This window comes from Reyranella sp. (genome assembly GCF_030651995.1).
Taxonomy (GTDB): domain Bacteria; phylum Pseudomonadota; class Alphaproteobacteria; order Reyranellales; family Reyranellaceae; genus Reyranella.
In genome coordinates this window covers 54,778-109,775 of sequence record NZ_JAUSBN010000055.1, presented here as the reverse complement: position 1 = coordinate 109,775, position 54,998 = coordinate 54,778, and the positions used below count along the sequence as shown (strand labels likewise).

Sequence of the window (54,998 nt, the reverse complement as noted above, 5' to 3'; positions counted from 1 at the left end):
GGTCTCGGCCTCGTCTGGAAGATGGTGCTGTTTGTCGAGCTGCTCGGCCGCAGCAACGGCATTGGCTACCAGATCGAGTATTACCACCAGTTGTTCGATCTTGGCCGTGTGCTGGAATACACCGTGTTCTTCGTCGCCATCATGTTGCTGATCGAGGTCGTGGTGTTGGGCGGTATCGAGCGCCGCCTGTTCCGCTGGCGGCCCGCGGCGCGGCTGGCCTGACGCGATGTCGGTATCCATCGCTATTCGGGATTTTGCGAAGGAGTTCCAGACCGCTGATGGCTCCCGCCTTCGTGTGCTGGAGAACGTCGACCTGCAGGTGGCGCCCGGCGAGTTCGTGACGATCCTTGGGCCGTCGGGCTGTGGGAAATCCACCCTGCTCAATGCACTCAGCGGGCTCGACACGAGTTTCGAGGGAGTAGTCGAGATCGGTCGCAGCGCGGTGGGCGCCGCCAAGCCGCGCATCGCATATCTGTTCCAGGAGCCCCGCCTGCTGCCGTGGCGCACGGTACGCGGCAATATCGAGTTCGCGCTCGATGCGGCGCGCGTCCCCAAATCCGAATGGCCGGCGCGCTGCGAACGCTGGCTGCAGGCCGTCGGCCTCGCATCGTTCGCCGACTATTTTCCGCTACAGCTGTCAGGTGGCATGCAGCAGCGTGTCTCGATCGCGCGCGCCTTCTCGATTGAGCCGGAATTGCTGCTGATGGACGAGCCGTTCAGCGCGCTCGACGAGATCACTGCGCTCCGCATGCGCCAGCTGTTGCTATCGCTGTGGGAAGCCGATCGCCGCACCGTTCTGTTCGTGACACACAATTCACTGGAGTCGGTCTATCTCTCGGACCGCATCGTGGTGATGAAGAGTGGCCCCAATAGCCGCATCTGCGAAGAGATCGGGCTCGGCCATCTGCGCCGGCCGCGCACGTACGATGACCCGGCGCAGTACGAAACGCAACGTGCCGTGCTCGCCACCCTGATGCGGTACGTCTGATGAAGGGCAATGCGATCGTCGCAGGCGCAGGAATCGGCGGTCTGGCTGCCGGCCTGGCGTTGCTGCGCAAGGGTTGGCAGGTCCGCATCTACGAGCAGAGCGACGATATCCGGATCTTGGGCGCGGCGATCTACATCTGGGAGAACGGTCTTCGCGTGCTCGAGACGCTGGGCGTCTACGAGCAGGTGATCGCGGGCATCCAGCAGGTGCAGGTGCGCGAGCGGCGTGGCGCGAAAGGCGAGCTGCTGGGCGTCGAAAACACGGCGGCGAGTGGCCGCCTCTTCCTGCCGATGCGCCGTGCGCTACTGACTTCGCTCAAGGATGCGGTGCTGTCGGCGGGCGGCGAGATTCATTTCGGCAAGCCGATACAGGGCGCCGATCCCAGCGGCGCGCTGCGCTTCCGCGACGGCACGGTGGAGCACGGTGATCTTGTGGTCGGTGCCGACGGCGTCAACAGCCGGGTGCGAGACAGCCTCGGGCTACTGCGCTCAAGGAAGCCGGTGGGACAATACGGCTATCGCATCATGATCGACCGCCAGCCGGGCGAAGCCGCGCACGAATCCCGCAGCCGCATCAGCGAGCACTGGAATGGCAGCCGGCGGCTGCTCTATGCGCCCAGCAGCCCGCAGCAGGTCTATGTCCAGCTCACCTCCGTGCGCGGCGATCCGGCGGCCGGCGCTCCGTTTGACCGCGCCTCGTGGCTCGAGACCTTTCCGCATCTCGACTGGGTGATCGAGCGTATCCCCGAGGACGGCAAGGGCGACTGGTTCGAGGTCGTGCGCGTGCATTCCTGGGCACGCGGCCACGTTGCTCTGATCGGCGATGCCGTCAGCGCCCAGCCGCCGTTCCTCGGTCAGGGCGGCGGCGTCGCCATGACGTCGGCGCTGTCGCTGGCCGACGCGCTCGGTCGGCACGACGACGTCGAGACGGCGCTGGCGAGCTGGCAGGCCGACGAGCGGCGCTTCGTGGAATGGGTACAGACCGTCTCGCGCCTCTACGGCGACCTTGCGCTGATGCCACAAGCCCTGCGCAAGCTGACGCTGAAGCTGCTCACGGGCAACGCGTGGCTGCGCGAGCACACGATACGCTGTGCGGCGCTGCGACCGCCGACCGGTGCGCTGTGAAGCCGCGGCCGTTCGCCTATCGGCGCGCGACCTCGGTCGAGGAGGCATGCAGCCTGCTGGACGGGCCGGTCGATGCGCGGGTGATAGCGGGTGGCCAAAGTCTCGTGCCGATGATGAATCTTCGTCTCGTCTCGCCCGGGCTGCTGGTCGATATCGGCGGCCTTGCCGAGCTGCAGAGGGTGACGCTGGCCGGCGACGCGCTGCATATCGGTGCACTGGTCCGCCACCGCCAGGTCGAGACCGATTTGCTGGTGGCGCGTCACGTGCCACTGCTGGCGAGCGCGGTGCGGCATGTGGCGCACCAAGCGGTGCGCAACCGCGGCACGCTGGGCGGCAGCCTCTGCCATGCCGATCCGGCGGCGGAGTTTCCCGCCTGCATGCTTGTGCTCGAGGCGACCCTGCACATTGCCTCGTCCGGGTCCGAGCGCACCGTCGCGGCTGGCGACTTCTTCCGCGGCATGTTCGCTACGGCCCTCGAGCCGGGCGAGATGCTGACCGGCGTGTCGATTCCGCTGACCGCAGCGCGCGATCGGGCCGCCCTCCACGAGATGTCGCGCCGTCACGGCGATCTCGCGCTGGCGGGTATCGTCGGCCGGCGCGGGCAGGGGGTGCAGCGCTGGGCGGCGTTCGGCATCGAGGATCGCGCCGTTCGGCTTTTCCATCTCGAAACAGTGCTTGCGGACAGGCCGCAGGCCGGCGAAGCCGAGATGCTGGCGGCGCTCGCGATCGACCTGCCATCGACGGCGGGTGCAGGCACCGCGGGACGGGCCAAGCTCGTGATCGCCGCTGAACTGGCGCGGCGCTGCCGCGAAGATATCGATCGCGCGGGTGTGACGGCATGAGCGGCATCCACACGATCAAGTTCCGGCTGAACGGCCGCGCCGTGGCCAAGCATGTCGAACCGCGGACCAGTGCGGCCGACATGATCCGGCACGTGTCCGGTCTCACCGGTACACATGTCGGTTGCGAGCACGGCGTTTGCGGCGCCTGTTCCATCGTGCTCGACGGCGCGGTGGTGCGCGGCTGCCTAGTCTTTGCGGTACAGCTGGACGGCGCCGACGTCGAGACCATCGAGGGGGCGAGCGACAGCGGCCGTATTGCCGCGTTGCAGGCGGCTTTCGTCGACCGCAACGCGCTTCAATGCGGCTTCTGCACGCCTGGCATGCTCCTGATCGCGGCCGAGCTGCTGTCGCGCGAGCCCAGTCCCTCGCGCGAGCAAATCCGGGAGGCGCTGTCCGGCAACATCTGCCGTTGCACCGGTTACGAGGCGATCGTCGATGCCGTCGCCGCCGCAGCGAAGGTGAAACCATGACAGGCGCGACGACCAAGGCGGTCGGCTCGTCGCATCGGCGCGGCGACGCCACGCTGTTCGTCGGTGGCCGCGGCACCTACATCGACGATGTCGCGGTGCCGGGCGTGCTGCATGTGGCCTTCCTGCGCTCACCGCACGCGCATGCTAGGATTGTTGCCATCCGCACCGCCCACGCCGACGCGATGCCCGGCGTGGTGCGCGTCGTCACCGCCGCGGACCTGGCGCCGCTCTGCAAGGGGTGGCAGACCTCGCAGACCTATCCAGGCTACGTGCTCCGCACCCAGTATCCGCTGGCGACGGACCGCGTCGTGTTCGTGGGCCAGGCCGTCGTTGCGGTGGTGGCTGAGAGCCGCGCGCTCGCCGAGGATGCGGTCGAGCTGGTCGAGATCGATTGGGAGCTGTTGCCGCCGGCCTGCGACCTGGAAGGCGCGATGGCGCCGGACGCGGCGCGCGCCCATCCCGATCTTGCGGGCAACCTTGCCTATCAGGCCGACGTCGGCGATCCGGAGAACCGCGCGCTGTTCGATGAGGCGGCCTGCGTCGTTGAGGCCGCCTTCCGGTTCAACCGACAGACCGTGATGCCGATGGAGACGCGCGGCGTCGTGGCGAGCTACCTGCCGGGCGACGGCAGTCTGAGCGTGTATCAGAGCCACACCGCGCCGCATCAGCTGCGCTCGCTCTATGCCACCCATCTCGGCCTCGACGAGGGTCGCATTCGCGTGATCTGCCCGCATGTCGGCGGCTCGTTCGGCGCCAAGATCCATCTTTATTCCGACGAGGTGGCGACCGTGGCCATCTCGCGCCTGATCGGCCGGCCGGTAAAGTACATCGCCGACCGCATGGAAGCGCTGCTGGCCGACATCCATGCCCGCGAGCAGATCGTGACGGCGAAGCTGGCGCTCGACGCGGAGGGCAGGTTCGTAGCGTGGCGGGCTGAGACCCGTCTCGCCATGGGCGCCTTTTCGACCCATCCGGGCTCCAGCGTGCAGGAAGCTGACGAGGCGGTGCGGCTGGCCATGGCGCCCTATCGCGTGCCGCATGTCGGCGGCCGGCTCGAGGTCGTGTTCCAGAACAAGAACATCGTCGGCCAGTATCGCGGCGTCGGTCATCCGATCGCCGCGGCCATCGGCGAACACCTGATCGAGAAGGCGGCGGCCGCTATGGGGTTCGATCCCGTGGCACTGCGGCTCGCCAACTACGTACCGGACGACGCCTATCCGGTGAAAACGCGTACAGGCATCGATCTCGACGCGCTGTCGCATCAGGCCTGCCTGCGCCGGCTCGGGGAGATCATCGACATCCCGGCCCTCCGCGCCGAGAATGAACGGCTGCGTGGCGAAGGCATCCACAGAGGCTTCGGCATCGCCTGCTTCATCGAGCGCACTGCGACCAATGCGCCCTCCAACGCCCATATCCGCAAGGCCACGGCGCAGGACGGCATCACTCTGTCGGTCGACCCCTCGGGCGCGGTGCGCTGTGCCATCAGCGTTACCGACCAGGGGCAGGGCACGCACACGGTGGTGGCGCAGGTGATCGCCGACGAGCTCGGCGTCCCCTTCGATCGTGTTCGCATCGTTTCCGGTGACAGCCAAGCCACACCCTACGGCTCGGGCGTGCGTGCGTCGCGCGGTACCGCGGTCGGCGGCGAGCTGGCCCTCCAGGCCTCACGCGAGTTGCGCGCGGTAATCCTCGAGGCGGCGGCGCAGCTGCTGCAGACCGGCGCCGAGCGGCTGTCGATGACCGACGGAATGATCTTCCCTGCCGGCAGTGAAGAGGGCAACGGCATCAGCCTGGCCGACCTGGCCGAGGTCGTGCACTTCAAACCCCAGCTGCTGCCCAGGGGGGCGCAGGTGAGCCTCTCCTTATCGCGCCATCTCGGCCACGACTGGCCCGCGCTGGTGCCGACCAACGGCGTGCAAGCCTCATTGGTCGAGGTCGATGTGCGAACGGGCGCAGTGCGGCTGTTGCGCCACTGGGCGGTCGACGATTTTGGCACGATCGTCAACCCGCTGCTGGTGGCCGAGCAGGTGCGAGGCGGCATCGCCCAGGGTATCGGCCAGGCACTGTTCGAGGAGCTGGTGTACGACCCCGGGGGCCAGGTGCAGAACGCCACGCTCGCCGATTATCTCGTGCCGCTGGCCTCCGACCTGCCCGACATGGTGATCGATCATGTCGAGACTCCGTGGCCGCATTCCGTTTTGGGCGCCAAGGGTGCGGGCGAGGCCGGCACCACCGGCGCGGTCGGCGCCGTTCTCAACGCCGTCAACGACGCGATCCGGCCGCTCGGTGCGTCTATCACCGAGCTGCCGATGACACCCGAGCGCATGCTCGCCGCGCTCAACCGCCTGTGAAGGTGCAGACATGATTCCATCCTGGCCACGGGACGACCGCATCCACCTCGCCAATGTCCGCATCCCGTCGCAGGTGCTGGCGGAGGGCGCCCCCGGTCTCGCCGACGAAGAGGGGCTGGTGACGCTCGACCTGGTGATCGAGCGCGGGCACGTCGGCGCGCTGCTGCCGACCGGGGCGCTCGTGGACGGCGCTGGCTGCGATGCCGATGGCGGCATGCTGCTGCCGCCCTTCGCCGACCTTCACGCGCATCTCGACAAAGGCCACATCTTCCCGCGGGCGCGCAATCCCGAGGGCACGCTGGCCGGTGCCCGCGCCGCGACGCGCTCCGATACCGAGCGACATTGGCGCGAGGAGGATGTGGAGGCGCGTTTCGAGTTCGCGCTGGAATGCGCCTATGCCCATGGTACCGGCGCGGTCCGCACGCACATCGACTGCTTCGTGCCGGGCCAGGCCGAAGTAAGCTTCGCGGTGTTCCGCCGGCTGCGCGAGCGGTGGGCCGGGCGCATGGTCGTCGAGGCGGCGGCGCTGGTCAGCACCGACCTCTACGACACGCCGGAGAACGGCGCGCTGGTCGATCTCATTGCGGAGTCGGGTGCGCGGCTGGGCGGCATCACCTACCGGCTGGATCCTGCCGAGGACCCGGTCCTCCTCGACCGGCGGCTCGACCGGCTGCTGGCGCTGGCAAAATCGCGCCGGCTCGATGTCGATCTGCATGTCGACGAGAACGGCGCGCCGTCCTCGACGACGCTCGCCCAGGTCGCCGAGGCGGTGATGCGAAACGCCTATGAGGGCCATGTCGTGTGCGGTCACTGCTGCAGCATGTCGATGCAGGACGAGCCGACCTACAGGCGCACCATCGGACTCGCGCGCGATGCGGGTCTCACCATCGTCAGCCTGCCGATGGTCAATCAGTTCCTGCAGGGCCGAATCGATGGCGGCGGTACGCCGCGTTGGCGGGGCATCCCGCTGTTGCACGAGCTGAAGGCGGCCGGTGTGAACGTGGCGCTGGCCAGCGACAATTGTCGCGACCCGTATCATGCGTTCGGAGACCACGACATGATCGAGGTGTTCGGCGCGGGTGTGCGCATCGGGCATCTCGAGGCCGAGCTCGATCGCTGGCCCTCCTCGGTGACGACGGTGCCGGCCGCGGTGCTGGGGGTGCCCGAGGGCGGGCGCATCCGGCCCGGCGGCCCGGCCGACTTCCAGCTGTTCGGCGCACGCGACTACAGCGAGCTTCTGGCGCGGCGCCAGCCCGACCGGCTGGTGATCCGCGGCGGAAAGCGCGTCGACGCTGTGCTGCCCGACTACCGCAAGCTCGACCGTGTCGTCGCGCGCAGCAAGGTCATCGCCACTTAGTGAGGAGAAGCGACATGTTCACCAACGGCCAGCATGCCGCGTGGCACCATGTATTGGGCCTCTGCAAGCTGCACGAGGGTGAGACGGCCATCGTGCTGGGCGCCCAGGGCGTCGACACGCGCTACCGCGCCATCGCCCTGCAGGTAGCGCGCGAGCGCGGTGCAGCCGCGGCCTATCTCGAGGTCGAGAACGCCAACCGCCTGCCGTCGACCGCGCTCGCGGCGCTTCGCGACGCCGACTTCGTGGTCGACCTCTCGCACAGCCACGATCCGGAGATCCGGCGTCTCGCACCGTACGGTACGCGCACGCTGGTCGTGCTCGAGCCGCCGGAGATTCTGGAGCGCATGCTGCCCTGCGAAGCCGACAAGGGCCGCGTCGAGCATGCCCAGGCCTGTATCAGGGCCTCGAAGAGCATGCGTGTGTCCACTGCAGCAGGCACGGACTTCGAGGTGCGGCTCGGCGAACTGTCGGGCAACTGCCAGTACGGGTTCTCGGACGAACCCGGCCATTGGGACCAGTGGCCAGGTGCCTTCGTGACGACCTACGGGAACGAGGGCTCGGCCAACGGCACCGTCGTGATCGCCGAGGGCGATATGATCTTCCCTCAGAAGGAATATGTCCGCACTTCCATCACGCTCCGGATCGAAGGAGGGTATATCCGTGCGATCGAGGGCGGTGTCGACGCCATGCTGCTCAAGGCAACGCTCGATTCCTACGCCAACCCCGAGGTGTTCGCCGTCTCACACCTTGGCTGGGGTCTCAGCCGCAACTCGCGATGGGATGCACTGGGTTTCTACGACAAGAAAGATATCGAGGGGCAGGACGGCCGCGGACACTACGGCAACTTCCTTTTCTCGACCGGCCCCAACGTCTCGGGAGGCGGCACGCGCCGCGCACCACTGCATCTCGATATCCCGCTGCGCGACGCCACGGTTTGGCTCGACGACCGCCAGGTGGTGAAGGCAGGCGAGGTGCTGGCGCCAGAGCAAAGAGCGTAGCAAGGGGTTCCCGATCGGGGGCGTCTACTCGACGAAGGCCTTTTCGACGACGAATTCGCCCGGGGAGGTGGTGCTGCCCTCGGTGAGGCCCATGCCTTCCAGGAGCGCCCGGATGTCGGCCAGCATCTGGATGCTGCCGCACAGCATGAACCGGTCGTTCTCGCGCGACATCGGCGGCAGGCCGACGTCGTTCGCCAGGGTGCCGTTCTCGATCAGGTGGGAGATGCGGCCGCGATACTTGAAGGGCTCGCGGGTGACGGTCGGGTAGTAGACGAGCTTGTCGCGCACCATGTCGCCCAGGATCTCGTCGGCCGGCAGCTCGTCGGCCAGTGCCGAGCGGTAGGCGAGGTCCCGGACATGGCGGCAGCCATGGACGAGGATGACCTTTTCGTAGCGCTCGTAGACTTCCGGATCGCGCACGATCGACAGGAAGGGGGCGAGGCCGGTGCCGGTGCCCAGCAGGTAGAGATTGCGGCCGGGGGTCAGGCTGTCGAGCAGCAGCGTGCCGACGGCCTTGGCGCCGACCAGCACGGGATCGCCCGGCATCAGGTTCTTGAGGTGCGAGGTGAGCTTGCCGTCGGGCACCTTGATCGAGAAGAACTCCAGCTCGTCCACGTAGTGCGGGCTGGCGATGGAGTAGGCTCGCAGCACCGGCTTGCCCTCGACCTTGAGGCCGATCATCGTGAACTGGCCGCTGGCGAAGCGGAACCCCTTGTCGCGGGTGGTCCGGAAGCTGAACAACTCGTCGGTCCAGTGATGCACCGACAAAACGGTCTCGTTCCTCAACGCGCTCACGCAAACACTCCTACGCAACGGTGCCGGCGGACGCCCGACGGGTGAATATAGTGCAGTGCAGCATAGAATTCCATATTTGCAAGTAAGTCGCAATAGCAAATTTGTCGTATGCCCGAGGTCCTTGGCGGAAGAATGTCCCCATAAGGCTGCTGGTGAGGGGATTTTCTGCGGGAGCCGCTTGTGCGGATCGCAGTTGAAGGCCGGTGTCCTATACTTGGGCGAACCGGGGAAGCGAGGAGCCGTGCAATGAAGATGCTTGTCGCGCTGCTGGGACTGGCCCTGGCGTTCGTCTCTCCGACGGCGCGGGCAGCGGAGCCGGTCGACATGCTGCTCGTGCTGGCCGCCGACGTCTCGCGCAGCGTGACCGGTCCCAAGTTCAGGCTTCAGCGCGAGGGCGCCGCCGCCGCCATTACCCATCCGGATGTCGTGCGGGCGATCACGTCGGGCCCGCACCGGCGCATCGCCGTGTGCTTCGTCGAATGGGCGTCGGCCAACATGCAGAAGGTGGTCATCGACTGGATGGTGATCGGCGACGGCGACTCGGCGCGCCGCTTCGGCGACCGGCTGATCGAGACGCCGCGCTCCTTTGCCGCCAGCACCTCGATCAGCGCCGCCATCGACTTCGCCGTGGGACAGTTCGACCGCGCGCCCTTCCTGTCGGACCGGCGGGTCATCGACGTGTCGGGTGACGGCAACAACATCGGCGGCCGCCCGATCACCGACGCGCGTGACGATGCCGTGGCAAAGAACATCACGATCAACGCGCTGGTGATCCTGACGCCGATCGAGGAGGCGTTCCGGCCGGAGCACACCAATCCGCCGGGGGGGCTTGAAAAGTACTTCCAGGAGAACGTCATCGGCGGCCCCGGTGCCTTCACCATCGTCGCCGAGACTCACGCAGCGTTCGGCCGTGCCCTGACCAAGAAGCTGATCCAGGAGATCGCGGGAGTGCCGGGCCACAAGTTGGCGGCCGTTGACTGGTAGGCCAACCTCCCTATCGTCCTGAGCGCGGCAAAGGACCTAACGGACCAACCAAAGCACTCCGTAGCGGGCGATTGTCGGCGCCCTATTCCGCCGTCGCGCCCGAGGCCTTGATGATGGGCAGCCACAGCGCCTGGTCGTCGGCGATCAGCTTGCGGGCGGCCGCGGGCGTGTCGGGTGGCAGCACCTCGAAGCCCTGGACCAGGAGCCTCTCCTTCACCTCCGGCATCTGGGCGATGCGGCCGATCTCGGCGTTGAGGCGGGCCACGATCGGCGCGGGGGTGCCGGCCGGCACCGCGAAGCCGAGCCAGGTCGCGACGACATAGTCGGGGATGCCTGTCTCCATCATGGTCGGCACGTCGGGCAGGATGACAGAGCGGTCCTTGGTGGTGACGGCCAGTGCCTTCAGCTTGCCGGCCTTGATCTGGCTCACCACCGTGGGCGCATTGAAGAAGCCCGTGGTGACCTCGCCATTGATCACGGCGAGCACCGCCGCGGGCGCGCCGCGATAGGGCACGTGCTGCAGCTTGACGCCGGTGCGCTGCTCCAGGATCACGCCCGACATATGGAGGCTGCTGCCGACGCCGCTCGACCCGTAGGTGAGTTCGCCCGGCCTGGCGCGCGCCTGTGCGACCACATCAGCGACGGTCTTGGCCGGGTTGGCGGTCGAGACGACCATGACGTTGGTCAGGATTCCGGTCGTCGACACCGGAATGAGATCCTTCAGCGGATCGTAGCCCGGCGCCTTGTAGAGACCCATGTTGAACACCGTCGCGCCCTGCGACGTGAGCAGCAGCGTATAGCCGTCGGCCGGTGCCCGCGCACCCTCCGCGGTGCCCAGCAGGCCGCCGGCGCCGCCCTTGTTGTCGATGACGACGGGCTGGCCCAGCGCCTTCGCGAGCTGCTCGCCGAAGGTCCGGCCGACCGTGTCGGCGCCGGAGCCCGCGGCGAACGGTATGATCATGCGGATCGGGCGCTCCGGCCAGTCGGCCGCCACGGCCTTGCCCGTGGCGAGCATTGGTGATGCGAGGAGCAGCGTCCCCGTCAGGGCGCGCCGGCGCGTCAGTACTCGACGTGAAGATCTCATGTCTGCCCCCCGGGAGTGTATGGGGCCGCGTTGGTCGCGACCTCCGTTGGCTTCGACACTATCCTCGGGGCCATGGCGATGTCAGGCCCCATCGCACGAAAGCCGCGCTACGGGGCGCGGCTTTCGGCAGTCCTGAGGCTTTCGCTGCGTCGGCTACTTGTCCAGCCAGACGTCCTCGAAGCGCGAGCCGTTGTAGAGGCTGTTCACCATCGGGCGGAAACCCTTCACGTGGGGATGCCAGCAGCTTCCCGACACGTTCCACATGACGATCGGGCGGAAGCCCTCCTCGAGGATCTGCTTGTCGATCTCCCAAACGAGCTTCTTGCGCTTCTCCATGTCGCGCTCGGCCGACTGGATCGGGAAAAGCTTCTCGATCTCAGGGTTGCAGTAGCCGACATAGTTGCGCTCCGACTTGCAAGCGTAGTGCTCGAAGTAGGTCTGGTCGGGATCGTCCACGCCGTTGCCGGTCGTGTTGAGGCCGATGGAGTAGTCCTTGCGCGCGACCTTGTTGAACCACAGGGCGGTGTCGACCAGATCGAGTTCGCCGTCGATGTAGATCTCCTTGAGCTGGTCGATCAGGATGACGGCCGGGTCGCGATAGAGCAGGTGATTGCGGGTCGAAACCTTGAGCTTCAGCCTGTTGTCGGGCCCGTAGCCCGCCTTCTTCATGATCGCCTGCGCCTCGGCGCGGTTCTTGGCGACGTCGGGCCCGTAACCCTGGACCTTGTCGAACATCTCCTTCGGCATGCCCCAGACGCCGCCGGGTGCCGGTTGCATGACGCCGCCGGCCTCGCCGTAACCCTGGGCGAGAATGTCGATGAACGACTTGCGGTCGATGGTGAGCAGCATCGCCCGGCGGATGTCGGCATTGTCGAACGGCGGCGCTACGCTGTTCACGATCAGGTTGGTGTTGTTGTTCATCGGCGCGACTTCGCAGATGGCGTCGGCGGCCTGCGCCTTGACGTCCTTGAGCAGCGGGATGGTGACGGCGTAGGGCGCCGTCATGTCGTAGCGGCCCGACACGAAGCCCAGTATGGCCGTGCCGCGCGCCGGCACGATCGGCATCTCGACCGCGTCGAGATAGGGTTTGCCCTTCTTGAAGTAGTCCGGGTTGCGGACGAGCTTGATGATTTCCTTCTGCTTGAATTCGCCGAGCTTGAAGGGGCCGGTGCCGATCGGCTTGGTGCGCATCTGCGCCGTCGGCACGTGGCAGGAATAGACGGGGCTGTAGCCCGAGGCGAGCAGGATCAGCATCGAGGGCTGCGGCTGGCCGAGATGGAAGGTCACCTCGCGGTCGCCGTTGGTCGTCACCTCGTTGAGGTTCCAGTACCAGGAGGTGCGCGGGTTCTTGCGCAGCTTCTGGGTCTCGCTCTTGCCCGTCAGCATATCCCAGGTGCACTTCACGTCGGCCGAGGTAAAGGGCTTGCCGTCATGCCACTTGGCATTACCGACCAGCTTGAAGGTCAGCTTCTTGCCGTCCGGGCTCCAGGACCAGCTCTCGGCCAGATCCGGGCGGATCGTCTCCATGCTGTTCTGCGGAATCTGCGAATCGAAGACGACGAGATTGTTGTAGAGCCCCATGAAGGGCACGACCGTCGAGGTCGTCGCTTCCTCGTGGATCGAGGTGCTGGGCGGATTGTCCGCGACATACATCTTGAGGGTGCCGCCGCTCTTCTGCGCGAGCGCAGGCCCGGCCGATAGGCCGAGCGCCGCCACGACACCGAGAAGTCTGATCGATAGCCGCATCATTGATCCTCCCATACCCGTTGCTGGCAGGATGGCGCGATGCAGGTCCCGCGTCGAGAGGGCCCGTCCGGCTAGCGGATTGTCCTATCGGATCATGGCACGCAGTTTTGACGACATCAGGTCGGCTGCGAGCACCAGGATCAGGATCACGATGACGCAGGCCGCCGTGTCCTCGTAGGCGAACAGCTTCATCGAGCTGATCAGTTCGAAGCCGATGCCGCCCGCGCCGACCATGCCCAGCACCGTCGACACGCGGATGTTGGTTTCGAATCGATAGAGCACGACGCCGATCCAGGCGGGCATGACCTGAGGCAGCACGCCGAACACGATGCGCTGCAGGGTGCCTGCGCCGGCCGCGCGCAACGCATCGAGCGGACCCTCGTCGATCTCCTCGATCGCCTCGGCGAAGAACTTGCCCAGCATGCCGGCGCCGTGCAGCGCGATGGCGAGCACGCCCGCGAAGGGACCGAGGCCGACGGCGGCGACGAAGATCAGCGCCAGGATGATCTCGTTGATGCCGCGCATCACGTTCAGGACCTGACGCAGCCCGTGGAACACCCAGGCATAGGGCGAGAGGTTCCGGGCGGCGAAGAAGCACACCGGCAGGGCCAGTACGATGCCGAGCAGGGTACCCCACAGCGCGATCTGCACGGTCTCGATGGCCGGTTGCACCAGCTTCTGCATGAAGGCGAAGTTGGGCGGCAGCATGCGGCCGACGAAGTCGCCGATCCACGGCAGCCCGTCGATGAAGCCCGATATGCTGAGACGCGTGCCGACGGCCGACCACCAGAGGGCAGCGACCGTAAGGCCCCCGATCGGGACCATGATCCACCAGCCGAGCGGACCGCGCGGCTTATTGACGACGAATTGCAGGGACATTGCTAAGCCCTCTCCTCGACAGAGGTGGCGGAGGCCGCGAGCGCAGTCTCGGCTTCCGCCGCGGCGCGGCGGCGTTCGGTGAGACGCTGTGCGGCATCGAGCACGTTCGGATCGTCGAGGCCGGGATAGATGCTGCGGATCACGTCGCCGCTGACACCGGCCGGTGCGCCGTCATAGACGACCCGACCCGCCGACAGGCCCACGACTCGCTCGGCGAACTCCAGCGCGTAGTCGATCTGGTGAAGATTGCAGAGAACCGCGATGTTGGAGTCCTTGCAGCTCTTCTTCAGATAATTGAGGACGGTGCGCGAGGTCTTGGGATCGAGGCTGGCCACCGGCTCGTCGGCCAGCATGAACTTGGGCTGCTGGGCGAGCGCCCGGGCGATGCCGACGCGCTGCTGCTCGCCGCCCGACAGCGCGTCGGCACGACTGCGGGCCTTATGGGACATCGCGACCTGCTCGAGGCAATGAAGTGCGATCTTCACGTCGGCCTCGGGGAAGAGCTGCAGGCTGCTGAGGATCGGCGAGAGATCGGCCATGCGGCCGACCAGCACGTTCTTCAGCACGCTCAGGCGCTTCACCAGATTGTGCTGCTGGAAGATCATGGCGACGTTGCGCCGGAGCAGCCGCAGGTCGCGGCGGTTGGACGACAGCGACGTGCCGTCGACCACGATGTCGCCGGCCGTTGGCTCGATCAGCCGGTTGATGCAGCGCAGCAAGGTCGACTTGCCGGCGCCGGATGGTCCGAGCACGACGACGAACTCGCCGGGCCGGATCGAGAGGCTCACATCCTGCAGCGCCTGGTGGTCGCCATAGGATTTGGCGAGGCCGCGGATTTCGATCATCGGTCGATCTCCCTGGAAGCAGGCGTGCGGCTACTTCTGCTTCTTGAGATCGATGTTCGCGAGCTTGGCGGTCTCGCGCACGACGTCGTAGGCCTGGTCGTTGGTCTCCTTGAAGCCGTTCAGCTTGCCCTGGTCGGACCAGTTGAGGTTCTTGATCGACAGGAAGGCGGCCTTCACCTTGGCCTTGGTCTCGGGCGAGAGATCCTTGCGCCACACCATCGGCGATTCCGGGATCGGCGCGGACTCCCAGACGACCTGGATCTGGTCGGCCTTGATGTGGCCCTTGGCGATGGCGGCGTCGAGGATGCGGTCGGCGATGGTCGCGGCATCGACCTTGCCGTTGGCGACGGCCAGCGCATTGGCGTCGTGCGCGCCGGTGAAGATCACGGTCTTGAAGTCGCGCTTGGGTTCGATGCCGGCCTTGAGCAGGCCCGCCAGCGGGAAGGCGTAGCCCGACGTCGAGGCGGGGTCGACGAAGGCGAAGTTCCTGCCCTTGAGATCGGCGAGCGTTTTGATGCCGCTCGACTTCAGCGCGATGATCTTGGAGTGATAGTAGGTGCGGCCTGCCTTGGCGGTCTCGGCGATGGCGAAGGCCTCGACCGGCGTCACGGTGGTGGCCAGAACGTAGGAGAAGGGCCCGAGATAGGCGATGTCGAGGTGCTTGGCGCGCAGGGCCTCGATAACGCCGTTATAGTCGGTGGCAACGAAGCCCTGGACCTTCATCCCGGAGTTCTTCTCGACCGCGTCGAGGATGTCCTTGCTCTGGGCGAGCATCGCCCGCGAGTCCTCGGAGGGGATCAGGCCCACCTTCAGGACCTGCTGGGCCTGGGCGGTGGCGACGGTTCCGCCGGCCAGAAGCGAACCCGCGGTGAGAAGCCCGAAATCGCGACGCGTCATCCTGGTCATTCGTTTCCTCCATGTTTTCTTTTCTTGACTGACTAAGCGGCCATTTCGGCCAACAGCGCCTCCCGGCGTCCGATGAAGTTGCGTCCGCGGTCGCCCGCCAGCGCGTCGTCTACGAGACGCGACCAGTCGCGCGCGGCGATACCGTGTGCGGTGGCATCGGGCGAGATGCCGAGTTTCTTCAGGAAGGTCTCGAGTCGCGCGGCGCCGGCGACCAGGTCGTTGCCGAAGATGCGCCGCAGCGAGGCATCGCAGGCCGCGTCGCAGCCCGCGACCGCGCGCATCACCATCGGCAGGCTGAACGAGCAGGCGATGCCGTGCGGAACGCCGTGGTGCAACGTCAGGTGATAGGACAGCGAATGGGCGAGCGCGGTGCGGGTGTTGGAGAAGGCGAGGCCCGCGAACAGGCTGGCGCGTGCCAGCCGCGTGCGCAGCGCCTCGCTGCGCAGATCGTCAGCCAGCAGCGGCAGGGCCTCGATCACTTCGCGCGCGGCAACCTCGGCGAGTGAGCTCGACACCGGGTTGGCGTTGACGTTCCAGATGCTTTCCAGCGCGTGGCTGAGCGCATCGAGGCCGGTGCTGATCGTGATCGCGCGCGGCAGGCCGAGGGTCAGCAGCGGATCGACCAGCGCCGCTTCGGGGTAGAGCGTCTCGCGGGCCAGCGAGTACTTCTTCATCGCTCCGGTGTCCCAGACGGTAGCCCAGGAGGTGACCTCGCTTCCGGTGCCCGCCGTCGTGGGAATGGCGATGATCGGCGTGCGGCCCAGCGCCTCGCCGTCCTTGCCGGTCTCCAGGTGGCGCCGGACCGTCTCGAAGTCGCCCTTGGCGGCGGCCAGTACCTTGGCGGCGTCCATCACCGAGCCGCCGCCCAGCGCAACGATGACCTCGACGGGGCGGGACGACGCTGCATAGGTCCGGCAGGACTGGGTGAGGCCGATGAAGTCGGGATTGGGGCCGATATTGCTCACCGTCACGGCCGGCGCGCCGGACTGGGCCACGACGCGCCGCGCGAGCTCGGCGAAGACCCCGCCGCCGTTGGCGTCGTCGTAGGTGACGAGGCAATAGGCACGGCTGGCCAGAACCGTGCCCAGCGTCTCGAAGACGCCGGCGCCGAATTTCACGTCGACCGGATTCCGGTAGCGCCACATCCGCGCTTCACTCCCATGGCTCACTGGCTTTGGACTTGTCGTCCTTTTGACAATCCTCCGGCCGCTGCTCACATTTATCCAATTCAAACATTCTCCAAGTCGCATTGAGAAAATCAATATGAGGCACACCCAGCTCCGCTCCTTTCATGCCGTGGCGCAGCGGTTGAGCTTCACCGCGGCCGCACGCGAGTTGGGCGTGAGCCAGCCCACCATCACCACGCAGGTGAAGTCGCTGGAGCAGGAATTCGGCGTCGAGCTGTTCGTGCGCCGCGGCCGGCGCATCGAGCTCACCGAGACCGGCGGCGGTCTGCTGGACATCACGCGCCGCCTGTTCGCCGATGAGAAGGAAGCCGCGGACTATCTCAACGAGACGCGTGGCCTCAAGACCGGCCATCTGCGCGTCGGCGCGGTCGGTCCCTATCACGTCACCGACATGCTGGCGGCCTTCAACGCGCGCCATCCCGGCCTCTACGTTTCGGTGACCGTCGGCAACTCACGCGACGCGCTGCGCGACCTGCTCGACTACCGGACCGACGTGGCGGTGCTGGCCCATGTCGATCCCGATCCGCGGCTGGTCGCGATTCCCTATCGCCGCCACCGGGTCATCGCCTTCTGCCCCATCGATCATCCCTTCGCGCAGCGGCGCAGCATCCGCGCCCGCGACATGGAGGGGCAACGGCTGATCGTGCGCGAGGCGGGATCGACGACGCGCCGCGCCTTCGACCAGGCGATGCGGGAGGCCAACGTGCGGCCCCGGATCGTCATGGAGATCGGCAGCCGAGAATCGATCCGCGAGGCGGTGGCCAAGGGGATCGGGATGGGCGTGGTGTCGGAGGCGGAGTTCATTCCCGATCCGCGCATCCGGCCCGTGCCGATCGCGGACGCAGAGATCTATACCTACGCCCATGTCGTGCATTTGAAGGAACGGCAGAAGGCGCGCCTCGTGCATGCCTTCCTTCAGGTACTGGCCGGCCTGCTGCCGGTCAGTTCGCCATCCAGCCGCCGTCGACCATCAAGTTCTCGCCGGTGATGAACGTCGCTTCGTCGGAGGCGAGGAACAGGGCGGCATTGGCCACGTCTTCGGAGCGGCCGAGCCGCGGCAGGGGCGTGCGGGCATGGGAATAGTCGATCCAGCGCGGTTCGATCGCGCGGCCGGTCTTGCCGGTGAGGATTTTCCCCGGCGCCACGGCGTTGCAGATGACGCTGTCACGGCCGTAGTCCGAGGCGATCTGGCGCGTGATGTAGACGACCGCCGACTTCGATACGCCATAGGAGAAATCCTCGGGCGAGGAAATCATGCCGTGCTGCGAGGAGATGTTGACGATGCGCCCGCGCGCCTCGTTGCGGATCTCCTGCGTCAGCATCCGGCGCACCGCGGCGCGGCACATCAGGAAGACGCCGGTGACGTTCACCTCCATCACGCGGTTCCATTCCGCGAGGCTGGTGTCGGTGAGCTTCTTCGCCGAGCGGATGGCGGCGTCGTTGACCACGATGTCGAGCCGGCCGGTCGGCAAGGCGGCCCGGCGCACGGCTTCCTCGACATCCTCCTCCTTCGACACGTCGCCCTGGAAGAAGGGCACGTTCAGGATCCTGTGCGTCGGCTCGCCGCCTTCGACCACGGACTCGGTGATGTCCATCAGCAGAAGGGTCGCCCCTTCCGCCTGGAACTTCCTGGCGATGGCACGGCCGATGCCCGAGGAGGCACCGGTGATGAGGGCGGTCTTGCCGGCAAGTCGGTTCATGGTGCCAGCCGACGCAAAGTTCGTGCCTCTAGCTAGCCGCGCCGCACGCTGGCGCCGCCGTCGACCGGGAGGGTCACGCCGGTGATGAAGCTCGCCTCGTCGGAGGCGAGGAAGAGGGCGGCGTTTGCGACGTCCCAGCCGGTGCCCATCTTCTTGCGCAGCGGCACCTTGGAATCGCGTTCGGCCTCGACCTCGGCCCGGCTCTTCTTGAACGTCCGGGCCCGCGTGTCGACGGCCATGGGGGTGTTCATCAGCCCAGGCAGGATCACGTTGGCACGGATGCCGTATTGCGCGTTCTGGTAGGCGAGCTGCTCGGTGAAGGACACCATCGCCGACTTGGTTGCCTTGTAGGCGACGTAGGGATAGGTGGTGATCACGGCCATCGACGAGATGTTGATGATCACGCCGCTCTGCTGCTCGCGCATGATCGGGAGCACATGCTTGGCGGCGAAGATGCAGCTCTTGAGGTTGATCGCGGTGCAGCGGTCGAAGGCTTCCTCGGTGATGTCGAGCAGCTCGGCATCGCCGCCCGCCAGCGAGACGCCGACATTGTTGTGCAGGATGTCGACCCGGCCCCAGCGCGCATGCGTCTCATCGACCATGGCCTTGAGGTCGGCGCCCTTGGTCACGTCGGCCTTGAAGGCGACCGCCGTGCCCTGGTTGACGCCGATCATCTCGACGGTTTCCTTCGCCGACTCGAGATTGTGATCGACGCAGAGGACCTTGGCGCCCTCGCGCGCAAAGGTGAGGGCGGTGGCGCGGCCGTTGCCCATGCCTTCGCCGGGGCTCTGTCCGGCGCCGACGACGATGGCGACTCGATCTTTCAGGCGCATCACTTCACTCCCGGGATCGGGTACTGTTTGAGCACTTCCTTGTACTGCGGCTCATTGTCGATCTGCATGGTGGCGAGCACGCGGACGACGGCGCAGTAGAAGGCGATGGTGAGCACGAGGTCGGTCATGTGCTCGTCGGACAATTCCTTCTTGATCTCCGCAAAGGTGGCGTCGGACATCGCGAGGTCCTTCACCATCTCGCGCGCGCCCCTGAGGATCGCCTTGGCGAGCGGCTCGAGCTTCGAGGGCTTGCCCTCGGTCTCCGCCATCAGGGCCTGGATGTCCTCGTCGGTGACGCCGAACTCCTTGCCGATCTTCACATGGTGGGTGAATTCGTACTCCGACTTCTCAAGCCAGCCGACCTGCAGGATGGCGAGCTCGCGCAGGCGGGGATCCAGCTTGCTCTTGAAGCGGATGTAGCCGCCCAGCCCGCTGAAGGCCCGCGCCATGTCGGGCGAGTTGACCAGAAGCTTGTGCAGGTTGGTGTTGCGCTTGAGCATGTCGCGATATTCGGGCGCGACTTGGTCGGGCTCGAGGTAGGGCAGGCGGGCCATCTTGGTTGTTTCTCCCTTTTATTCAGTGATCTTGCGACTCGCGTTCCGGACCCTGCAGCGTCACACCGCCGTCGACGACAAGGACCTGGCCGGTGATGTAGCGGGCATGGTTGCTCAGCAGGAAACGCACCGCATGGCCGACGTCCCAGCCCGTGCCCTCGGTCTTGAGGACGGAGGCCTTGGCGCGCTGGGCGCGCGCGGCCTCGCTCATGCCGTTGCCGCGGGCATAGACCATCGGTGTGTAGACCGGGCCGGGGCAGATACAGTTCACGCGAATACCGTCGCGGCCATGGTCGACGGCCATCGCCTGGCTGAGGCCGATGACGGCGGCCTTGGAGGCCGTGTAGGTCGTGAGACCGCGCGGCCGCAGCGCCGAGATCGACGAAATGTTCACGATCGAGCCGCCCTTGGCGGTCTTGATCATGGCCGGGATCGCGTGCTTGGAGAGCAGGAACATCGTCTCGACGTTGACCTGCATCACGCGACGAAACTCCTCGGGCTTCTCGTCGACGACCGAGCCGCGGCTGCCGATGCCGATATTGTTGTCGAGGAAGTCGAGCCGTCCCCAGCGATCGACCGCGGCATCGACCAGCCGCTTGCACTCGGCCTCCTGCGTCATGTCGCCGGCATGGGCCGCGGCAGGCAGGCCGCCCTCGGCCTGGATCATTTCGACGGTGCGTTGCGCGAGCTTGAGGTCCCTGTCGGCCACCAGCACGCGGGTGCCGGCGCGGGCCAGCAGGATCGCCGCGGCGCGTCCGTTGCCGATGCCGTCGCCGGCGGCGCCGCCGCCGGAAATGATCGCCACCTTGCCGGCCAGGCCGGCATCGTCCTCTGGACCTTTCACAGTTTCCTCCTAGGGCAGGCCGGCGCCGGGCACGTCGACGCGCATCGTTTCGATGCGGCCATCCTTCTTGTCGGCAATGGCGGGGCCGCTGCCGCTGTTCGTGACGACAAAAAGCGTGCGGTGGTCCCTGCCGCCCAGCATGCAGGCATAGGCCGCGCGTTCGCCGAGATCGAGATCGTGCGTGACCTTGCCGCCTTCGAGCACGCGGACCATGTGGTGGGTGAAGGCGCCGGTGACCCAAATGCCGCCCTCGGCATCGAGGCAGATGCCGTCGGGATTGCAGGTCGGCGTCTCGGCCCAGATGCGCCGGTTGGACAGGGTGCCGTCGTCGGCGATGTCGAAGGCCGTGAGACGCTTGGCGAAGGTTTCGCCGATGATCATCGTCCTGCCGTCGGGCGTGATGACGGTCCCGTTGGGGAACATCAGCTCGTCGGCGGCGGCATGAACCGAGCCGTCGGGATCGACCCGGGCCAGCACGGCGGGACGCGGCTTCTCGCCCGCGTGCCGGTCGAAGCCGAAATTGCCGACATAGGCGCGGCCCTTGGCATCGACGATCATGTCGTTGCACAGGCCGGTCGCGATCCCGCCCAGCTCTGCCTCGACGGTGAGCTTGCCGCCCGCGAATCGCATCAGACGGCGGTCGGTCATGCTGACGATCAGCATCGTGCCGTCCGGACGCCAGCCCAGTCCGGAGGGCTGCCCCGGCACTTCGACGATCGTTTCGGTCTTGCCGCTCTCGTCGACGGTCCGCACCTGGCGGACATAGAAGTCCGAAAAAAACAGCCGGTCGTCACGCCAGCGCGGGCCTTCGCCGAAGGAGAGGCCGTCGAGCAGCGGTTCGAGCTTCATGGCCGGTCCCATTCGATGCGGAAAGAGTTGCCCTGGGGTTTGACGTAGCCCGCATTGGCGCCGGGAAAATGGGCGGGGCAGAGCAGCGCGTTGCTCTCGACGCAATCCTCGAGAAGCTTGCGGCGCGAGACCGCCGACATGGCCTGGTCCCAGCAGAACTGGCTCGACCAGTCGGGGTGATAGACCTGGATCGGGTGGTGCATGATGTCGCCCGAGAAACAGGCCTGCTTGCCCTGGTCCTTGAGGTTGATCGCGATCGAGCCCGGCGTGTGGCCGGGATAGTCCCTGATGGTGAGCAGCGGATCGGGCTGGTGGTCGCTCTCGATCATCACTGCCTTGCCGGCTTCGACGATGGGTAGAACCGAATCGTCGAACGAGCCATCGTTCACCTTGCCTTCACCTTGCGCTTTGCGCTCACTCTCCCAGTGCGCGTACTCGCGCTTGGCGAACAGGTACTTGGCGTTCGGGAAGGTCGGCACCCAGCGACCATTCTCGAGCTTGGTGTTCCAGCCGACATGGTCGACGTGCAGGTGTGTGCACATCACGAAATCGACGGACTCTGCGGGGCAGCCGCAGGCCTTGAGCCGATCGAGGAACGGTGTGTTGAGGCCGCTCCAGCCGGGATTGTGGCGCTGCTTGTGATTGCCGAGACAGGTGTCGATCAGAATCGTGTGCTTCGGTGTCTTGACGACCCAGGTATGGACCGAGCCGATCAGCCGGTCGCTACCCTCCTGCACGTGCTCCGGCACCATCCAGCCCTTCTGGGCGTCGAAGGCTTCCTGGTCGAACCTGGGAAACATGCGGCCGGGCTTGAAGCCCGGACCGCAAATCTCCTCGACCTTCTCGATGGTGGCTCCGCCCAGCTTTCGCACGGTCATGGCGTGGCTTCCTCCGGAATGGGACGGCGAGAAGAGCGCCGTCAGAACGTCACGACGCTGCGGATCGACTCGCCCTTGTGCATCAGGTCGAAAGCATCGTTGATCTTCTCGACCGGCATCGTGTGGGTGATCAGCGAATCGATGTCGATCTTGCCGTCCATGTACCAGTCGACGATCTTGGGCACGTCGCGGCGGCCCTTGGCGCCGCCGAAGGCGGTGCCCATCCAGGTCCGTCCGGTGACCAGCTGGAACGGGCGCGTGGCGATCTCCTGGCCCGCGCCAGCGACGCCGATGATGACCGACTTGCCCCAGCCGCGGTGACAGCATTCCAGCGCCTGGCGCATCAGCTTCGTGCTGCCGACGCATTCGAAGCTGTAATCCGCGCCGCCATCGGTCAGTTCGACGAGATGCGCGACCAGATCCTTGTCCCCGAGCGTCGAGGGATTGACGAAGTGCGTCATGCCGAACTTGCGGCCGAGCGCCTCGCGGGCCGGGTTGAGATCGACGCCGACGATCATGTTGGCGCCGACCATGCGCGCGCCCTGCAGCACGTTGAGACCGATGCCGCCGAGACCGAACACCACGACGTTGGCGCCGGCCTCGACCTTGGCGGTGTTGATCACCGCACCGATGCCCGTGGTGACGCCGCAGCCGATGTAGCAGACCTTGTCGAACGGCGCGTCGGGACGGATTTTCGCCAGCGCGATCTCGGGCAGCACCGTGTAGTTCGAGAAGGTCGAGCAGCCCATGTAGTGATGGATCTTCCTGCCCTTGATCGAGAAGCGCGACGTGCCGTCGGGCATCACGCCCTGTCCCTGGGTGGCGCGGATCGAGGTGCAGAGGTTGGTCTTGCCCGAGACGCAGGATTTGCACTGGCGGCATTCCGGCGTGTAGAGCGGAATCACGTGATCGCCCTTCTTCAGCGACACGATCCCCGGCCCGACATCGACCACCACGCCGGCGCCCTCATGGCCGAAGATCACCGGGAACAGGCCCTCGGGATCGCCGCCGGACCGCGTGAACTCGTCCGTGTGGCACACGCCCGACGCCTTGATCTCGACCAGGACCTCGCCGAACTTCGGCCCTTCGAGATCGACGGTCTCGATCTCGAGGTTCTTGCCGGCTTCGAAACAGACGGCTGCCTTTGTCTTCACGCGGATACCCCCTCGAAACTCTGGAGCCGAAACCTAGAGCAGGGGGACGCCCACCGTCTACGCTGCGGCGCGGCCGGCGAGGCTGCGCGCCATTTCAGCCTTCGCCTCGCGATATTGGCGGATCAGGCGCCGGACGAGGTCGGCGGCGGCGGGGACGTCGTCGATGTTCCCGACGCCGTGACCCGCCGTGTAGATGTCCTTCCAGCGCTTCCTGTTCTCCGCTGCCGCCACGATCTTGCCGGGCAGCGTGGTGCGCAGCACGTCGAGGTCGATGCCGGCGGCCAGCAGGCTGGGCGTCAGCCAGTTGGCCGGCGCACCGTCGATCGAGGCGGTGAGGAACACGTCGGTCGCGCGCGTGCCCAGGATCATGTCTTTGTGCGCCTGTGCCGCCATCGCCTCCTGCGTCGCGATGAAGCGCGTGCCGATATAGGCGAGGTCGGCGCCCATCGCCTCGGCGGCCAGCACGTCACGGCCCGTCGTCTGGCCGCCGGCCAGCACGATCGCGAAGCTGTCGCCCAGCTGGCGCACTTCGTTCATCAGCGCAAAGGGGTTGATGGTGCCGGTATGGCCGCCGGCGCCTCCTGCCACCGCGATCACGCCGTCGACCCCCGCCTCCAGCGCCTTTTCGGCGTGGCGGCGGTTGGCGATGTCGTGGAGCGCCACGGCGCCCCAGCCGTGGATGCGCTGGATGGCATCGCCCGGCGCGCCCTTCGAGGTGAGCACGACCGGCACCTTGTATTTCTCGACCAGTTCCAGATCGCCCTGATAGCGCGGGTTCGAGGCATGGACGACGAGGTTGACCGCCCAGGGCGCGGGCTTCTTGCCGGCATCCTCCAGGCGCTTCATGCCCTCGACCATCTCGTCGAGCCAGGCCTGAAACTCCTCGCGGCTGCGTGTGCCGTGGGCGGGGAAGCTGCCCATCAGCCCCTCGCCGCAGCAGGCGAGCGTCAGCGCGGGATTGGAAACCAGGAACATGGGAGCGGCGATGGCGGGGATCGCCATGCGCTCCATCAACTTGTGCACTTCGGCGCGCGGCATGGATCAAACCTCTCCGATGGTGGGCGTGGTCGAGGTCACGCCGCTATCGTTCAACTGCTTCAGGCGGGCGTCCTCGTAGCCCAACAGCTCGCGCAAAACCTCCTCGGTATGCTGGCCGAGATCCGGGGCGGGCCGCTCGATGGCGAGACCTTTGCCGTCGAGCCGGTAAGGCAGACCCTTCACGAGGCTGCCATTCTCGTCGCGCACCAGCGTGACGCCCTGCAGTTTGGTGTCGCGCAGGAGATCGTTGCCGTCGAGGCAGGGGGCGGCGGCGATGCCTTTGCCGAGGAGCATCTTCAATGCGTCGTCCCGATCTCTGGCGGCGCAGAAAGTCGCCATCGATGGATCGGGTGTGTCGAGAGTCACGGCCAGCCATTTGCCGTCGCCGCACTGATAGGAGTCCTGCTGCGCCACGCCGGCTTCGGTATTGCCGCGTGGCGCCAGCCGATGGTTCGGATCGGCCGACGCAGCAAGGATCTCCTCGCCGAGCGTGAACGACGCCACCTCGCGCTGGGAGAAGTCGAGGAACGCGCCCTTGCCGGTGCGGCGCGCCTCGGCAACGGCGGCGATGACGATGCCGGTGGCGAACAGCGACACGATCTGGTCGGGATAGTTCACGTCCATGCCGGAGATGCGCGGCTCCTCGCCCTCGTAGCCGGTGAGCGAGGCGATGCCCGAGGTGGCGTCGAGCGTGCTGCCGAACGACACGTTCATGCGCTCGGGCCCGGTGTCGCCCTGGCTCGATATGGCGGCGAACACCAGGCGCGGGTTGATCGCGCTCAGCTCCTTGTAGCCGAGACCCGCGCGATCGAGCACGCCGCGGCGGAAATTCTCGACCACGACGTCGCAGTGCGTGACGAGTTCGCGGATGACGCGTTGGCCCTCGGGGTCTTTCAGGTTCAGCGCCAGCCCGCGCTTGTTGCGGTTGGTGAAGCGGAACTGCGGCGAGCGGTTCCACCAGCCCTCGTCGCTGTCGATCTTGCCGACGACGCGGAACGGATCGAGATAGGCGCCGGACTCGATTTTGATCACGTCGGCGCCGAGATCGGCCAGCATGGCCGAGGTGTTCGCGCCCGCGGTCAGCAGTCCGAAGTCGAGCACGCGCACACCGGTGAGGGGGTGGTCGCCAACTTCCCCATTCAAATGGGGAGGTGTCGCGGTCATCCTCGACGGAGGGGTCATATCCTTCGCGGGTCGGCCTCTGACCCCTCCGCCCTCGTATGACGAGGGCACCTCCCCATTTGAATGGGGAGGGGGAAGATCAGGCGCCGGCCGCGGGGTGAAGGAGCGGCCGTTCCATTGCACGGGAAGTTGCGGCAGGCGCAGCGTGCCCTCGGTGGGATGCGCCATGTCGGCCAGGAAGCCGCGCGCCACGTATTGCTCCGTCTGCAGCAGCTCGGCCGGCGAGAAGATGGGGCCGAACGGGACGCCCTTGGCCTGCGCGACCTTCTGGATCTCGTCGCGCGTCTTGTCGGCGAACCACGGCGCGAGTGCGGCATAGAGTTCGGCGATGTTCTGGCGACGGCCGGCCCGCGTGCCGAACTTCGGATCGTCGAGCCGTGCATCGCCGATCAGGGCGCGCGTCGCCGGCCACTGGGTGACGGTGTAGACGACGGCGACATGGCCGTCGCGGCACGGCAGGACCTGGAATTCCGAGTTCTTGCCCTCGCGGCCGGGCGAGATGCCCGTGGCGGCGGCGCCGGAGGCCGCCTTCCAGTTCACCCACTGCATCACTTCAGCGAGCGACACGCGCACCGAGGGCGCCCGGCGCCCGGTGTCACGCGCGGCGAGTGCCGTCATGAGCCCGGTGAAGGCGGTGAGCCCAGCGGGATAGGGAGCCTGGTGGCCACCCAGCTTCAGCGGCTTGCGTGCCGGCTCGCCCACCATGTGCATCAGCCCACCCAGCGCCTGTATCACCAGCTCGCTGACGGGACGCTGCGCTGCATCCATCTCGAGCGGAAAAGCCGCGATCTCGACCGGCGTGGCCTTCGCCTTCCGCAGGGATGCAGCGACGGAAGCCGACTCTTCGAACAGCACGACGTCGGCCTTGTCGACCAGACGGGCAAGCGCGGTGCGGCCGGACTCGCTTGCAAGATCGAGCACCAGGGAGCGCTTCGACGTGTTGAGAAACTCGAACAGCGCGCTTCCGCCCTGCGGCAGCAAGGGCGGCGCACGACGCACCGGATCGCCCTCAGGCGGCTCGATCTTCAGCACGTCGGCGCCGAGATCGGCCGCGATCTTGGCCGCGAGAGATGTCGCAAGACGCAGGCAGAGCGGCGCTTTTGCGTCGTTAACCTCGACGATCGTGAAGCGCGCGAGCGGCAGGGAAGGAGTCTCGGACATTGCGCGATGATCTGCGCAAGCCGGTGCTGCGGTCAACGTCGCGCACATGCTACCGTCGCGCGTGATGGAGGACTTCAATGGCACAGACCGGTAATCACAAGGGACTTACGTTCGGCATCTTCCTGGCGCCGTTCCATCGCGTCGGCGAGAACCCGACTCTCTCGATGGCACGCGACATGGAGCTGATCGAGTGGATCGACGAGCTGGGCTACGACGAAGCCTGGATCGGCGAGCATCATTCCGCCGGCTGGGAGACCATCGCGTCGCCGGAAGTCTTCATCGGCGCCGCCATCGAGCGCACACGCTACATCCGCCTCGGCTCCGGCGTGACCAGTCTGCCCTATCATCATCCGCTGATGGTCGCGAACCGCTTCGTGCAGCTCGACCACATGTCGCGCGGCCGCACGATGCTGGGCTGCGGTCCCGGGGCGCTGCCGTCGGATGCCTACATGATGGGCATCGATCCCTCGACCCAGCGCCCGCGCATGGAGGAGGCGCTCGAGGCGATCATGCGCCTGCTGGAATGCAAGGAGCCGGTCACGATGAAGACGGACTGGTTCGAGCTGAAGGAGGCGCGGCTCCATCTCGCGCCCTACAGCTACCCGCATTTCCCGATCGCCTGCGCCAGCACCATCACCCCGTCGGGCATGATTGCCGCCGGCAAGCACGGCCTCGGCGTCCTGTCGATCGGCGCCGGTATCCCAGGCGGGCCAGAGATGCTCGGCAAGCAGTGGGGCATCTACGAGGAGACGGCGGCCAAGCACGGCAAGACGGCGGACCGCAGCAAGTGGCGCGTCGTGGTGAACTGCCATGTGACGGAGGATGACGAGCAGGCGTTGCGCGAGGTCCATGCCGGCGAGCGTCGCGAGACCATGACCTATTTCGAGGACACGCTCGGCCGCCCGCCGGGCCGCGCCGACGATCCGCTGCGCGACGGCGTAAAGATGGGCACGACCCTGGTCGGCAGTCCCGACACGGTGGCCAAGGGCATCGAGCGGCTCCTCGGCTTCTCCAACGGCGGCTTCGGCGGCGTCCTGTTCCGCGCCCACGAATGGGCGACGCGCGAGCAGATCCTGCGCTCCTACGAGCTGTTCGCGCGCTACGTGATGCCGCGCTTCCAGGGTTCGCTCGACACGATCATCAACTCGAACCAGTGGGCCAAGGACAATCGCAAGGGCATCTTCGGTCCGAACGTGGCGGCGGTGAAGAAGGCCTTCACCGATGCCGGCCGCGAAGCCCCCGAGGAATTCCGCGCCCGCACGCCCGGCGCGCGCGACGTCGCGGGCGATTGATCGTCGCCGGGGAGTCCTCTCGCGTTCCGCAGAGCCGAGCATCGTTCTTCGGAGCGAAAGAGCGCACTTTCCTGTGAGGCTGCGATCCCCCACCATGTGCGCTGCACAATCGACAAGGGGGATGGCTCGCCGATGAGCATCAAGGGCAAGGCCTATATTGCGGGAATCTATGAGCATCCGACGCGGCTCGCGAAGGATATCTCGTTGGCCCAGATCCATGCGCAGTGCGCCAAGGGCGCGCTGGAGGATGCGGGCCTCACGAAGGACGATGTCGACGGCTATTTCTGCGCCGGCGACGCACCGGGCCTCGGCCCGATGTCCATGGTCGAATACATGGGGCTGAAGCCGCGCCACGTCGATTCGACGGACACCGGCGGCTCCTCCTATGTGCTGCATGTCGGCCACGCCGCCGAGGCGATCGCCGCCGGCAAGTGCAAGGTGGCGTTGATCACCCTCGCCGGCCGGCCGCGCGCCGAGGGCATGGCGACCGGCACCGTGCCGCGCAGCCGCGGCGGCACGCCGACCCCCGACGAACCGTTCGAGTTTCCCTACGGTCCGACCGTGGTGAACATGTACGCGATGTGCGCCATGCGCCACATGTACGAGTACGGCACGACCTCCGAGCAACTCGCCTGGATCAAGGTCGCCGCCTCGCACCATGCGCAATACAATCCGCACGCGCTGCTGAAGGACGTGGTCACGGTCGAGGAGGTCGTGAACTCGCCGATGATCTCCGATCCGCTGCATCGGCTCGACTGCTGCGTCATCACCGACGGCGGTGGCGCGATCGTCGTCGTGGCGCCGGAGATCGCGGCCAAGCTCAAACGGCCGAAGGTCAAGCTGCTGGGCGCCTCGGAGTTCGTGAAGACGCAGATGGGCGGCAAGGTCGATCTCACCTACTCGGGTGCGCGCTTCACCGGCGCGGCGGCCTTCGCCGAGGCGGGCGTCAAGCCCGCCGACATCAAGTACGCCTCGATCTACGACAGCTTCACCATCACGGTCCTGATGCAGCTCGAGGATCTCGGCTTCTGCGAGAAGGGCAAGGGCGGCGCCTTCGTCGCTGACGGCAACCTGATCTCCGGGACGGGCAAGCTGCCGTTCAACACCGATGGCGGTGGCCTCTGCAGCAACCACCCGGGCAACCGTGGCGGCCTCACCAAGGTCCTCGAGGCGGTGCGTCAGCTCCGCGGCGAGGCGCACCCCAAGGTGCAGGTGGCGAACTGCAATCTGGCGGTCGCGCACGGCACGGGCGGCTCGCTCGGCCTGCGGCACGGCAGCGCCACCATCATTCTGGAAAGGGAGTAGACCATGGCCGAGGCCAAGGAACGCAAGCTGCCCGCGCCCGCCATCAGCCAGGAGACTGAGGCCTACTGGGACGCTGCCGGCAAGGGCAAGCTGCTGGTGCGCAAGTGCAAGAGCTGTGGCCAGGCGCACCATTATCCGCGCACGATCTGCCCGTTCTGCTTCAGCGACGACACCGAATGGGTCGAAGCTTCGGGCAAGGGCACGATCTATTCGTTCAGCGTCATGCGCCGCGCGCCTGTCCCGTACGCCATGGCGTACGTGACGCTGGCCGAGGGCCCGCGCATGGTGACCAACATCGTCGACTGCGACTTCGACGCGCTGAAGTGTGAGCAGGCCGTGAAGCTGGTCTTCAAGCCGACCGACGGCGGTCCGCCGTTGGCGATGTTCACACCGGTTTGACGCTCGTTGGCGGGAGGCTCCAGCGAGCCTCCCGCATTCATTTCCAATTCATGGCGGATCGAAGGCGGGTCTCCAGATCCGCCCGGTTATCTGCGAGAGCGAAGACGTAGCGATCCGGGCGCAGAATCGCGGCGCGTGAACCGTGACGCGCCAGCCAGTCGGCTGCAACGCCCGGCAGCAGCGCGGCTGAGGTTTCAAGACCCGCGAGCATCTCGGCGTCGCCCGCGATTGCGAAGCGCTGGCCGATGACCTCGTCCATCAGCCGTCCGTCGGCGAGACGCGGCTGCGGGAAGATCGTGCCGACAGGTGGCGGCGCGTCGGTGCGGCAGCCCGGCCCGAGTTGCGGCTGCGGGAAGTCGAACATCTGGGCACCGGCAGCGAAGCGCGCGTCACGCGCCGCGGCGGCGGCGGGATCGGTCTCCTGCAGCACGGCGCCGAGCTTCACCGCGAGCTCGATGAAGGCGCGGACATGCGGCAGGCGCTCGCTCTCGTAGGTGTCGAGCAGCGACTCGGGCGCGCCCTCGCGCAGCACGGCGGCGAGCTTCCAGGCAAGGTTGCCGGCGTCGCGCATCCCCGCGCACATGCCCTGGCCGAGGAAGGGCGGCGTCTGGTGACAGGAATCCCCCGCCAGCAGCAGCTTTCCCCGGCGCCAGCCTTCCTGCACGACCGAATGGAAGGTGTAGACGGCGGCGCGCTCGATCCGCGCGTCGTCGGGCCCGACCCAGCGCGCCATCATCGGCCAGAATATGTCCGGGTCGGCCAGCCGCTCCGGATCGTCGCCCGGCATCAGCATGATCTCCCAGCGGTGCCGCGCGCCGCCGACATGCACCACCGTCATCGGCCGCGCCGGATCACAGAGCTGGACGGTATGGTCGGGCAGGGCCTTCACCCGCGGCGAGTCGGGATTGCACAGCAGGTCGACCACCAGCCATGGCTGGTGCAGGCCGAGGTCGTCCTGCCGGCTTCCGATCGCGCGGCGCACCAGCGAGCGCGCGCCGTCGCATCCGACGATGTAGCGGGCGTCGAGTTCGCCCACGTCGGCGATCTCGCGACCGAGATGGACCGTCACGTTCGGGAAGCGCGCGACGCCGACGCGCAGGATTTCTTCGAGCTCCGGTTGGTGAAAATACCAGTTGCCGGCCCAGCCGTGCGGCCCAGGCCCGTCGATGCCGCGCCGAACCATCAAGGTTTGGCCGTCGGCGTTGACGAAATGCATGCCCTTCGACGAGGGCCGCGCCATCGCGGCGATCTTCTCCGCCAGCCTGACCGACTGGAAGATCCGCATCACCTCGCCGTCGAAATGCACCGCGCGCGGCAGCGGATAGATCACCGTGCCGCGCTCGTGCACGGCGACAGACAGCCCAGCCTGGCCCAGCAGGTTTGCCAGCAGCGCGCCAACCGGGCCGTAACCCAGGATGGCGACGTCGGGAGATATCGCGGAAGTCACCGCGCCGGGGTAGCGCAGCGACTTCAGCCTGTCGAGGTATAGGGCCTCGTTCTGCTTTTGGCGGGAGGCTTTAGCGAGCCTCCCGCATCTTCCCGAGCGCCGTCGCAAGGCGCTTGGCGGCGATCTCGGTGCCGAGCTCGGTCCAGTGACCGTCGGACACCCGGTAGGTGTTCGGCACGCCTTTGAAATCATCCTCGAGGTCGACGACCTTGATACCCTGCGCTTCGAGCTCCTTGCGCAGGATGCGGTGCATCAGCGCCCGCTGTTTCGGATAGCTCATGTACTTCGGCCACGGCGCCCAGAACTCGGCATAGCTGGGATCGACGATGCCCACCGGGGCCAGGGCGACCGCGAACTCGATGCCGCGTTCGCGCGCCAGGTCGCGGGCGCCCAGCAGCCAGGTCATGGTTGCTGCGATCGCCTTTCTGTCCACCGACTGTTCGAGTTCCGCCGGAGTCAGGGGGATCGTCCAGGTGGCGGTCTCCCAGTCGACCATGCTGGCGAGCCACCAGGCTTGGATGTATTCCTCGTCGCGGTCGCGCGGTTCGAGCCGGTCCCAGAACGTGTCGCCGCCGCGCGAGAGGATCTCGCGAATGACCTTCTCGTCCTTGTCGGGATAGTAGTAGGTCTTGACCAGCCGGACCATGGCGTCGAGGCGGTCGGCACGCGGCAGCGTGATGATCTTCTGCGCCTCGGCCGGCGGAGCCTTGTTGCCGCGCCCGAACTCCGAGAGGCCCAGACGGTTCACCAGCAGCCAGGTCAGACGGGGTGCCACCGCACCCAGCCACGAAGGCTGAGGCCGCTCGGCAATGGGCGGCGGAATGCGCCACGGCGAGAGCGCATCGGACACGAAATCGTTGCCCGAGAAGAACATGAGGACGAGCGCATCGGGCTGCAGCGACAAGGCGATGTTGCGGATGCGGTAGTAATATTGAGGGGGACCCGTCGCGGAGATGCCCAGCGTGGTCACCTCCCAGTCGCGGTGGCCTTCCGACCGCCACAGCTCCTCGAGCTTCATGCCGACCGATTCTTCGACGAACGCGCCTTCGAGGAAACTGTCGCCGACCAGGACGGTTCGGAAGGTCCCGGCCGGCTTCTGCAGCGAATGCTCGCGGTCGCGCATGCCCCAGCTGTTGTAGGTCGGAACCGGCTGCGTGCCGGTCAGCGTGCTCGCGACCGACGCGTTTGAAACCTCGATCGGCCGCAGTTCCCGCGACGGCCAGGGCGGCACGACGAGGGAGCTGAGCAGTTCGAGCCCGGCCACCGTGACCGCCACGAGCAGGGCCACGAAGATGCCCGAGAACCAGAGACGCTTGTGCTTCATCGAGCCTGCTCATAGCCGATCAGCGGCGTCTCTCCAACGGGACGCACTCATCGCTGGCGCCGCTCAGCCGTTGAGCGCCGCCCACACGCGCTCGGGCGTCGCCGGCATGTTGATGTGCTTGCCGCCCAGCGCGTCGGAGATGGCGTTCATCACCGAGGGCAGGGAGCCCGCGCAGCCGGCCTCGCCGCAGCCCTTGGCGCCCAGCACGTTCGTCTTGGCCGGCACCGAGTGGTAGTCGATCGTGAAGGACGGGGCATCGCCTGCCCGCGGGATCGCATAGTCGGTGAAACTGCCGGTCAGCGGCTGGCCTTCCTCGCTGTAGACGACATGCTCGAAGATCGCCTGGCTGATGCCCTGCACCACGCCGCCATGGCTCTGGCCCTCGACCAGCAGCGGATTGATGACCGTGCCGAAGTCGCCCACCATCGTGTACTTCACGACCTCGACATGGCCGGTGTCGGGATCAATCTCGACCTCGGCCACATGGGTGCCGTTGGGATAGGCCGACGGCGCCGCCTCGTGGACATGGCTGACGTCGAGCGTGGTGGGCACACCCTCCGGCAGCTTCATGCCGCTGCGCAGCTTGCTCGCAAGCTCCAGGATGCCGATGCCGCGGTCGGTGCCGACGATCTCGAAGCGGCCGAGCTTGAACTCGATGTCGGCGGCTGAGGCTTCGAGCGCGACTCCCGCGATCTCCTTGCCCTTTTCGATCACCTTGTCCGACGCTTCCATGATGGCCGCACCCGAGGCCATGATCGACTTGGAGCCGCCGGTGCCGCCGCCGGCGATCAGCAGGTCGCTGTCGCCCTGCTTGAGCTTGATGCGATGGAACGGGATGCCGAGCTTGGTCGTCAGGACCTGGGCGAAGGCCGACCAGTGGCCCTGGCCGTAGTCCAGCGTGCCGGTGATGATCGTGACGTCGCCATTCTCCTCGAAGCGCAGCCCGCCCATCTCGTTCGTGGGCGGCGCCGTCACTTCGAGATAGTCGCCGATGCCGAGGCCGCGCAGCTTGCCGCGCTTGGCGCTCTCCGCCTTGCGCGCCTCGAAGCCCGCCACGTCGGCCAGCTCCAGCGCCTTGTCGAGCAGCACGGTGAACTCGCCGCTGTCATAGGTCGTGCCCGACGCGGTCTTGTAAGGCATTTCCTCGGGTTTGATGTGGTTGCGCCGGCGCATCTCCATCTGGTCGAGGCCCATCTCGCGGGCGGCGGTGGTGATCAGCCGTTCCATGAAATAGTTGGCCTCGGGCCGGCCGGCGCCGCGATAGGCGCCGATCGGCGAGGTGTGGGTGAAGGCCACCTTGGTCTGCACCTCGATCAACGGCGTGCGGTAGACCGCGGCCAGATTGCGCGAGACGCCCAGCGCGCCCATGGCCGCGCCGACGTTCGAGAGATAGGCGCCGAGGTTCGCGTAGCCCTTGAGGCGCACGGCGAGGAAGGTGCCGTCCTTGTCGAGGGCCAGCTCGGCGTCGAAATCGTGGTCGCGCCCATGCTGGTCGCTGAGGAAGCTGCCGGAGCGGTCGTCGGTCCACTTCACCGGACGGCCGAGGATCTTCGAGGCATGGAAGAGGCCGGCATATTCCGGATAGGGCGAGCCCTTCATGCCGAACGAGCCGCCGACATTGCCGGTGACGACGCGCATCTGCGCGGGCTTGATGCCGAGCAGGGCGGCCATCTGGTTCTTGAGGCCGAACACCCCCTGGCAGCCGGCATGGAGCGTCGAGCGATCCGTCTCCTTGTCGTAGTGGCCGATCGCCGTGCGCGGCTCCATGGCGCAGACGACGATGCGGTTGCTGACGAGATGCAGTTTGGTCACGTGTGCGGCTCTGGCGAACGCCTCGGCGACTTTCGCATTGTCGCCGAACTGGAAGTCGGCGCAGACATTGTCCGGGACGTCGTCGAACACGGTCGGCGCGCCGGGCTGAGCGGCGGCGCGCGCCTCGGTCACGGCGGGCAGAGCTTCTATGTCGAGCACGACCGCCTCGGCCGCATCGCGTGCCTGCGCCTGGGTCTCGGCGACGACGAAGGCCACCGGATCGCCGACGAAGCGCACCTTGTCGGTGGCGAGCGAATAGCGCGTCGGCGTCTTCATCTGCGAGCCGTCGCGATTGGGCACCATCATCACCGTCTTCAGCGCGCCGTAGCCCGCAGCGTTGAGGTCCGCGCCGGTCCAGATGCCGAGCACGCCCGGCATGCCGCGCGCCTCCTCGGCGTCGATGCCCTTGAGCAGCCCGTGCGCCACCTGGCTGCGTACCATCACCGCATAGGCCTGGCCCGGGAGGTTGATGTCGTCGGTGTAGCGGCCCTGGCCCTGCAGCAGGGTCGGGTCTTCCTGGCGCGGTACCGGCTGGCCGACGCCAAATTTCATCAAATCGAGATTGTCCGCATCAAGGGGCGCGTTCATGGGAATTCTGCTTCCAAAAGTGGGGGATTTGAACGGCATCATAGCGCAGTGAGGCATGGGCTGTGCTAGTGATTCGGACATGTCGAACCTCGATCCCGTCACATTGACAGTCATCCAGAACGGCCTGGTCCAGGTCTGCAACGAGATGGACCTGGCCTTCGTGCGCGCCGCCTTCTCGCCGGTGATCTCCGAAGGCATGGACCGCTCCGACGGCATCTACGACACCGTCGACGGCTCGCTGATCGCCCAGGGCGAACTCGGCCTGCCGGTCTTCGTCGGCACCATGCAATTTTCCACCCGCGCGGTGATCGAGAGGGTCAAGACGCACTATGCCGGCAGGGTCGATCCGGGCGACGTGTTCATCGTCAACGATCCTTATCTCGGCGGCACGCATCTGATGGACGTGCGCTTCGTCAAGCCGTTCTTCTACAAGGGCGAGCTGTTCGCCTGGCTGGCCAATACCGGGCACTGGCCGGATGTCGGCGGGATGGTGCCGGGCGGTTTCTCCGCCAGCGCGACGGAGGTCGAGCAGGAGGGCTTGCGCCTGCCACCCGTGAAATTCTTCAAGAAGGGCGAGATGGACCAGGAGATCCTGTCCATCATCATGTCCAACATCCGCATCGCCGACCAGCGCATCGGTGACATCAAGGCGCAGGCGGCCGCGCTCACCACCGGCGAGGTGCGGCTCACCGACCTGATCGATCGCTACGGCGCCGACGTGGTGCGATCCGCGATCGCGGAGATGCGCCACCGCGCCGAACGGCAGATGCGCGCCAAGATCGCCGACATTCCCGACGGCGTGTACGAAGGCACCTCGCAGGTCGACAGCGATGGCGTCGTGGACGAGCCGCTCACGATCAGGATAAAGATCACGAAGAAGGGCGACGAGCTCACCTTCGACATGACCGGATCGAGCCCGCCCTGTCGCGGTCCGATGAACAGCGTGATCGCCACGACGAAGTCGGCCATCTATCTCGCGGTGAAGCACATCTTTCCCGACGTGCCGATCAATGCCGGCACCTTCGAGCCGCTGCGCATCGTCGAGCCCGAGGGGACCTTCCTGTATGCGAAGTATCCGCGGCCGGTATCGGGCTGTGCGGCCGAGGTGAGCCAGCGCATCGCCGAGGCGGTGTTCGCGGCGCTCACCAAGGCCATTCCCGACCTGCTGTTCGCCGCGCCCGCCGGAACCTCCGGCAATCTCGGCATCGGCGGCTACGATCCGGAGCGCAAGCGCAACTACATCATGTATCTGTTTACCGGCGGCGGTTACGGCGGCTTCCAGGGCGGCGATGGCTTGAGCAACGGCTGCTCGACCATTGGCATTTCCAAGATGCCGCCGGTCGAGGTGCTGGAGCAGTTCTACCCCGTGCTGTTCGAGGAGTTTTCCCTGCGCGAAGGCTCCGGCGGCGCCGGCGAGTTCCGCGGCGGCTTCGGCATCAACTACGCCATCAAGCTGCGGCGCGGCGAGGCGCGCGTCTCGATGGTGATGGATCATGGCCGCACCGGTCCGCAGGGCGCGCTGGGCGGCAGCGCCGGCGGCACCAATACGGTGCAGGTCGATCAGGGCGGCAAGGCCTATCACCCGCCGCATATTTCCAAGGATCAGGACATCGAGATCGGCGTCGGCGACGTGGTGCGGGTCTCGACGCCGGGCGGTGGCGGCTTCGGCGATCCGGCGAAGCGTAGCGCCGAGGCGGTCGCCCGAGACGTGGCGCGCGGCTACTACAGCGCGGCGGAAGCGCGCGAGAAATTCGGCCCGGCGCAGGCTGCCGAATGAGCGCCTCTCGACGCTCGTTCCTCGCCCTGCCGGTGGTTCTGCTCGCGGCCGATGCCGCGGCGCAATCGGCTTCCTGGTTTCCGGTCGAAGGCGCCGACAAGTCGTTCTTCGTCGAGATGCCGGGCGCGCCGGTCTACAAGGTACTCGATACGGTGTCGGCCGGCGGCACGCCCTTCGTCTATCACTCCTACAGTCTCGAGTATCGCCGCCTCTCGTTCGTGGCGCAGAGCGCACTCTTTCCCGCCGATGTCGACGTGCGGCAGCCGAAGCTCAACCTTCAGTCCGCGCTCGACGATCGCGCGCAGCGCCTCGCCGGTGGAAAATGGACCAGCGTCGACTGGAAGACGGTGCAGGGCGCGTCGGCCGTCGAATCGACCGGACCACTGGCGGGTGGCAATGCGCTTCGGCAGCTCGTCGTGCTGAAGGGCCGCCAATACGTCTCGCTGGGCTATCTCGCGCCGGCCGATGCGATGCGCGCCCCGGAGGCCGAGCGCTTCTTCCGTTCCCTGAGGCTCCTGTCATGACCCTTCCGCGTATCCAGATCCTGGCCCTCGGCGGCACCATCGCGACGGCACCGGATGCGTCGGGCGCGATGCAGATGGGGCTGGGCGCCGACGATCTTGTCGCTGCGGTGCCACTGCTGGCCGGGCTCGCCGACATTCGCGCCGAAACGGTGTCGAGGGTCGGCAGCCATTCGCTGTCCTTCGACCAGATGCATGCGCTCGCGAACAGGATCATGAGCCTCGACGTCGACGGCGTGGTGGTGACGCAGGGCACCGACACGCTGGAGGAGACGTGCTTCCTGCTCGACCTGATGGTCGAGCGCGACATTCCCGTCATCGTGACGGCGGCGATGCGCAATCCCGCGCTCACCTCGCCGGACGGTCCGGGCAACCTGCTCGCCGCCGTGCGCGTCGCCTGCGATCCGTGGGTGAAGACGCAGGCGAAGGCGCTGGGCGTCGTGGCCGTGATGCTGGACGAGATCTATGCGGCGTCCGACGTGCTGAAGATCCACCCGACGCGGCTCAATGCTTTTGCCTCGCCGCAGACCGGCCCGCTGGCGGCGCTGGTCGAGGACAGGGTCGTGCCGCTGTCGCTGCCGGTGCGAGGCCCGATCGAGGCCGCGCGAAAGCGGCTGGGCGGAGCGTCGGAGGGGCGGGAGCAGCCGGTGGCTCTGCTCTGGCTGGGACTCGACGAGCCGGGCTACATCCTCGAGGCGATGGTCGATCATCGCGACCAGCTCGGCTATCGCGGCGTCGTCGTCGGCGCGATGGGCGGCGGTCACGTTCCCGAGCGGGTCGCCTCGCTCGTCGGACAACTGGCCGAGATCATTCCGACCGTCGTGTCGCCGCGTGCCGGCGGCGGGCCGCTGCTGCGTCAGACCTATGGCGGTCCCAGCTCCGAGATCGCCCTGCGCAAGGCCGGCCTCATCTGGGGGGGCCGCCTCAATCCGCTGAAGGCGCGCGTACTTCTCCAGACCTGCCTGCGCGCCGGGCTCGATCGATCGGCGATTGCCGACGTCTTCGAGGCTTTTGGCTAACAGTATTCGGCGCGGGCCTGCTTCGCCGCGGCGAAGCCGTGCATGCCCATGTGCCACTGCAACGCGACGATCATGCCCTTGATCGGCTGAAGCAGGCCGATCGACAGGATGATTACGAGCGGCGTCCACACGGCGGTGTGGAACCAGTAGGACGGCTGGTAGGCGATCTCGACATACATCGCGAGTGGCACGACCAGATGGCCGACCAGGAAGATCGTCAGATAGGCCGGGAAATCGTCGGCGCGATGATGGTGCAGGTCCTCGCCGCAGGCCGGGCATTGATCGGCGACCTTCACGAAGGCACGGAACAGCTTGCCTTCGCCACAGGCCGGGCAGCGTCCGAGTATGCCCCGCCAAAGATAAAGCCCACCCTTCCCAGCCATCATGTCCTCCATCGATTGTCGGCTTGTATATCCATACGGGGAGCCATACATTCAAGGACAAGGAGAGATATTGTATGGATTGGAGCCCTACACTCGAGACTGTCGGGCCGGTCTACGAGGGCATCGTCGACGCGCTTGAGCGCGATATCGCCTCCGGCCGCCTGCATCGCGGCCAGCGGCTGCCGACCCATCGGGCCCTCGCCAGAACATTGAACGTCGACCTGACGACGGTGACGCGCGCCTACAACGAGGCGCGCCGCCGCGGCCTCACCGATGCAAAGGTGGGGCAGGGGACTTTCGTTGCGGAGAACCGCACCCGGCCGGCCGCCCGCACCGCTGCCGGCATCGACGTCGACCTGTCGATGAACCTGCCGCCGTCGCCCATCGAGGCCGATCTCGAAGGTCGCATCATGCGGGGGCTGGCGGCCCTGCAACGTGAACATGGCTTCGCCGATCTCCTGAGTTACCAGCAGGCGGGTGGCAGCGCGGTCGACCGTGGTATTGCGGCCGAGTGGCTGCGGCGTCGTGTTCCCACGATCGAGGCGGACCGGCTCGTCATCTCTCCTGGCACCCAGAGCGCGCTGGTGGCGCTGCTTCTGGCGATGACGCGGCCGGGCGACGTCGTGCTCTCCGACAGGCTCACCTATCCGGGCTTCAGGTCGGCCGCCGCATCGCTCGGCGTGCGTCTCGTCGGCGTGGCTTCTGACAGTGAGGGCATGGTCCCGCAGGCGCTCGAGGAAGCCTGCCGTCTGCACGCACCCAGGGCGGTCTATCTTCTGCCGACGATTCACAATCCGACGACTACGACGATCGGTCCAGAACGTCGCGGGGAGCTTGCGGCAGCCATTCGTCGTCACGATCTGATGCTGATCGAGGACGACGCTTATGGAAGTTTCGAGCCGAAGGCCCTGCCGATTTCGACGCTCATCCCCGAGCGCAGCTATCTCGCGATGACGCTGTCGAAGTGTATGGCCCCCGGTTTGCGCGTCGCCCATGTGCTGGCGCCAGATCGTGCCGCCGCGTCGGGGATTGCCAATGCCTTGCGCACGGTGTCGCAGATGCCCGCGCCGCTGATGGTTGCGCTGGTCTCGCGCTGGTTCACCGACGGCAGCGCCGACGCCATCGTGTCGGCTGTCGCCGCGGAGGCTGCGGCAAGACAGGCTCTGACGATCAAGGCGCTGTCGGGCCAGAGCTACGCCGCCAGCTCCAGGGGGCTTCACGTGTGGCTGAGACTGCCGGCCACGTGGACCCGCGCGGAATTTGCGGCGCACGTTCAGCGACAGGGGCTGGCCGTGGTTACAAGCGACAGTTTCAGCGTCGATGGCGAGCCGGAGCACGCGATTCGAATCGCGCTGGGCGCGGCGCGCAGCCGCGCTGACCTCGTGGCGGCGCTGGACGTGCTGGTCGTCGCATTGAAGTCGCCCGCTTACGCGTCGCGCATCGTCTAGGGAGAACGTCATGTTCGAGGGATTGGACGCCATCTTCCTCGCGAGACTGCAATTCGCCTTCACCGTCTCGTTCCACTTCATCTTCCCGTCCTTCTCGATCGGCCTGGCGAGCTACCTCGCCGTGCTCGAAGGGCTGTGGCTGTGGACCGGAAGACAGGTCTATCTCGACCTCTTCAAGTACTGGCTGAAGATCTTCGCGCTCGCCTTCGGCATGGGCGTCGTCTCGGGCATCGTGATGTCCTACCAGTTCGGCACCAACTGGTCGGTCTTCTCCGACAAGGCGGGGCCGGTGATCGGCCCGCTGATGGCCTACGAGGTGCTGACGGCCTTCTTCCTCGAGGCGGGTTTCCTCGGCGTCATGCTGTTCGGCATGAACCGCGTGGGCAAGGGACTGCATTTCGCGGCAACGCTCGCCGTTGCGGTCGGCACCTTCTTCTCGGCCTTCTGGATCCTGTCGGCCAACAGCTGGATGCAGACGCCGGCCGGCTACGCGATCAACGCCGGTGGCCAGTTCGTGCCGGCCGACTGGTGGGCGATCATCTTCAATCCCTCGTTCCCCTATCGGCTCGTGCACACGGTCTTCGGCGCCTATCTGACGACGGCGCTGGTCGTCGGCGCGGTCGGGGCGTGGCACCTGCTGCGCGCCATACCTGCCGAAAAGAACGCGAACGAGGGTGCGCGCGTCATGTTCTCGATGGCGATGGCCATGATCACCGTCGTCGCACCACTGCAGATCTTCGCCGGCGACCAGCATGGACTGAACACGCTGGAACATCAGCCCGTCAAGGTCATGGCCATGGAAGGCCACTTCAAGAGCTATCCCGACGGTGCGCCGCTGGTGCTGTTCGGTTGGCCCGACGAGGCCACGGGCAAGAACCTCTTCGCCGTCGAGATTCCGAAAGCCTCGTCGCTGATCCTGAAGCATTCGTGGGACGCACCGCTCAAGGGGCTCGACACGGTCGACCGCAAGGACTGGCCGCCGGTGCCGGTCGTGTTCTGGGCTTTCCGGATCATGGTCGGCATGGGCATGTTGATGCTGTTGCTGGCGGCGGTCAGCCTGCTCGCGCGCGTGCGCCGGCGCCTCTACGACTGGCCGCTGCTGCATCGCTTCGCGCTGGCGATGGGGCCGGCAGGATTCGTCGCCGTCATCGCGGGATGGGTGACGACCGAGGTCGGGCGCCAGCCCTATACGGTGTATGGCCTGCTGCGAACGGTCGATTCGGCGTCGGCGCTCGACGCGCCGGCGGTCGGGGCGTCGCTGCTGGCGTTCGTGATCGTCTACTTCTTCGCCTTCGGCGCCGGCACCTATTACATCCTGAAGCTCATGTCCCACCCGCCGCATCGCGGCGAGGAGGGGCCGCGGCGCGACCAGCCGGTGCGGGCCGCGGGCATCACGCCCGCCCCGGCGGTGGCCGAGTCGCTCGCGACCGGCAAGGAGGCCTGATCATGCCGTTCGACCTTCCGATGTTCTTCGCCTTCATCATCGCCTTCGCCATCCTGGCCTATGTTGTCTTGGACGGGTTCGACCTCGGCGTCGGCATCCTGTTTCCGTTCCTCCCGGTCGGCCGCGAGCGCGACAGCGCGATCAACTCGGTGGCACCGGTGTGGGACGGCAACGAGACGTGGCTGGTGATGGGCGGCGGCGGCCTGTTGGCCGCCTTCCCGCTTGCCTATGGCATGATCCTCTCGGCGCTCTATGCGCCCATCATCGCCATGCTGCTGGCGCTGGTCTTCCGCGGCGTGGCCTTCGAGTTCCGCTGGCGCGACCCGCGTCATCGCCCGCTCTGGGACGTGGCGTTCACGGGCGGCTCGATCGTGGCGGCGCTGGCGCAGGGCATCACCCTGGGCGCGCTGCTGCAGGGGATCGCTGTCCAGAACCGCACCTATGCTGGCGGCTGGTTCGACTGGCTGACGCCGTTCAGCCTGCTGGTGGGCGTCAGCCTGGTCTGCGGCTATGCGCTGCTGGGCTCGACCTGGCTCGTCATGAAGAGCGAGGGCTCGCTGCAGGAGCGTTGCTACCGCCTGGCCTTCCGGCTGGGCATCGCGACGATCGTGGCGATGGCGGCGGTGAGTGCCGCGACGCCCTTCCTGCGGGAAGCCTACTGGCTGCGCTGGTTCGCCTGGCCGCAGGTTCTGTTCACGGCCCAGGTGCCGGTGCTGGTGGCGATCGTCACGTTCGTGCTGTTCTGGAGCCTGCGCCGCGGGCACCATTACACGCCCTTCCTTATGGCGCTCGCGCTGTTCGGCCTTGGACTCGCGGGCCTCGGCATCAGCCTCTATCCGTTCGTGGTACCGCCGTCCGTCTCGATCTGGGATGCCGCCGCGCCGGACGACAGCCTGAAGTTCATGCTGCCGGGCGTGCTGGTGATGGTCCCCATCATCCTCGCCTACACCGGCTATTCCTACTGGGTGTTCCGCGGCAAGACCGGCCATGAGGGCTATCACTGATGGGCGATTGGTGATGCCGGGCCCGCGCCAATGGCTATGGTTCGTCGGCCTGTGGGCCGCCGGCGTCGGCGTCACGGCGCTGGTTGGCTACGCCATCAAGCTCTGGCTGAAATAGCCGCTCGGCGGACATTCCGCTTGACGCTCACTGTAGGCGGCGACAGTGTCGAATGACATGCTCAGGAACGAAACCCTTCATGACCGACGCCGACGCCCCTGCATCCAAGCGGCGGCTCTTTGTGCTGCGCGTCTGTCCACGTCCGTCCGCGTGGTGACTTCCTCACCTTGAGGTCCCACCCGCCGGAAGCGACCGGCCCGCGTTCCTGAACCCCCGCAGCCCTCGGCTCCGGGGGTTTTGTTTTGCCTGAACTCGAGAAGGACACGATCATGAACATTCGCGTCGGTATTGTTGGCATCAGCGGCTTTGGCGGCGGCGAGGCGTTGCGTCTGGTCGCGAACCACCCCTTCTTCGAACTGGTCTACGCCGCGGGCGAGGGCAGCGCCGGCAGCCGACTGGTGGACCGCTTCCCCGGAGTGCCGGCCAGGTTGGCCGGGCTTACGATCGAGAAGTGGGATCTTGCGACCCTGCCGAAGATCGACGTGCTGTTCGCGTCGCTGCCCACGGGCGCCTCGGCGGACGCGCTGGCGCGCGTTCCGAAGGACGTGAAGATCGTCGATATCGGCGGCGATCACCGCTACGTCGAAGGATGGGTGTATGGCCTGGCCGATGTCTGGCCGGCGGAGCTGGTGGGCCAGACCCGCGTTGCCAATCCCGGTTGCTTTCCCGCGGCGACCCTTACTGCGCTGGCGCCGTTGCTCGCCGACAGGCTGATCGAACCCGGCAACATCATGATCGACGCCAAGACCGGCATTTCCGGGGCCGGCCGGGGTGGCGCCGACAGCCGGTTCGGCTACGCCGAGAGCAACGAGAATCTGGTGCCCTACGGCCTGCTCAAACACACCCACATGCCCGAGACGGCGAAGACTATCGAGCGGCTGAGCGGCGGCAGCGCCGCCGGGCTGGTGTTCACGCCCCACCTCGTGCCGATGACACGCGGCGTCCTTGCCACCATCTACTGCCGCGGCCGCGCCACCACGGAACAGTGTCTGGCTGCGGCCCGGCGCTTCTACGCCGGGCGACCGTTCATCCGCGTGACCGACACGCCGCCGCAGACCAAGTGGGCGACCGGCTCGAACCTCGCTTTCGTCAGCTATGCAGCCGATCCGGAGCGCAATCTGGTGATCGCGTTGGGGGTCGTCGACAATCTCGGCAAGGGCGCTGCCGGGCAGGCGGTGCAGAATGCGAACCTGATGTGCGACCTGCCGCAAACCGCGGGGCTGGACGGCATGCCTGTCTGGCCATGACGAAAGCTGGCCGCCGCAGTCATGCAATCCGCCGACTCAGGTCGTGCGGCGCATTGGCCGGCAGTTGAAGGCGAGTGGATTGCCAGCGGTTTCGCGCAGCGTGGCGAGATCGTCGCGGCCCGTCCATTCGGTCGTCGTGCTGGCGTAGCGGAAGCCCGGCGCGCTGCCTTGGTACTCGAGCCGCCACGTCCGGTCGCCCAGCGTCACCGAGGCGCGGTTCTTGGCGTACACCACAGACACTTCCTTGCTGCCGTCGCAGAGATAGGCAATCCCGGTCGGCGTCGCCTCCTCGGGCGCCGGTCGCGGGATCGTGGTCGTGACGGCTTGTCCCTGAGGCCCGCATCCGCTCAACAGGGCCAACGCGACAATCGACAGACGCTTCATGGTGCGCTTTCCTCCCGGGGCGGACCATAGCAAATCGCCAAGGAGACGGAATGGCCCTGTTCAAGCTGCGCGACGGCGCCGAACTCTACTACGAGATCCAGGGCAGCGGCCCTGCGCTGTTTCTGGTCGCTGGCCTCGGCGGCGATGGCCGCTGGTGGGGCGACAACGTGTCCGAGCTGGCGAAGTATTTCACCGTCGTCGTGCACGATCATCGCGGCACCGCGCGCAGCAGCCTGTCGAGGATCGACTACAGCGTAGAGCAGATGGCCGACGATGCGCTGCAGCTCATCGAGGGGCTGGGATATGACAAGGTCCATTGGTGCGGTCACTCGACCGGCGGGGCGATGGGGCAGATCCTGGCGATCGACCATCCCGGACGGATCGACCGGCTGGTGCTGAGCGCCACCTGGGCGAAGACAGACGCCTTCTTCCGCCGGCTGTTCGAGGTGCGCTCGCTGATGCTGCGCGAACTGGGGCCGGCGGCGTACCTGAAGTCGAGCGCGCTGGCGCTCAACTCGCCCGCCTGGGTGCGCGATCACGATGCCGCCCTCGTAGTCGCCGAGGCGAAGGCGCTGGAGACCATTCCCGTTCCCGAGATCGTCCTGTCGCGCATCGCCGCCATCATGGCCCACGACCGGCGGGAGCAGCTGCAGAAGGTGGCGGCGCGCACCCTGGCCGTCTGCGCCCGCGACGATACGGTGACGCCGCTCTATTTTACCGAGGAGCTGGTGCGCCTGATCCCGGGTGCTCGCGCTTATGTGCTGCCGGACGGCGGCCATGCATATCCGAACGTGCACGGTGCGGAGTTTCGTCGTGTAATGACCGCCTTCCTGCTGGAGTCCTGACCGCCATGAAAATCGAACCGCTGATCGCCGCCGCCACCGCCGAGCTGACCGCCATCCGGCGCGATATCCATGCGCACCCCGAGCTTGGCTTCGAGGAGGAGCGGACCAGCACCATCGTGGCCCAGAAGCTGAAGGAGTGGGGCTGCGAGGTCACGACCGGCATCGGCAGGACCGGCGTCGTCGGCACCATCCGCGTCGGCAACAATCCGCGTGCCATCGGCCTGCGCGCCGACATGGACGCACTGCCCATGGACGAACTCAACACGTTCGACCATCGCAGCCAGCACAAGGGCCGCATGCACGCCTGCGGCCATGACGGACACACCGCGATGCTGCTGGGCGCCGCCAAGTACCTCGCGGCCACGCGCAACTTCGACGGTACCGTGCACCTCATCTTCCAGCCGGCCGAGGAGGGCCGCGGCGGCGCCGAGGCGATGGTCAAGGACGGGCTGTTCCAGAAATTCCCGTGCGAGATCATCTTCGGCATGCACAACAGGCCGAAGCTCGACGTCGGCAAGTTCGCCATCCGCTCGGGCCCGCAGATGGCGGGCGGCGGCCTGTTCGACATCCACATCACCGGCAAGGGAGCGCATGGCGCGCGGCCCGAAACCGGCATCGATCCGGTCATCATCGCGACGCAGATCATCTCGGCGCTGCAGAGCGTCGTGTCGCGCAACGTGGCGCCGCTCGATTCGGCGGTGATCTCGGTCACGCAGATGCACTCGGGCGACGCCTACAACGTGATCCCGCAGGAGGCAGTGCTGCGTGGCACGATCCGCGCCTTCCGGAAGGAGACGATGGCGCTGATCAAGGAGCGCATCGAGACGATCTCCAGCGGCATCGCCGCGACCCTGGGGGGCAGCGCCAAGGCCGACGTCCGCATCGCCTTCCCGCCGCTGGTGAATGACAAGGACGCGGTGAAGTTCATCGCCGACGTGGCGGCCGAGATCGTGGGCCCGGAAAACATGAACCGCGAAGGCCCGTTCGTGATGGCCTCCGAGGACTTCTCCTACATGCTCGAGCAGGTCCCGGGCGCCTTCATCAACATCGGCAACGGCGGCGGCGAGGGCGGCTGCGAAGTCCACAATCCCAGCTACGACTTCAACGACGAGGCGCTCACGCTGGGCTCGACCCTGTGGGCGCGCGTGGTCGAGAAGCGGCTGGCGAAGGATCCGCGTTGAGCGCCGCCGGCGACGGCGCCAGCCGCCACTGGCTGGTGCGGGAGCTGCCCTATGTGGTGATGCTGGCGCTGGCCGTCGGCGGCGTCATCCTGACGGGCTTCCGCGGTCCCACGACCTATGCCTACTGGATGGTGCTGGCGCCGATCTATGGTCTGGCCTGCGTCATGTCGGGGTGGCGGGAGGTCGACAAGACGGCCGATCACCTGAGACTCATCGTGACGCAGGCGCTCCATTGGCTCGCCTTCCTGGCGGCGATGTGGCTGATGTTCCTGCCTGAGGTGCGCGGCGTGGTGAACGACAATGCGACGAGCCTCGCGCTCCTGATCCTGCTGGCGCTCGGCACCTTTGTCGCGGGCGTCCATGCGCGGGTCTGGCGCATCTGCCTGGTCGGCCTGTTCCTCGCTTTGTCGGTGCCCGCGGTGGCGTGGATCCAGGATTCGGCCATGCTCCTGATGGTCGGCACGTTGATGGTCGTCGCGGTCGGCGGCGCCTTCTGGTGGCTGTGGCGATATGAGAGGCGCGCACCGTGACGGATCGCGCCAAGGTCGTCCTCTGGAGCGACTATGTCAGCCCCTACGCCTTCGTGGCGAAGGCGTGGGCCTATGAACTGGAGGCCGACTACGAGATCGACCTCGAGTGGCGGCCCTATACGCTCGACATCGCCTCGTTCCAGGGCTCCGTCGAGCAGCGCAGTCCGCATCGCTGGCGCCGGGTGCGATATTCCTACATGGATGCCCGTCGCTTTGCCAACAAGCAGGGCCTGACCCTGATGGGACCGAAGAAGATCTATTATGCGCGGCCGATGAATGCCGGCATGCTGTATGCGCAGGAGCACGGCGTGTTCCGCGCCTACAACGACCTCGCCTTCGACCGTTTCTGGCGGCGCGATCTCGATCCGGAAGATATCAAGGCCGTCGGTGCGGCGCTCGAACAGACTGGCGCGCCGCCTGGCTTCGCCGCCTTTCTCGACGGCGAAGGGGGAGCCCGGCATGACGCGCTCCGCGCCGAGGCCGAGGCCTCGGGCATTTTCGGCGTGCCGAGCTTCGTCCTCGACGGCGAGATATTCTGGGGCGGCGATCGAGTCTTTCTCCTGCGGGAAAGACTTGACGAAAAAAGCGTGCCGCGCCGGCGCTAGCCTTCCGCGCGGTCGAGCGTGCGTTCGACGCGCTCGTGCAGGTTCTTCACCTCGCCCCGCTGCTTGCGCGCCCGTTCCTTGATCTGGCGCTTGGCGCGCCGGAACGCATCGTTCACCGCGAAGGTCGGATCGGCAAACCGCTCATCGTCGTGCGACATGTGATCGATGTTCACGTCGATGTGGCCCGGCAGCGCAATGTGGATGTTGACGCTGAAAAGGTTGCTCGTGCGGTGATGGCGGTCGGGAACCTGCACGATCACCTGACAGGAGGTCAGCCGGCCATGCAGCTTCTCGAGCGTCTCGACATGGTCGTTGATCAGAGAGTTCAGCGCTTCGCTGGGCGTGCCGCCCTGGTAGCTGATCCGCAATGCAGTTTCCATTAGAGCCTCCGCTTCTGTTCGCTCCCCCAAGGAAAACGTAACACGTCCGGAAGGGGTTGCGCTGCCATCGAGGGCGTCCCGGCAGCCCTCATTCCATGACATAGGGCTCCACTGTCGCGCACCACAGGGGCGCGGCGGAAATTATTCGAGGCTTGGTCTGGCCGGGCGGCGGGGAAAGCTCATGGCGCGGTGCTCCGCCGGCTGGAAGCGCCGCGAAGGTAATCGTCGCGATGAAAAACGTCGCGACGGGCAAACCAGCAAAGCCGGAGAGCGGGGCTAGTCGCCCGCCGCGACGGCCGTGGCGTCGTCCTTTGCGGGACGCACCACGCGATGGCTCACCATGCGGTGATGGAGCGTGCGGACCGTATCGCTGCCGCGGGTCAGGCACAGCCACGGAAAAAAGCCGTGAACGAAACAGGCAAGCGAGCCGATCAGCATCCTGGCGCCGAAGCCGAAGGCCATGCCCATATGCTGGAAGTAGGTCTCGTTGACCGAGGCGGGATGTTCGGTGAAGCGGCGGATCATGAGGGGAATTGTATCGGCCGGGGCCGGAAACAGCTTGCTACCTTTGCGCCGGTACCGCCAAAGTTGAGCATGTAATTCCTCAGGAAGGTCGATGGCCGGAAAATTCACACTGGATTCCTTCGACAAGAAGATTCTGGATTGCCTCCAGGACAATGCCGACATGCCGCTGGCCGAGGTCGCCAAGCGTGTCGGCCTGTCGACGACGCCCTGCTGGCGGCGCATCAACCGCCTGCAGGAGGAGGGCATCGTGCGGTCGCGCGTGGCGCTGCTCGACCGCAAGGCCGTCAATGCCGGCGTCACCGTCTTCGTGGCAGTGCGCACCGCGCAGCACAGTGCCCAGTGGCTGACCCGCTTCGCCAAGGCCATCGCCTCGTTCCCGGAGGTCATGGACTGCTATCGCATGAGTGGTGAAATCGACTACCTGATCCGCCTCGCGCTGCCCGACATCGAGGCCTACGACGCCTTCTACAAGCGCCTGATCGCCAAGATCGAGCTGTCCGACGTGACCTCGATGTTCGCGATGGAGGAGATCAAGTCCACCACGCGGTTGCCGTTGAACTACCTGCCCTAGTTGCGGGCTCTGGCCTCGCGCGCCGGCCGGCCTTAGGATCGCCGCCGTTTGCATGACAAGATCGCAGGGGAAACGATGAATACGGGCCCGAATACAGGCAAGAACCGCAAGAAGGTGCTGATCGTCGGCCGCATGCCGGAGGCGGGAATCGACGTTCTCAAGGCGCGCGACGATGTCGACTACGAGATCCTGACCGACGACACGGTGCCGTCGCTGCACCCGAAGCTCGCGGACGCCAATGCCGTGACCCTCGGTGCCACGCCCTTCCGCCAGGCCGAACTCGACGCGGCACCCGGCATGATGGTGGTGGCTCGTCTCGGCGTCGGCTTCGATGCGGTCGAGATCCCGGCGCTGAACAAGCGCAAGATACCGCTCATGACGACCGGCATCGCCAATTCGGTCTCCGTGGCCGAGCACGCGATGTACATGCTGCTGGCTTCGGCGCGCCTGGTGAAGAAGTACGACCGTTTCGTGCGTGAGAAGGGCTGGGGCCAGCGCCTCTCCGACCTGCCGGCCGATCTGTCGGGCAAGACCATCTTGGTCGTCGGCATGGGCCGCATCGGCTCGCGCACGGTGAAGCGCTGCGTCGCCTTCGACATGGAAGTCTTCGTCCTCGATCCGAACCTCTCCGAGGCCGACATCCAAAAGGCCGGCGCCACCAAGGTGACCGATCTCAAGGCGATCCTGCCCCGGGTCGACTTCGTGTCGGTGCACTGCCCCAAGGCGCCCGAGACGATCAACATGTTCAACAAGGAGACACTGGGCCTCATGAAGCCCGGCGCCTTCCTGGTGAACACCGCGCGCGGCGGCATCGTCAACGAGGATGCGCTGTACGAGGCGCTGAGCACCGGCAAGCTGCGCGGCGCCGGTCTCGACGTGCTCGACAAGGAGCCGCCGGATCCGGCGAACAAGCTGTTCACCTTGGAGAACGTGATCTTCAGCCCGCACATGGCGGGCGTCACCAAGGAGGCGAGCGACCGCATGGCCGTCACCGCCATCGAGAACATCCTGAGCGTATTCGACGGAAAGCCCAACGCGGCGAACTGCGTGAACAAGGAAGTGCTCGGCTAGGAGCCCGGACAAAGGCGGAGCTTGGACTTGCGGCATCGGTCGAGGCGACCGGTGCCGCAGTTTTTGAGGGGATATCGATGAAGTATGGACCGCTCGGCCGCTCGGGCCTGATCGTCAGCCGGATCTGCCTCGGCGGTAACTCCTGGGGCGCCAAGGGCCGGCGGGGCTGGGGCAAGTTCGACGAGTCCGAAGCGCCGGCCTATTTCAAGCGCGCGCTCGACGTCGGCATCACTTTCTTCGACACCGCCGACACCTACAATTTCGGCCGCTCCGAGGAGATCATGGGCGCCACGCTCATGAAGATGGCCCGGCGCGAGGACTTCGTGCTGTCGACCAAGGTGGGCATCCGCATGAGCGAGACCCAGAACGACGTCGGCACCGGCCGCAAGCACCTGATGTCCTCGGTCGACGCCCAGCTGAAGCGGTTGCAGACCGACTATATCGACGTCTACCAGGTCCATCGGCTCGATCCGCACACGCCGATCGAGGAGACCATGTACTCGCTCGACCAGATCGTGCGTTCGGGCAAGGTGCGCTACATCGGCGGCTCCACCATGCCGGCCTACAAATTCGCGCAGATGGTCATGGTGGCCGACTGGAAGGGCTATGCAAGGCCGATTGCCATGCAGAACCTCTACAACCTGATCCAGCGCGAGGAAGAGCATGAGATGAACCGGCTCTGCCACGAGCAGGGCGTCGGCCTCATCCCCTATTCGCCGCTGGCGCGTGGCTTCCTGGCCGGCAACCGCAACAAGGACGGCGGCGGCAGCACCGAGCGGGCGAAGAACGATACGGTCGTCAAGGACGGCACCTATCGCGACTGCGACTGGGAAATCGTCGAGCGGCTGAAGAAGATTGCCCGGGAGAAGGGCTGCACGCCGGCCCAGGCGGCGCTCGCCTGGCTGCTGCACAAGCCCTACATGGGCGCGCCGATCATCGGTGCCACGGATCTCGACCAGCTGACGTCGGCCGCGAAGTCGACCGAGATCTTGCTCACGCCTGAGGAGTGCAAGGAGCTCGAGGCGCCCTATCAGTTCCGGGTTTCGCCGGTCAACTGAGCGCGCCGGCCGATCGCGGCGGAGAACCAGAAGGCCAGCAGCGGCAGCACGATCGCGGCCGCCCAGAAGACGGGCGGCGCGCCCCAGCGGTCCACGATCGGCGCCGCGATGGGCACGCCGATCGCCTGGCCCATGAACAGGCAGAGGGCGAACAACGCCATGCCGGCGCCGCGGGCTTCCGGCGCCATCTGCGTGCCGTTTGTCTGCAGCGTGTTGTGGAACATGTAGAACGACACGCCCGACAGGACGATGGCGGCGAACTCGACCTCGGCGGTCGGCGCCAGCGCCATGGCCGCGAAGGCGATGCCCAGCCCCGTGCCGCCCCAGGTGCAGAGGCCGCGCTCGCCCAGGATGCGGACCAGATGGTGCGCCACCATCACATAGAGAAAGCCGCCGGCGCCGAAGGCGGCAACGGCGAGCCCAATGGCGGCGAAGCCCAGGCCGAAGCGCTGGTGCAGGTCGGCGCCGACGAAGGTGAAGGCGCCCCAGAAGACGCCGCCCTCCAACGCCACGACCAGGATCACCGTGAGCGCCCAGGGCCGCCGGATGACGCGGACCATCTGGCCGATCATCGAGCCCGCCGCGCGCTCGCCCGGACGGGCGATGTCGGGCCGGGCGCGCATGACCGCGAACAGCGCGCCGCCGGCCAGGATGTAGATCGCGGCCAGAACCCAGAAGACGGAACGCCAGCCCAGCCAGTCGCCGAGGGCGCCGCCCAGCGCCGACCCCGTCATCAGGCCGAGCGTCTGGCCGGTAAGGAAGCGGGCGAGCGTCGCCTGCCGTTTCTCGTAACTCACATTGTCGCCGACCCAGGCGATGGCGAGCGGAATGATCGCCGAGCCTGTGACGCCCGTCAGGAAGCGCGCCAGGGTGAGCATGCCCAGCGATGCCGACACGGCGCTCAGCATGCAGCAGAGGGCGGCGCCGATGCAGGCGATGGCGACCACCGGCATCTTGCCATAGCGGTCGCCGAACGGGCCGTGCACCAGCACGAAGACGCCGTTGGCGAACAGGAAGGCGGTGGCGGCGATCGACGCCGCGCCGACGGTGACCCCGAAGGCGACGGAGAGCTGCACCAGCAGCGGGTCAATCACACGCATGTTCGCCGCAGACGCGAAGGCGGCAACCGACAGCAACACGATGGCGATCGTGGGGGCGGCAGGAGGCAGTCTGTCAGGGGTGGGCCGCATGGAAACGGCGGGGGAGGGCATCGGTTCCGGGCTTAACGGCTTGATCCCGCAAAATAAAGGTCTCTTGGCGGGATGCAGCAATGACCTATGTTGGAGCCCATGGAAGAACTCCAGATTCTCGCCCGCGACCCGCAAGCCTGGGCCGCGCTTGCGACCCTGATCGTCATGGAAGTCGTGCTGGGCATCGACAACCTCATCTTCATCTCCATCCTGACCAACAAGCTGCCGGAGGAGAAGCGGTTCCGCGCCCGGCGCATCGGCATCGGGCTGGCGGTGTTCCTGCGGCTTGCGCTGCTGGGCGGCGTTGCCTTCATCGTCCAGCTCACCGCGCCGCTCTTTTCACTGTTCGGGCATGGATTTTCGTGGCGGGATCTCATCCTGATCGGTGGCGGCCTGTTCCTGATCTACAAGGCGACCAGCGAGATCCGCGACCATGTCGCGGCAGATCATGAGGACAAGGAACCGTCGGTCGGTGGCGCCGCGGGCGTCACGTTCGTGGGCGTGATTGGCCAGATTTTGATCCTCGACCTCGTATTCTCGCTCGACAGCATCATTACGGCCGTCGGCATGACAGACCATATTCCGATCATGGTAATCGCCGTGGTCGTGGCGGTTGGCCTGATGCTTGCTGCGGCGGACGGCCTGGCCAGGTTCATCGGCAACAATCCGACCATCGTCATGCTGGCGCTGAGCTTTCTGTTGATGATCGGCATGACCCTGATCGCCGACGGCATGGGCATGCACGTGCCCAAGGGCTACATCTACGCCGCAATGGCGTTCTCCGGGCTGGTCGAAGGCCTGAACATGCTGGCGCGTCGCGCGCAGAGCAAACGTCCGTTGCGCAAGCGACCGCGCTGACGCGCTGACAAGAGACGGCATGGCGGGCTAAGCTCCCTGCCATGAAGCTCAAGGATCAGGTGGCCATCGTCACGGGCGCGGCATCCGGCATCGGCGCCGCGACCGCCCGGCTGTTCGCAACCGAAGGCGCCAAGGTCGCGCTCGTCGATCTAGACGAGACGGGGTTGGCGAAGGTCGCTGCCGAAATCGGCGGCGAAACGCTCATCTGGCCTGCGGATGTCAGTAACGGCGACCAGGCGCGCGCCGGCGTGGAAAAGGTCCTCGAGAAATGGGGCCGCCTCGACGTGCTGGTGACGGCGGCCGGCGCCTCGTTCGGCGGCACGGTCGACAAGATCGACGAGGCGACCTGGGACCGCACCTTCGCGATCAACGTGAAGGGCACCTTTCTCTGGGTGCATCACGCGATCCAGCCGATGATCGCGGCGAAGTCCGGCGCCATCGTCACCCTGGGCTCGCAGCTTGCGCAGTCGAGCCTCGGGACCAACGTGGCCTACATCGCTTCCAAGGGCGCGATCGTGTCGTTCACCAAGACCGTCGCCGTCGACCATGCCGCCCAGGGCATCCGCATCAATGCGCTGATGCCCGGCGTCATCGACACGCCGATGCCGGCCCGCTCGCTGAAGCGGCAGCGCGACCCCGAGGCGGCACGCGCCCTCTGGAAGGTGCGCCATCCGATGGGCCGCATCGGCCAGCCGGAGGAGGTTGCCAAGGCGGCGCTCTTCCTCGCCTCTTCCGACTCCTCCTTCACCACGGGATCGCTGCTGTTCGTCGACGGCGGCTGGACGGCGCACTGACATGCCGAAGAAACTCACACCCGATCAGATCGAAGCCTATGCGCGCGACGGCTATGTCTGTCCGGTCGACGCTTTCTCGACCGAACGGACGCGGGCCTGGCGGGACAGGCTCGAGGCCTTCGAGCGCGCCCAGGACCAGAAGCTGACGCGTGGCCACAATTTCAAGCCGCACCTCCTGTTTCCCTGGGTTGATGAAATCGTGCGTTCGCCCGAGGTGCTGGATGCCGTCGAAGACCTGATCGGTCCCGACATCCGGCTGTTCCATCTCAGCGTCTGGCCCAAGGATGCCGGCTCCGGCGCCTATGTGAGCTGGCACCAGGATGCGACCTATTTCGCGCTGGAACCCGCCTGCCATGTCACGGCGTGGGTCGCCCTGACCGACGCGCCGGTCGAGGCGGGCTGCATGGAGGTCGTGCCGGGGTCGCACAAACTCGGCCAGCTGCCGCACGCGGAGATGCAGGATCCGGAGAACCTGCTGTCGCGCGGCCAGGAGCTGGCGGGCGACTTCGATCGCAGCCGGACGGCCTTCATGCCGGTGAAAGCGGGCCAGTTCTCGTTGCACCATACGCATCTCGTGCACAATTCGCGGCCCAACCGCTCGAACGACCGGCGCATCGGCCTCGGCATCAGCTACATCCCGACCTCGGCGCGCTGCACCTCGCCGACGCGGGTGAGCGCCATGCTGGTGCGCGGCGAGGACAGATACGGGCACTTCGACGACGAGCGCCGGCCGCTGCACGAGGCGGGTCCCGAGGAGCGCGCCTTCCATGCCGAGGCGGTGGACCGGTTCCGGAAGATGAATATCGAGCAGACCGACAACAAGGTTGCGGTCGTCAAGAGGTAGGAATGCACACGATCAGGCTGCCGTACCACGACCGTTACCCCTATTCGCCGATTACCGAGCGCAAGGATTATTCCTGGCCCGAGGGCAAGCGGCTCGCGGTCTATCTCGGCCTCAACATCGAGCATTTCGCCTTTGGCGCGGGCGAGGGACATCTCCTCACCGTCGCCAACCCGCCACCCGATCCGCGCACCTTCGCGTGGCGCGACTATGGCAACCGGGTCGGAGTCTGGCGCTGCCTGGAACTTTTCGACGAGCTCAACCTGCCTGCCGCGCACCTGATCAACACGA

General features: G+C 66.7%; 55 protein-coding genes (2 of these 55 only partly in view). 31 read left to right on the top strand and 24 right to left on the bottom strand.

The genetic code is table 11. The features are described 5' to 3' along the window. The 8 genes in view from Q7V45_RS17335 to Q7V45_RS17300 are tightly spaced (at most 14 nt apart) and all read left to right on the top strand, a layout consistent with a single transcriptional unit that may run on beyond the window. Window positions 1–222, top strand: partial view of an ABC transporter permease gene (locus Q7V45_RS17335; protein WP_304854270.1) — the 3' portion only. It extends 549 nt beyond the left edge of the window; only the last 222 of its 771 coding nucleotides appear in the window; the start codon falls outside the window, past its left edge; the stop codon is at window positions 220–222. A gap of 4 nt (window positions 223–226) precedes the next feature. Beyond that, the gene (locus Q7V45_RS17330; RefSeq protein ID WP_304854268.1) at window positions 227–988 is read left to right on the top strand and encodes an ABC transporter ATP-binding protein; all 762 of its coding nucleotides are present in this window, start codon (window positions 227–229) and stop codon (window positions 986–988) included. Continuing rightward, window positions 988–2,112, top strand: coding sequence for an FAD-dependent monooxygenase (locus Q7V45_RS17325; RefSeq protein WP_304854266.1), 1,125 nt, complete (start codon window positions 988–990; stop codon window positions 2,110–2,112). The genes Q7V45_RS17330 and Q7V45_RS17325 overlap by 1 nt, the downstream gene beginning before the upstream one ends. After that, window positions 2,052–2,954 carry a xanthine dehydrogenase family protein subunit M gene (locus Q7V45_RS17320; RefSeq protein ID WP_304854264.1) on the top strand — a complete coding sequence of 301 codons (903 nt, stop codon included), beginning with the start codon at window positions 2,052–2,054 and terminating at the stop codon, window positions 2,952–2,954. Before Q7V45_RS17325 ends, Q7V45_RS17320 begins: the two co-directional genes overlap by 61 nt. Continuing rightward, the gene (locus tag Q7V45_RS17315) at window positions 2,951–3,424 is read left to right on the top strand and encodes a (2Fe-2S)-binding protein (RefSeq protein ID WP_304854261.1); all 474 of its coding nucleotides are present in this window, start codon (window positions 2,951–2,953) and stop codon (window positions 3,422–3,424) included. Before Q7V45_RS17320 ends, Q7V45_RS17315 begins: the two co-directional genes overlap by 4 nt. Continuing rightward, window positions 3,421–5,775, top strand: coding sequence for a xanthine dehydrogenase family protein molybdopterin-binding subunit (locus Q7V45_RS17310; RefSeq protein ID WP_304854259.1), 2,355 nt, complete (start codon window positions 3,421–3,423; stop codon window positions 5,773–5,775). The genes Q7V45_RS17315 and Q7V45_RS17310 overlap by 4 nt, the downstream gene beginning before the upstream one ends. A 10-nt stretch (window positions 5,776–5,785) precedes the next feature. Continuing rightward, window positions 5,786–7,132, top strand: a complete 1,347-nt coding sequence (locus Q7V45_RS17305) for a cytosine deaminase (RefSeq protein ID WP_304854256.1) — start codon at window positions 5,786–5,788, stop codon at window positions 7,130–7,132. A gap of 14 nt (window positions 7,133–7,146) precedes the next feature. Beyond that, window positions 7,147–8,130 (top strand): 2,5-dihydroxypyridine 5,6-dioxygenase, encoded by a 984-nt coding sequence (locus Q7V45_RS17300; RefSeq protein WP_304854254.1) that lies wholly within the window; start codon window positions 7,147–7,149, stop codon window positions 8,128–8,130. A 24-nt stretch (window positions 8,131–8,154) separates the two neighbouring features. Here the strand turns inward: Q7V45_RS17300 and Q7V45_RS17295 are convergent, their stop codons facing one another. Beyond that, entirely contained in the window at window positions 8,155–8,925 is a 771-nt protein-coding gene (locus Q7V45_RS17295) for a ferredoxin--NADP reductase (RefSeq protein WP_304854252.1), read from the bottom strand. Between the two features lie 246 nt (window positions 8,926–9,171). Between Q7V45_RS17295 and Q7V45_RS17290 the strand changes: the two genes are divergently transcribed. Beyond that, on the top strand, window positions 9,172–9,909 hold the full coding sequence (locus tag Q7V45_RS17290; RefSeq protein ID WP_304854250.1) for a DUF1194 domain-containing protein: 738 nt from the start codon (window positions 9,172–9,174) through the stop codon (window positions 9,907–9,909). 82 nt (window positions 9,910–9,991) lie between these two features. Here Q7V45_RS17290 and Q7V45_RS17285 read toward each other — a convergent pair whose 3' ends face one another. The 6 genes from Q7V45_RS17285 to psrA form a co-directional block, all read right to left on the bottom strand. Further along, entirely contained in the window at window positions 9,992–10,993 is a 1,002-nt protein-coding gene (locus Q7V45_RS17285) for a tripartite tricarboxylate transporter substrate binding protein (RefSeq protein ID WP_304854247.1), read from the bottom strand. A gap of 153 nt (window positions 10,994–11,146) precedes the next feature. Continuing rightward, a complete protein-coding gene (locus tag Q7V45_RS17280; RefSeq protein WP_370692618.1) occupies window positions 11,147–12,742 on the bottom strand; it encodes an ABC transporter substrate-binding protein in 1,596 nt (531 codons plus the stop codon). A gap of 81 nt (window positions 12,743–12,823) precedes the next feature. Next, window positions 12,824–13,618 (bottom strand): phosphonate ABC transporter, permease protein PhnE, encoded by a 795-nt coding sequence (gene phnE, locus Q7V45_RS17275; RefSeq protein WP_304854245.1) that lies wholly within the window; start codon window positions 13,616–13,618, stop codon window positions 12,824–12,826. Between the two features lie 2 nt (window positions 13,619–13,620). Beyond that, window positions 13,621–14,463 carry a phosphonate ABC transporter ATP-binding protein gene (phnC, locus tag Q7V45_RS17270; protein WP_304854243.1) on the bottom strand — a complete coding sequence of 281 codons (843 nt, stop codon included), beginning with the start codon at window positions 14,461–14,463 and terminating at the stop codon, window positions 13,621–13,623. A gap of 30 nt (window positions 14,464–14,493) precedes the next feature. After that, window positions 14,494–15,369 (bottom strand): phosphonate ABC transporter substrate-binding protein, encoded by an 876-nt coding sequence (gene phnD / locus Q7V45_RS17265; protein WP_304854241.1) that lies wholly within the window; start codon window positions 15,367–15,369, stop codon window positions 14,494–14,496. Between the two features lie 32 nt (window positions 15,370–15,401). After that, window positions 15,402–16,514, bottom strand: a complete 1,113-nt coding sequence (gene psrA / locus Q7V45_RS17260) for an iron-containing alcohol dehydrogenase PsrA (RefSeq protein ID WP_304854239.1) — start codon at window positions 16,512–16,514, stop codon at window positions 15,402–15,404. Between the two features lie 118 nt (window positions 16,515–16,632). Between psrA and Q7V45_RS17255 the strand changes: the two genes are divergently transcribed. Further along, window positions 16,633–17,544 carry a LysR substrate-binding domain-containing protein gene (locus Q7V45_RS17255; RefSeq protein WP_304854237.1) on the top strand — a complete coding sequence of 304 codons (912 nt, stop codon included), beginning with the start codon at window positions 16,633–16,635 and terminating at the stop codon, window positions 17,542–17,544. Here the strand turns inward: Q7V45_RS17255 and Q7V45_RS17250 are convergent. The 9 genes from Q7V45_RS17250 to Q7V45_RS17210 are packed head-to-tail and all read right to left on the bottom strand — an operon-like array spanning window position 17,498 to window position 26,749. After that, a complete protein-coding gene (locus Q7V45_RS17250) occupies window positions 17,498–18,256 on the bottom strand; it encodes an SDR family NAD(P)-dependent oxidoreductase (protein ID WP_304854236.1) in 759 nt (252 codons plus the stop codon). The genes Q7V45_RS17255 and Q7V45_RS17250 overlap by 47 nt on opposite strands. A 32-nt stretch (window positions 18,257–18,288) precedes the next feature. Continuing rightward, complete coding sequence (locus tag Q7V45_RS17245) at window positions 18,289–19,089, bottom strand: SDR family NAD(P)-dependent oxidoreductase (protein WP_304854235.1); 801 nt, start codon at window positions 19,087–19,089, stop codon at window positions 18,289–18,291. Next, window positions 19,089–19,643 carry a carboxymuconolactone decarboxylase family protein gene (locus Q7V45_RS17240; RefSeq protein WP_304854234.1) on the bottom strand — a complete coding sequence of 185 codons (555 nt, stop codon included), beginning with the start codon at window positions 19,641–19,643 and terminating at the stop codon, window positions 19,089–19,091. Before Q7V45_RS17240 ends, Q7V45_RS17245 begins: the two co-directional genes overlap by 1 nt. A gap of 22 nt (window positions 19,644–19,665) precedes the next feature. After that, window positions 19,666–20,487, bottom strand: coding sequence for an SDR family NAD(P)-dependent oxidoreductase (locus Q7V45_RS17235; protein WP_304854232.1), 822 nt, complete (start codon window positions 20,485–20,487; stop codon window positions 19,666–19,668). Between the two features lie 9 nt (window positions 20,488–20,496). Then, complete coding sequence (locus Q7V45_RS17230) at window positions 20,497–21,336, bottom strand: SMP-30/gluconolactonase/LRE family protein (RefSeq protein WP_304854230.1); 840 nt, start codon at window positions 21,334–21,336, stop codon at window positions 20,497–20,499. Continuing rightward, window positions 21,333–22,214, bottom strand: coding sequence for an MBL fold metallo-hydrolase (locus Q7V45_RS17225; RefSeq protein ID WP_304854228.1), 882 nt, complete (start codon window positions 22,212–22,214; stop codon window positions 21,333–21,335). Before Q7V45_RS17225 ends, Q7V45_RS17230 begins: the two co-directional genes overlap by 4 nt. Window positions 22,215–22,255: 41 nt before the next feature. Further along, complete coding sequence (locus tag Q7V45_RS17220) at window positions 22,256–23,368, bottom strand: S-(hydroxymethyl)glutathione dehydrogenase/class III alcohol dehydrogenase (protein ID WP_304854226.1); 1,113 nt, start codon at window positions 23,366–23,368, stop codon at window positions 22,256–22,258. 57 nt (window positions 23,369–23,425) lie between these two features. Beyond that, window positions 23,426–24,406, bottom strand: coding sequence for a nitronate monooxygenase family protein (locus Q7V45_RS17215; protein WP_304854224.1), 981 nt, complete (start codon window positions 24,404–24,406; stop codon window positions 23,426–23,428). Window positions 24,407–24,409: 3 nt separating this feature from the next. Further along, on the bottom strand, window positions 24,410–26,749 hold the full coding sequence (locus Q7V45_RS17210) for a CaiB/BaiF CoA-transferase family protein (protein ID WP_304854223.1): 2,340 nt from the start codon (window positions 26,747–26,749) through the stop codon (window positions 24,410–24,412). A gap of 77 nt (window positions 26,750–26,826) precedes the next feature. Here Q7V45_RS17210 and Q7V45_RS17205 point away from each other — a divergent pair, with 77 nt between their 5' ends. The 3 genes from Q7V45_RS17205 to Q7V45_RS17195 all read left to right on the top strand — a co-directional run bounded on the left by Q7V45_RS17205 (window position 26,827) and on the right by Q7V45_RS17195 (window position 29,745). Further along, window positions 26,827–28,041, top strand: a complete 1,215-nt coding sequence (locus tag Q7V45_RS17205) for an LLM class flavin-dependent oxidoreductase (protein ID WP_304854222.1) — start codon at window positions 26,827–26,829, stop codon at window positions 28,039–28,041. Between the two features lie 132 nt (window positions 28,042–28,173). Then, window positions 28,174–29,346 carry a thiolase domain-containing protein gene (locus Q7V45_RS17200; RefSeq protein WP_304854221.1) on the top strand — a complete coding sequence of 391 codons (1,173 nt, stop codon included), beginning with the start codon at window positions 28,174–28,176 and terminating at the stop codon, window positions 29,344–29,346. 3 nt (window positions 29,347–29,349) lie between these two features. Next, on the top strand, window positions 29,350–29,745 hold the full coding sequence (locus tag Q7V45_RS17195; protein WP_304854219.1) for a Zn-ribbon domain-containing OB-fold protein: 396 nt from the start codon (window positions 29,350–29,352) through the stop codon (window positions 29,743–29,745). Between the two features lie 37 nt (window positions 29,746–29,782). Here Q7V45_RS17195 and Q7V45_RS17190 read toward each other — a convergent pair whose 3' ends face one another. The 3 genes from Q7V45_RS17190 to Q7V45_RS17180 all read right to left on the bottom strand — a co-directional run bounded on the left by Q7V45_RS17190 (window position 29,783) and on the right by Q7V45_RS17180 (window position 34,916). After that, the gene (locus Q7V45_RS17190) at window positions 29,783–31,192 is read right to left on the bottom strand and encodes a bifunctional 3-(3-hydroxy-phenyl)propionate/3-hydroxycinnamic acid hydroxylase (RefSeq protein ID WP_304854217.1); all 1,410 of its coding nucleotides are present in this window, start codon (window positions 31,190–31,192) and stop codon (window positions 29,783–29,785) included. A 70-nt stretch (window positions 31,193–31,262) separates the two neighbouring features. Then, complete coding sequence (locus Q7V45_RS17185) at window positions 31,263–32,516, bottom strand: hypothetical protein (RefSeq protein ID WP_304854216.1); 1,254 nt, start codon at window positions 32,514–32,516, stop codon at window positions 31,263–31,265. Window positions 32,517–32,579: 63 nt separating this feature from the next. Then, a complete protein-coding gene (locus Q7V45_RS17180; protein WP_304854215.1) occupies window positions 32,580–34,916 on the bottom strand; it encodes a xanthine dehydrogenase family protein molybdopterin-binding subunit in 2,337 nt (778 codons plus the stop codon). A gap of 79 nt (window positions 34,917–34,995) precedes the next feature. Between Q7V45_RS17180 and Q7V45_RS17175 the strand changes: the two genes are divergently transcribed. Genes Q7V45_RS17175 through Q7V45_RS17165 form a run of 3 tightly spaced genes read left to right on the top strand, consistent with a single transcriptional unit; the run spans window position 34,996 to window position 38,233 of the window. After that, complete coding sequence (locus Q7V45_RS17175; RefSeq protein WP_304854214.1) at window positions 34,996–36,693, top strand: hydantoinase B/oxoprolinase family protein; 1,698 nt, start codon at window positions 34,996–34,998, stop codon at window positions 36,691–36,693. Further along, window positions 36,690–37,217, top strand: coding sequence for a hypothetical protein (locus tag Q7V45_RS17170; protein ID WP_304854212.1), 528 nt, complete (start codon window positions 36,690–36,692; stop codon window positions 37,215–37,217). The genes Q7V45_RS17175 and Q7V45_RS17170 overlap by 4 nt, the downstream gene beginning before the upstream one ends. Next, window positions 37,214–38,233: an asparaginase gene (locus Q7V45_RS17165; protein WP_304854211.1), complete on the top strand. Its 1,020-nt coding sequence runs from the start codon at window positions 37,214–37,216 to the stop codon at window positions 38,231–38,233. Before Q7V45_RS17170 ends, Q7V45_RS17165 begins: the two co-directional genes overlap by 4 nt. On the opposite strand, the gene Q7V45_RS17160 is transcribed toward Q7V45_RS17165, so the two are convergent. Next, window positions 38,230–38,616 carry a DUF983 domain-containing protein gene (locus Q7V45_RS17160; protein ID WP_304854210.1) on the bottom strand — a complete coding sequence of 129 codons (387 nt, stop codon included), beginning with the start codon at window positions 38,614–38,616 and terminating at the stop codon, window positions 38,230–38,232. The two genes, Q7V45_RS17165 and Q7V45_RS17160, sit on opposite strands and share 4 nt — an antisense overlap. Before the next feature lie 74 nt (window positions 38,617–38,690). Here Q7V45_RS17160 and Q7V45_RS17155 point away from each other — a divergent pair, with 74 nt between their 5' ends. From Q7V45_RS17155 to argC, 4 genes are all read left to right on the top strand, one after another. Further along, on the top strand, window positions 38,691–40,064 hold the full coding sequence (locus Q7V45_RS17155) for a PLP-dependent aminotransferase family protein (RefSeq protein WP_304854209.1): 1,374 nt from the start codon (window positions 38,691–38,693) through the stop codon (window positions 40,062–40,064). A 10-nt stretch (window positions 40,065–40,074) separates the two neighbouring features. Then, a complete protein-coding gene (locus Q7V45_RS17150; RefSeq protein WP_304854207.1) occupies window positions 40,075–41,508 on the top strand; it encodes a cytochrome ubiquinol oxidase subunit I in 1,434 nt (477 codons plus the stop codon). Then, window positions 41,505–42,512 (top strand): cytochrome d ubiquinol oxidase subunit II, encoded by a 1,008-nt coding sequence (cydB, locus tag Q7V45_RS17145; protein WP_304854351.1) that lies wholly within the window; start codon window positions 41,505–41,507, stop codon window positions 42,510–42,512. Before Q7V45_RS17150 ends, cydB begins: the two co-directional genes overlap by 4 nt. A gap of 384 nt (window positions 42,513–42,896) precedes the next feature. Beyond that, on the top strand, window positions 42,897–43,874 hold the full coding sequence (gene argC / locus Q7V45_RS17140) for an N-acetyl-gamma-glutamyl-phosphate reductase (RefSeq protein ID WP_304854206.1): 978 nt from the start codon (window positions 42,897–42,899) through the stop codon (window positions 43,872–43,874). 36 nt (window positions 43,875–43,910) lie between these two features. On the opposite strand, the gene Q7V45_RS17135 is transcribed toward argC, so the two are convergent. After that, on the bottom strand, window positions 43,911–44,258 hold the full coding sequence (locus tag Q7V45_RS17135; RefSeq protein ID WP_304854205.1) for an MliC family protein: 348 nt from the start codon (window positions 44,256–44,258) through the stop codon (window positions 43,911–43,913). A gap of 50 nt (window positions 44,259–44,308) precedes the next feature. Here Q7V45_RS17135 and Q7V45_RS17130 point away from each other — a divergent pair, with 50 nt between their 5' ends. The 4 genes from Q7V45_RS17130 to Q7V45_RS17115 are packed head-to-tail and all read left to right on the top strand — an operon-like array spanning window position 44,309 to window position 47,419. Beyond that, window positions 44,309–45,103, top strand: a complete 795-nt coding sequence (locus Q7V45_RS17130; RefSeq protein ID WP_304854203.1) for an alpha/beta fold hydrolase — start codon at window positions 44,309–44,311, stop codon at window positions 45,101–45,103. 5 nt (window positions 45,104–45,108) lie between these two features. After that, the gene (locus Q7V45_RS17125; RefSeq protein WP_304854201.1) at window positions 45,109–46,284 is read left to right on the top strand and encodes a M20 aminoacylase family protein; all 1,176 of its coding nucleotides are present in this window, start codon (window positions 45,109–45,111) and stop codon (window positions 46,282–46,284) included. Then, window positions 46,281–46,814 (top strand): hypothetical protein, encoded by a 534-nt coding sequence (locus Q7V45_RS17120; protein WP_304854199.1) that lies wholly within the window; start codon window positions 46,281–46,283, stop codon window positions 46,812–46,814. The genes Q7V45_RS17125 and Q7V45_RS17120 overlap by 4 nt, the downstream gene beginning before the upstream one ends. Continuing rightward, window positions 46,811–47,419 carry a DsbA family protein gene (locus Q7V45_RS17115; protein ID WP_304854197.1) on the top strand — a complete coding sequence of 203 codons (609 nt, stop codon included), beginning with the start codon at window positions 46,811–46,813 and terminating at the stop codon, window positions 47,417–47,419. Before Q7V45_RS17120 ends, Q7V45_RS17115 begins: the two co-directional genes overlap by 4 nt. On the opposite strand, the gene Q7V45_RS17110 is transcribed toward Q7V45_RS17115, so the two are convergent. Both Q7V45_RS17110 and Q7V45_RS17105 read right to left on the bottom strand, forming a co-directional pair. Then, entirely contained in the window at window positions 47,416–47,799 is a 384-nt protein-coding gene (locus Q7V45_RS17110) for an HPF/RaiA family ribosome-associated protein (RefSeq protein WP_304854195.1), read from the bottom strand. The genes Q7V45_RS17115 and Q7V45_RS17110 overlap by 4 nt on opposite strands. A gap of 276 nt (window positions 47,800–48,075) precedes the next feature. Continuing rightward, window positions 48,076–48,324, bottom strand: a complete 249-nt coding sequence (locus Q7V45_RS17105; RefSeq protein WP_304854194.1) for a DUF6356 family protein — start codon at window positions 48,322–48,324, stop codon at window positions 48,076–48,078. A 109-nt stretch (window positions 48,325–48,433) separates the two neighbouring features. Between Q7V45_RS17105 and Q7V45_RS17100 the strand changes: the two genes are divergently transcribed. From Q7V45_RS17100 to Q7V45_RS17090, 3 genes are all read left to right on the top strand, one after another. Further along, window positions 48,434–48,895 carry an Lrp/AsnC family transcriptional regulator gene (locus tag Q7V45_RS17100; RefSeq protein ID WP_304854349.1) on the top strand — a complete coding sequence of 154 codons (462 nt, stop codon included), beginning with the start codon at window positions 48,434–48,436 and terminating at the stop codon, window positions 48,893–48,895. Window positions 48,896–48,970: 75 nt separating this feature from the next. Then, window positions 48,971–49,966, top strand: coding sequence for a hydroxyacid dehydrogenase (locus tag Q7V45_RS17095; RefSeq protein WP_304854193.1), 996 nt, complete (start codon window positions 48,971–48,973; stop codon window positions 49,964–49,966). Between the two features lie 77 nt (window positions 49,967–50,043). Continuing rightward, on the top strand, window positions 50,044–51,024 hold the full coding sequence (locus tag Q7V45_RS17090; RefSeq protein ID WP_304854192.1) for an aldo/keto reductase: 981 nt from the start codon (window positions 50,044–50,046) through the stop codon (window positions 51,022–51,024). On the opposite strand, the gene Q7V45_RS17085 is transcribed toward Q7V45_RS17090, so the two are convergent. Continuing rightward, entirely contained in the window at window positions 50,997–52,214 is a 1,218-nt protein-coding gene (locus Q7V45_RS17085; RefSeq protein ID WP_304854191.1) for an MFS transporter, read from the bottom strand. The two genes, Q7V45_RS17090 and Q7V45_RS17085, sit on opposite strands and share 28 nt — an antisense overlap. Window positions 52,215–52,313: 99 nt before the next feature. Between Q7V45_RS17085 and Q7V45_RS17080 the strand changes: the two genes are divergently transcribed. The 4 genes in view from Q7V45_RS17080 to Q7V45_RS17065 are tightly spaced (at most 41 nt apart) and all read left to right on the top strand, a layout consistent with a single transcriptional unit that may run on beyond the window. After that, window positions 52,314–53,072, top strand: coding sequence for a TerC family protein (locus Q7V45_RS17080; RefSeq protein WP_304854190.1), 759 nt, complete (start codon window positions 52,314–52,316; stop codon window positions 53,070–53,072). A gap of 41 nt (window positions 53,073–53,113) precedes the next feature. Then, a complete protein-coding gene (locus Q7V45_RS17075) occupies window positions 53,114–53,866 on the top strand; it encodes an SDR family oxidoreductase (protein WP_304854189.1) in 753 nt (250 codons plus the stop codon). A 1-nt stretch (window position 53,867) separates the two neighbouring features. After that, complete coding sequence (locus Q7V45_RS17070; RefSeq protein ID WP_304854187.1) at window positions 53,868–54,710, top strand: phytanoyl-CoA dioxygenase family protein; 843 nt, start codon at window positions 53,868–53,870, stop codon at window positions 54,708–54,710. Window positions 54,711–54,712: 2 nt separating this feature from the next. Continuing rightward, window positions 54,713–54,998, top strand: the beginning of a protein-coding gene (locus Q7V45_RS17065) for a polysaccharide deacetylase family protein (protein ID WP_304854186.1). It continues 629 nt past the right edge of the window; the window shows 286 of its 915 coding nt (coding positions 1–286); it begins with the start codon at window positions 54,713–54,715; its stop codon lies beyond the right edge, outside the window.

Excerpts from the sequence above, each read along its gene's own strand:
- argC (WP_304854206.1), top strand. The coding sequence starts at position 42,897 with ATGAACATTCGCGTCGGTATTGTTGGCATCAGCGGCTTTGGCGGCGGC.
- Q7V45_RS17135 (WP_304854205.1), bottom strand. The coding sequence starts at position 44,258 with ATGAAGCGTCTGTCGATTGTCGCGTTGGCCCTGTTGAGCGGATGCGGG.
- Q7V45_RS17255 (WP_304854237.1), top strand. The coding sequence starts at position 16,633 with ATGAGGCACACCCAGCTCCGCTCCTTTCATGCCGTGGCGCAGCGGTTG.
- Q7V45_RS17225 (WP_304854228.1), bottom strand. The coding sequence starts at position 22,214 with ATGACCGTGCGAAAGCTGGGCGGAGCCACCATCGAGAAGGTCGAGGAG.
- Q7V45_RS17200 (WP_304854221.1), top strand. The coding sequence starts at position 28,174 with ATGAGCATCAAGGGCAAGGCCTATATTGCGGGAATCTATGAGCATCCG.
- Q7V45_RS17325 (WP_304854266.1), top strand. The coding sequence starts at position 988 with ATGAAGGGCAATGCGATCGTCGCAGGCGCAGGAATCGGCGGTCTGGCT.
- phnE (WP_304854245.1), bottom strand. The coding sequence starts at position 13,618 with ATGTCCCTGCAATTCGTCGTCAATAAGCCGCGCGGTCCGCTCGGCTGG.
- Q7V45_RS17215 (WP_304854224.1), bottom strand. The coding sequence starts at position 24,406 with ATGCCGCGCGCCGAAGTGCACAAGTTGATGGAGCGCATGGCGATCCCC.
- Q7V45_RS17105 (WP_304854194.1), bottom strand. The coding sequence starts at position 48,324 with ATGATCCGCCGCTTCACCGAACATCCCGCCTCGGTCAACGAGACCTAC.
- Q7V45_RS17095 (WP_304854193.1), top strand. The coding sequence starts at position 48,971 with ATGAATACGGGCCCGAATACAGGCAAGAACCGCAAGAAGGTGCTGATC.
- Q7V45_RS17075 (WP_304854189.1), top strand. The coding sequence starts at position 53,114 with ATGAAGCTCAAGGATCAGGTGGCCATCGTCACGGGCGCGGCATCCGGC.
- Q7V45_RS17245 (WP_304854235.1), bottom strand. The coding sequence starts at position 19,089 with ATGCGCCTGAAAGATCGAGTCGCCATCGTCGTCGGCGCCGGACAGAGC.
- Q7V45_RS17170 (WP_304854212.1), top strand. The coding sequence starts at position 36,690 with ATGAGCGCCTCTCGACGCTCGTTCCTCGCCCTGCCGGTGGTTCTGCTC.
- Q7V45_RS17080 (WP_304854190.1), top strand. The coding sequence starts at position 52,314 with ATGGAAGAACTCCAGATTCTCGCCCGCGACCCGCAAGCCTGGGCCGCG.
- Q7V45_RS17175 (WP_304854214.1), top strand. The coding sequence starts at position 34,996 with ATGTCGAACCTCGATCCCGTCACATTGACAGTCATCCAGAACGGCCTG.
- Q7V45_RS17285 (WP_304854247.1), bottom strand. The coding sequence starts at position 10,993 with ATGAGATCTTCACGTCGAGTACTGACGCGCCGGCGCGCCCTGACGGGG.
- Q7V45_RS17240 (WP_304854234.1), bottom strand. The coding sequence starts at position 19,643 with ATGGCCCGCCTGCCCTACCTCGAGCCCGACCAAGTCGCGCCCGAATAT.
- Q7V45_RS17210 (WP_304854223.1), bottom strand. The coding sequence starts at position 26,749 with ATGTCCGAGACTCCTTCCCTGCCGCTCGCGCGCTTCACGATCGTCGAG.
- Q7V45_RS17090 (WP_304854192.1), top strand. The coding sequence starts at position 50,044 with ATGAAGTATGGACCGCTCGGCCGCTCGGGCCTGATCGTCAGCCGGATC.
- Q7V45_RS17315 (WP_304854261.1), top strand. The coding sequence starts at position 2,951 with ATGAGCGGCATCCACACGATCAAGTTCCGGCTGAACGGCCGCGCCGTG.
- Q7V45_RS17195 (WP_304854219.1), top strand. The coding sequence starts at position 29,350 with ATGGCCGAGGCCAAGGAACGCAAGCTGCCCGCGCCCGCCATCAGCCAG.
- Q7V45_RS17230 (WP_304854230.1), bottom strand. The coding sequence starts at position 21,336 with ATGAAGCTCGAACCGCTGCTCGACGGCCTCTCCTTCGGCGAAGGCCCG.
- Q7V45_RS17205 (WP_304854222.1), top strand. The coding sequence starts at position 26,827 with ATGGCACAGACCGGTAATCACAAGGGACTTACGTTCGGCATCTTCCTG.
- Q7V45_RS17310 (WP_304854259.1), top strand. The coding sequence starts at position 3,421 with ATGACAGGCGCGACGACCAAGGCGGTCGGCTCGTCGCATCGGCGCGGC.
- phnD (WP_304854241.1), bottom strand. The coding sequence starts at position 15,369 with ATGACCAGGATGACGCGTCGCGATTTCGGGCTTCTCACCGCGGGTTCG.
- Q7V45_RS17300 (WP_304854254.1), top strand. The coding sequence starts at position 7,147 with ATGTTCACCAACGGCCAGCATGCCGCGTGGCACCATGTATTGGGCCTC.
- Q7V45_RS17070 (WP_304854187.1), top strand. The coding sequence starts at position 53,868 with ATGCCGAAGAAACTCACACCCGATCAGATCGAAGCCTATGCGCGCGAC.
- Q7V45_RS17305 (WP_304854256.1), top strand. The coding sequence starts at position 5,786 with ATGATTCCATCCTGGCCACGGGACGACCGCATCCACCTCGCCAATGTC.
- Q7V45_RS17150 (WP_304854207.1), top strand. The coding sequence starts at position 40,075 with ATGTTCGAGGGATTGGACGCCATCTTCCTCGCGAGACTGCAATTCGCC.
- Q7V45_RS17280 (WP_370692618.1), bottom strand. The coding sequence starts at position 12,742 with ATGATGCGGCTATCGATCAGACTTCTCGGTGTCGTGGCGGCGCTCGGC.
- Q7V45_RS17165 (WP_304854211.1), top strand. The coding sequence starts at position 37,214 with ATGACCCTTCCGCGTATCCAGATCCTGGCCCTCGGCGGCACCATCGCG.
- psrA (WP_304854239.1), bottom strand. The coding sequence starts at position 16,514 with ATGTGGCGCTACCGGAATCCGGTCGACGTGAAATTCGGCGCCGGCGTC.
- Q7V45_RS17250 (WP_304854236.1), bottom strand. The coding sequence starts at position 18,256 with ATGAACCGACTTGCCGGCAAGACCGCCCTCATCACCGGTGCCTCCTCG.
- Q7V45_RS17180 (WP_304854215.1), bottom strand. The coding sequence starts at position 34,916 with ATGAACGCGCCCCTTGATGCGGACAATCTCGATTTGATGAAATTTGGC.
- Q7V45_RS17155 (WP_304854209.1), top strand. The coding sequence starts at position 38,691 with ATGGATTGGAGCCCTACACTCGAGACTGTCGGGCCGGTCTACGAGGGC.
- Q7V45_RS17130 (WP_304854203.1), top strand. The coding sequence starts at position 44,309 with ATGGCCCTGTTCAAGCTGCGCGACGGCGCCGAACTCTACTACGAGATC.
- Q7V45_RS17085 (WP_304854191.1), bottom strand. The coding sequence starts at position 52,214 with ATGCGGCCCACCCCTGACAGACTGCCTCCTGCCGCCCCCACGATCGCC.
- Q7V45_RS17185 (WP_304854216.1), bottom strand. The coding sequence starts at position 32,516 with ATGAAGCACAAGCGTCTCTGGTTCTCGGGCATCTTCGTGGCCCTGCTC.
- Q7V45_RS17125 (WP_304854201.1), top strand. The coding sequence starts at position 45,109 with ATGAAAATCGAACCGCTGATCGCCGCCGCCACCGCCGAGCTGACCGCC.
- Q7V45_RS17330 (WP_304854268.1), top strand. The coding sequence starts at position 227 with ATGTCGGTATCCATCGCTATTCGGGATTTTGCGAAGGAGTTCCAGACC.
- Q7V45_RS17110 (WP_304854195.1), bottom strand. The coding sequence starts at position 47,799 with ATGGAAACTGCATTGCGGATCAGCTACCAGGGCGGCACGCCCAGCGAA.
- Q7V45_RS17160 (WP_304854210.1), bottom strand. The coding sequence starts at position 38,616 with ATGGCTGGGAAGGGTGGGCTTTATCTTTGGCGGGGCATACTCGGACGC.
- Q7V45_RS17290 (WP_304854250.1), top strand. The coding sequence starts at position 9,172 with ATGAAGATGCTTGTCGCGCTGCTGGGACTGGCCCTGGCGTTCGTCTCT.
- phnC (WP_304854243.1), bottom strand. The coding sequence starts at position 14,463 with ATGATCGAAATCCGCGGCCTCGCCAAATCCTATGGCGACCACCAGGCG.